This window comes from Methanobrevibacter sp., assembly GCF_017940815.1.
GTDB lineage: Archaea > Methanobacteriota > Methanobacteria > Methanobacteriales > Methanobacteriaceae > Methanocatella.
Genome location: NZ_JAGAXX010000013.1, coordinates 1 through 57671, shown reverse-complemented (window position 1 = coordinate 57671; position 57671 = coordinate 1). Strand labels below are relative to the sequence as shown.

The 57671-nt window shown below is 37.1% G+C and carries 57 protein-coding genes, 1 tRNA gene and 1 pseudogene (1 of these 59 running past the window's edge); 28 read left to right on the top strand and 31 right to left on the bottom strand.

The features are described 5' to 3' along the window. Positions 1-255, bottom strand: partial view of an amino acid ABC transporter substrate-binding protein gene (locus ILA26_RS02330; RefSeq protein WP_292893673.1) — the beginning only. 579 nt of this gene lie to the left of the window's left edge; only the first 255 of its 834 coding nucleotides appear in the window; its start codon is at positions 253-255; the stop codon falls past the left edge of the window. 226 nt (positions 256-481) lie between these two features. Here ILA26_RS02330 and ILA26_RS02325 point away from each other — a divergent pair, with 226 nt between their 5' ends. The 3 genes from ILA26_RS02325 to ILA26_RS02315 all read left to right on the top strand — a co-directional run bounded on the left by ILA26_RS02325 (position 482) and on the right by ILA26_RS02315 (position 4172). Continuing rightward, complete coding sequence (locus ILA26_RS02325) at positions 482-1852, top strand: MFS transporter (RefSeq protein ID WP_292893671.1); 1371 nt, start codon at positions 482-484, stop codon at positions 1850-1852. A 67-nt stretch (positions 1853-1919) separates the two neighbouring features. After that, the gene (locus ILA26_RS02320) at positions 1920-2432 is read left to right on the top strand and encodes a nitroreductase family protein (protein ID WP_292893669.1); all 513 of its coding nucleotides are present in this window, start codon (positions 1920-1922) and stop codon (positions 2430-2432) included. 21 nt (positions 2433-2453) lie between these two features. Beyond that, positions 2454-4172 carry an MATE family efflux transporter gene (locus ILA26_RS02315; RefSeq protein WP_292893667.1) on the top strand — a complete coding sequence of 573 codons (1719 nt, stop codon included), beginning with the start codon at positions 2454-2456 and terminating at the stop codon, positions 4170-4172. A 30-nt stretch (positions 4173-4202) separates the two neighbouring features. Here the strand turns inward: ILA26_RS02315 and ILA26_RS02310 are convergent, their stop codons facing one another. Beyond that, positions 4203-4634: a peptidylprolyl isomerase gene (locus ILA26_RS02310; RefSeq protein ID WP_292893665.1), complete on the bottom strand. Its 432-nt coding sequence runs from the start codon at positions 4632-4634 to the stop codon at positions 4203-4205. A 262-nt stretch (positions 4635-4896) separates the two neighbouring features. On the opposite strand from ILA26_RS02310, the gene ILA26_RS02305 reads away from it, so the two are divergent. The 3 genes from ILA26_RS02305 (at position 4897) to ILA26_RS02300 (ending at position 6676) form a co-directional block, all read left to right on the top strand. After that, positions 4897-5160 (top strand): hypothetical protein, encoded by a 264-nt coding sequence (locus ILA26_RS02305; RefSeq protein ID WP_292893664.1) that lies wholly within the window; start codon positions 4897-4899, stop codon positions 5158-5160. Beyond that, entirely contained in the window at positions 5157-5432 is a 276-nt protein-coding gene (locus tag ILA26_RS10335; protein ID WP_366514872.1) for a type II toxin-antitoxin system RelE/ParE family toxin, read from the top strand. Before ILA26_RS02305 ends, ILA26_RS10335 begins: the two co-directional genes overlap by 4 nt. 83 nt (positions 5433-5515) lie before the next feature. Continuing rightward, entirely contained in the window at positions 5516-6676 is a 1161-nt protein-coding gene (locus ILA26_RS02300; RefSeq protein WP_292893662.1) for an acetylornithine transaminase, read from the top strand. Here ILA26_RS02300 and ILA26_RS02295 read toward each other — a convergent pair. Then, positions 6673-7077 (bottom strand): NUDIX domain-containing protein, encoded by a 405-nt coding sequence (locus tag ILA26_RS02295; protein ID WP_292893660.1) that lies wholly within the window; start codon positions 7075-7077, stop codon positions 6673-6675. The two genes, ILA26_RS02300 and ILA26_RS02295, sit on opposite strands and share 4 nt — an antisense overlap. 134 nt (positions 7078-7211) lie before the next feature. Between ILA26_RS02295 and lysA the strand changes: the two genes are divergently transcribed. Together lysA and dapF are read left to right on the top strand one after the other, a co-directional pair. Further along, positions 7212-8495 carry a diaminopimelate decarboxylase gene (lysA, locus tag ILA26_RS02290; RefSeq protein WP_292893659.1) on the top strand — a complete coding sequence of 428 codons (1284 nt, stop codon included), beginning with the start codon at positions 7212-7214 and terminating at the stop codon, positions 8493-8495. Between the two features lie 10 nt (positions 8496-8505). Further along, a complete protein-coding gene (gene dapF, locus ILA26_RS02285) occupies positions 8506-9366 on the top strand; it encodes a diaminopimelate epimerase (protein ID WP_292893657.1) in 861 nt (286 codons plus the stop codon). Positions 9367-9371: 5 nt separating this feature from the next. On the opposite strand, the gene ILA26_RS02280 is transcribed toward dapF, so the two are convergent. The 8 genes from ILA26_RS02280 to polC all read right to left on the bottom strand — a co-directional run bounded on the left by ILA26_RS02280 (position 9372) and on the right by polC (position 18557). Continuing rightward, positions 9372-9533, bottom strand: coding sequence for a hypothetical protein (locus tag ILA26_RS02280; protein ID WP_292893655.1), 162 nt, complete (start codon positions 9531-9533; stop codon positions 9372-9374). A gap of 10 nt (positions 9534-9543) precedes the next feature. Beyond that, the gene (locus ILA26_RS02275) at positions 9544-10128 is read right to left on the bottom strand and encodes a HemK2/MTQ2 family protein methyltransferase (protein ID WP_292893653.1); all 585 of its coding nucleotides are present in this window, start codon (positions 10126-10128) and stop codon (positions 9544-9546) included. Positions 10129-10133: 5 nt separating this feature from the next. Next, entirely contained in the window at positions 10134-11006 is an 873-nt protein-coding gene (rsmA, locus tag ILA26_RS02270) for a 16S rRNA (adenine(1518)-N(6)/adenine(1519)-N(6))-dimethyltransferase RsmA (protein WP_292893651.1), read from the bottom strand. 8 nt (positions 11007-11014) lie between these two features. After that, a complete protein-coding gene (locus tag ILA26_RS02265) occupies positions 11015-11641 on the bottom strand; it encodes a DUF655 domain-containing protein (RefSeq protein WP_292893649.1) in 627 nt (208 codons plus the stop codon). A 160-nt stretch (positions 11642-11801) separates the two neighbouring features. Next, positions 11802-12146, bottom strand: a complete 345-nt coding sequence (locus ILA26_RS02260) for an RNA polymerase Rpb4 family protein (protein ID WP_292893647.1) — start codon at positions 12144-12146, stop codon at positions 11802-11804. A gap of 5 nt (positions 12147-12151) precedes the next feature. Next, complete coding sequence (locus ILA26_RS02255; protein WP_292893645.1) at positions 12152-12442, bottom strand: 50S ribosomal protein L21e; 291 nt, start codon at positions 12440-12442, stop codon at positions 12152-12154. Positions 12443-12690: 248 nt separating this feature from the next. Continuing rightward, positions 12691-15009, bottom strand: coding sequence for an anaerobic ribonucleoside-triphosphate reductase (nrdD, locus tag ILA26_RS02250; protein WP_292893643.1), 2319 nt, complete (start codon positions 15007-15009; stop codon positions 12691-12693). A gap of 251 nt (positions 15010-15260) precedes the next feature. Further along, positions 15261-18557, bottom strand: coding sequence for a DNA polymerase II large subunit (gene polC, locus ILA26_RS02245; RefSeq protein WP_292893641.1), 3297 nt, complete (start codon positions 18555-18557; stop codon positions 15261-15263). A gap of 173 nt (positions 18558-18730) precedes the next feature. On the opposite strand from polC, the gene ILA26_RS02240 reads away from it, so the two are divergent. The 3 genes from ILA26_RS02240 to ILA26_RS02230 are packed head-to-tail and all read left to right on the top strand — an operon-like array spanning position 18731 to position 20696. Then, positions 18731-19816, top strand: coding sequence for a hypothetical protein (locus tag ILA26_RS02240; protein WP_292893639.1), 1086 nt, complete (start codon positions 18731-18733; stop codon positions 19814-19816). Positions 19817-19848: 32 nt separating this feature from the next. Further along, the gene (locus tag ILA26_RS02235; protein WP_292893637.1) at positions 19849-20319 is read left to right on the top strand and encodes a nucleoside deaminase; all 471 of its coding nucleotides are present in this window, start codon (positions 19849-19851) and stop codon (positions 20317-20319) included. Then, positions 20319-20696 (top strand): GNAT family N-acetyltransferase, encoded by a 378-nt coding sequence (locus tag ILA26_RS02230; protein ID WP_292893635.1) that lies wholly within the window; start codon positions 20319-20321, stop codon positions 20694-20696. Before ILA26_RS02235 ends, ILA26_RS02230 begins: the two co-directional genes overlap by 1 nt. Before the next feature lie 20 nt (positions 20697-20716). Here ILA26_RS02230 and lysS read toward each other — a convergent pair whose 3' ends face one another. The 6 genes from lysS to ILA26_RS02200 form a co-directional block, all read right to left on the bottom strand. Further along, complete coding sequence (gene lysS / locus ILA26_RS02225) at positions 20717-22300, bottom strand: lysine--tRNA ligase (protein ID WP_292893633.1); 1584 nt, start codon at positions 22298-22300, stop codon at positions 20717-20719. A 77-nt stretch (positions 22301-22377) separates the two neighbouring features. Beyond that, positions 22378-23574: a proteasome-activating nucleotidase gene (locus ILA26_RS02220; RefSeq protein WP_292893631.1), complete on the bottom strand. Its 1197-nt coding sequence runs from the start codon at positions 23572-23574 to the stop codon at positions 22378-22380. Between the two features lie 112 nt (positions 23575-23686). After that, complete coding sequence (locus ILA26_RS02215; RefSeq protein WP_292893629.1) at positions 23687-24193, bottom strand: hypothetical protein; 507 nt, start codon at positions 24191-24193, stop codon at positions 23687-23689. Between the two features lie 123 nt (positions 24194-24316). Continuing rightward, positions 24317-25615, bottom strand: a complete 1299-nt coding sequence (gene thiC, locus ILA26_RS02210) for a phosphomethylpyrimidine synthase (RefSeq protein ID WP_292893628.1) — start codon at positions 25613-25615, stop codon at positions 24317-24319. 230 nt (positions 25616-25845) lie between these two features. Continuing rightward, positions 25846-26760: a carbohydrate kinase family protein gene (locus ILA26_RS02205; protein WP_292893626.1), complete on the bottom strand. Its 915-nt coding sequence runs from the start codon at positions 26758-26760 to the stop codon at positions 25846-25848. A 177-nt stretch (positions 26761-26937) separates the two neighbouring features. Further along, positions 26938-27807 carry a LysR family transcriptional regulator gene (locus ILA26_RS02200; protein ID WP_292893624.1) on the bottom strand — a complete coding sequence of 290 codons (870 nt, stop codon included), beginning with the start codon at positions 27805-27807 and terminating at the stop codon, positions 26938-26940. A 58-nt stretch (positions 27808-27865) separates the two neighbouring features. Between ILA26_RS02200 and hxlB the strand changes: the two genes are divergently transcribed. Beyond that, complete coding sequence (gene hxlB, locus ILA26_RS02195) at positions 27866-28456, top strand: 6-phospho-3-hexuloisomerase (RefSeq protein WP_292893622.1); 591 nt, start codon at positions 27866-27868, stop codon at positions 28454-28456. Positions 28457-28458: 2 nt separating this feature from the next. Here the strand turns inward: hxlB and fdhD are convergent, their stop codons facing one another. Beyond that, complete coding sequence (gene fdhD, locus ILA26_RS02190) at positions 28459-29208, bottom strand: formate dehydrogenase accessory sulfurtransferase FdhD (protein ID WP_292893620.1); 750 nt, start codon at positions 29206-29208, stop codon at positions 28459-28461. 642 nt (positions 29209-29850) lie between these two features. On the opposite strand from fdhD, the gene ILA26_RS02185 reads away from it, so the two are divergent. The 3 genes and pseudogenes from ILA26_RS02185 (at position 29851) to ILA26_RS02175 (ending at position 34122) form a co-directional block, all read left to right on the top strand. Beyond that, positions 29851-30657: a formate/nitrite transporter family protein gene (locus tag ILA26_RS02185; protein ID WP_292893618.1), complete on the top strand. Its 807-nt coding sequence runs from the start codon at positions 29851-29853 to the stop codon at positions 30655-30657. A gap of 80 nt (positions 30658-30737) precedes the next feature. After that, positions 30738-32807 (top strand): annotated as a pseudogene (gene fdhF / locus ILA26_RS02180) (formate dehydrogenase subunit alpha); the annotation flags it as partial. Between the two features lie 109 nt (positions 32808-32916). Further along, the gene (locus tag ILA26_RS02175; protein WP_292893616.1) at positions 32917-34122 is read left to right on the top strand and encodes a Coenzyme F420 hydrogenase/dehydrogenase, beta subunit C-terminal domain; all 1206 of its coding nucleotides are present in this window, start codon (positions 32917-32919) and stop codon (positions 34120-34122) included. A gap of 83 nt (positions 34123-34205) precedes the next feature. Here ILA26_RS02175 and moaA read toward each other — a convergent pair whose 3' ends face one another. Next, positions 34206-35135, bottom strand: a complete 930-nt coding sequence (gene moaA, locus ILA26_RS02170; RefSeq protein WP_292893614.1) for a GTP 3',8-cyclase MoaA — start codon at positions 35133-35135, stop codon at positions 34206-34208. 4 nt (positions 35136-35139) lie between these two features. Continuing rightward, positions 35140-36177 (bottom strand): molybdopterin-guanine dinucleotide biosynthesis protein B, encoded by a 1038-nt coding sequence (gene mobB, locus ILA26_RS02165; protein WP_292893612.1) that lies wholly within the window; start codon positions 36175-36177, stop codon positions 35140-35142. Positions 36178-36594: 417 nt separating this feature from the next. Here mobB and ILA26_RS02160 point away from each other — a divergent pair, with 417 nt between their 5' ends. The 9 genes from ILA26_RS02160 to ILA26_RS02120 all read left to right on the top strand — a co-directional run bounded on the left by ILA26_RS02160 (position 36595) and on the right by ILA26_RS02120 (position 43666). Further along, positions 36595-37053 (top strand): 4Fe-4S binding protein, encoded by a 459-nt coding sequence (locus ILA26_RS02160; RefSeq protein WP_292893610.1) that lies wholly within the window; start codon positions 36595-36597, stop codon positions 37051-37053. Continuing rightward, positions 37046-38143 (top strand): tungsten-dependent formylmethanofuran dehydrogenase subunit FwdF, encoded by a 1098-nt coding sequence (gene fwdF / locus ILA26_RS02155; protein ID WP_292893608.1) that lies wholly within the window; start codon positions 37046-37048, stop codon positions 38141-38143. Before ILA26_RS02160 ends, fwdF begins: the two co-directional genes overlap by 8 nt. Positions 38144-38151: 8 nt before the next feature. Then, positions 38152-38382, top strand: a complete 231-nt coding sequence (locus ILA26_RS02150; protein ID WP_292743149.1) for a 4Fe-4S binding protein — start codon at positions 38152-38154, stop codon at positions 38380-38382. Positions 38383-38394: 12 nt separating this feature from the next. Then, positions 38395-38964 (top strand): molybdopterin dinucleotide binding domain-containing protein, encoded by a 570-nt coding sequence (locus tag ILA26_RS02145; protein WP_292845856.1) that lies wholly within the window; start codon positions 38395-38397, stop codon positions 38962-38964. Further along, the gene (locus ILA26_RS02140; RefSeq protein WP_292893606.1) at positions 38954-40330 is read left to right on the top strand and encodes a formylmethanofuran dehydrogenase subunit B; all 1377 of its coding nucleotides are present in this window, start codon (positions 38954-38956) and stop codon (positions 40328-40330) included. Before ILA26_RS02145 ends, ILA26_RS02140 begins: the two co-directional genes overlap by 11 nt. A 7-nt stretch (positions 40331-40337) precedes the next feature. After that, positions 40338-42053: a formylmethanofuran dehydrogenase subunit A gene (locus ILA26_RS02135; RefSeq protein ID WP_292893689.1), complete on the top strand. Its 1716-nt coding sequence runs from the start codon at positions 40338-40340 to the stop codon at positions 42051-42053. A gap of 2 nt (positions 42054-42055) precedes the next feature. After that, positions 42056-42931, top strand: coding sequence for a formylmethanofuran dehydrogenase subunit C (locus ILA26_RS02130; RefSeq protein ID WP_292893604.1), 876 nt, complete (start codon positions 42056-42058; stop codon positions 42929-42931). Between the two features lie 46 nt (positions 42932-42977). Further along, positions 42978-43268, top strand: coding sequence for a DUF2097 domain-containing protein (locus ILA26_RS02125; protein WP_292893603.1), 291 nt, complete (start codon positions 42978-42980; stop codon positions 43266-43268). Between the two features lie 107 nt (positions 43269-43375). Then, on the top strand, positions 43376-43666 hold the full coding sequence (locus ILA26_RS02120) for a DUF2097 domain-containing protein (RefSeq protein WP_292893601.1): 291 nt from the start codon (positions 43376-43378) through the stop codon (positions 43664-43666). On the opposite strand, the gene ILA26_RS02115 is transcribed toward ILA26_RS02120, so the two are convergent. From ILA26_RS02115 to ILA26_RS02100, 4 genes are all read right to left on the bottom strand, one after another. Then, entirely contained in the window at positions 43667-45349 is a 1683-nt protein-coding gene (locus ILA26_RS02115; protein ID WP_292893599.1) for a DUF128 domain-containing protein, read from the bottom strand. It lies immediately after the preceding gene. 42 nt (positions 45350-45391) lie between these two features. After that, positions 45392-46747: a type I glutamate--ammonia ligase gene (gene glnA, locus ILA26_RS02110; RefSeq protein WP_292893597.1), complete on the bottom strand. Its 1356-nt coding sequence runs from the start codon at positions 46745-46747 to the stop codon at positions 45392-45394. A 246-nt stretch (positions 46748-46993) separates the two neighbouring features. Beyond that, complete coding sequence (locus tag ILA26_RS02105; protein WP_292893595.1) at positions 46994-48160, bottom strand: aldo/keto reductase; 1167 nt, start codon at positions 48158-48160, stop codon at positions 46994-46996. Between the two features lie 109 nt (positions 48161-48269). Next, positions 48270-48379: transfer RNA gene (locus tag ILA26_RS02100), tRNA-Met, on the bottom strand. A 169-nt stretch (positions 48380-48548) separates the two neighbouring features. Here ILA26_RS02100 and ILA26_RS02095 point away from each other — a divergent pair. Genes ILA26_RS02095 through ILA26_RS02080 form a run of 4 tightly spaced genes read left to right on the top strand, consistent with a single transcriptional unit; the run spans position 48549 to position 51195 of the window. Continuing rightward, the gene (locus ILA26_RS02095; RefSeq protein WP_292893593.1) at positions 48549-49799 is read left to right on the top strand and encodes an adenosylhomocysteinase; all 1251 of its coding nucleotides are present in this window, start codon (positions 48549-48551) and stop codon (positions 49797-49799) included. Positions 49800-49826: 27 nt separating this feature from the next. Further along, the gene (locus tag ILA26_RS02090) at positions 49827-50477 is read left to right on the top strand and encodes a DUF2119 domain-containing protein (RefSeq protein WP_292893591.1); all 651 of its coding nucleotides are present in this window, start codon (positions 49827-49829) and stop codon (positions 50475-50477) included. 50 nt (positions 50478-50527) lie between these two features. Next, positions 50528-50857 carry a zinc-ribbon domain-containing protein gene (locus ILA26_RS02085; protein ID WP_292893590.1) on the top strand — a complete coding sequence of 110 codons (330 nt, stop codon included), beginning with the start codon at positions 50528-50530 and terminating at the stop codon, positions 50855-50857. Beyond that, a complete protein-coding gene (locus ILA26_RS02080; protein ID WP_292893588.1) occupies positions 50854-51195 on the top strand; it encodes a PH domain-containing protein in 342 nt (113 codons plus the stop codon). The genes ILA26_RS02085 and ILA26_RS02080 overlap by 4 nt, the downstream gene beginning before the upstream one ends. A 36-nt stretch (positions 51196-51231) precedes the next feature. Here ILA26_RS02080 and fen read toward each other — a convergent pair whose 3' ends face one another. Genes fen through ILA26_RS02045 form a run of 7 tightly spaced genes read right to left on the bottom strand, consistent with a single transcriptional unit; the run spans position 51232 to position 57302 of the window. Further along, the gene (fen, locus tag ILA26_RS02075; protein WP_292893586.1) at positions 51232-52215 is read right to left on the bottom strand and encodes a flap endonuclease-1; all 984 of its coding nucleotides are present in this window, start codon (positions 52213-52215) and stop codon (positions 51232-51234) included. Between the two features lie 8 nt (positions 52216-52223). Further along, positions 52224-52787, bottom strand: a complete 564-nt coding sequence (locus ILA26_RS02070; protein ID WP_292893584.1) for a chorismate lyase — start codon at positions 52785-52787, stop codon at positions 52224-52226. A gap of 9 nt (positions 52788-52796) precedes the next feature. Further along, the gene (gene hacA / locus ILA26_RS02065) at positions 52797-54050 is read right to left on the bottom strand and encodes a homoaconitase large subunit (protein WP_292893582.1); all 1254 of its coding nucleotides are present in this window, start codon (positions 54048-54050) and stop codon (positions 52797-52799) included. Positions 54051-54059: 9 nt separating this feature from the next. Further along, positions 54060-55223, bottom strand: coding sequence for a homocitrate synthase family protein (locus ILA26_RS02060; protein ID WP_292893580.1), 1164 nt, complete (start codon positions 55221-55223; stop codon positions 54060-54062). 38 nt (positions 55224-55261) lie between these two features. Beyond that, entirely contained in the window at positions 55262-55798 is a 537-nt protein-coding gene (gene cyaB, locus ILA26_RS02055; protein ID WP_292893577.1) for a class IV adenylate cyclase, read from the bottom strand. Between the two features lie 19 nt (positions 55799-55817). Further along, positions 55818-56432: a hypothetical protein gene (locus tag ILA26_RS02050; protein ID WP_292893574.1), complete on the bottom strand. Its 615-nt coding sequence runs from the start codon at positions 56430-56432 to the stop codon at positions 55818-55820. Positions 56433-56444: 12 nt separating this feature from the next. Then, entirely contained in the window at positions 56445-57302 is an 858-nt protein-coding gene (locus ILA26_RS02045; protein ID WP_292893570.1) for a hypothetical protein, read from the bottom strand. Between the last annotated feature and the right edge of the window lie 369 nt (positions 57303-57671).

Below are 57671 nucleotides of genomic sequence, written 5' to 3'. Positions count from 1 at the left end.
TTGGAATGTCCAGTTGTTTCGTTTGCAAACCTCTTTTGCAAGGTCCATATCAAATCCGGAAACTTCACCGTTGTCATTAATGTATGTAAATGGTGGGAATTGATTATTAAATCCAACAACTAGTGTGTCGTCTGTTTCAGTAGTTTCCTTGTCATTTCCAAAATTAAATATTCCCTCTGCGTTTGCAGTATTGATAATTAAGAATGTTATCAGTATTGCTGCAAATGCGATAATTGCTTGTTTTTTAATTGTCATTATGAACACCTATGTCCTTAAATTGGGAAAAATTATTTTTTCCAAAATGCTATTAGTAGATTTGTTTATTTAATTATTTAAAATTTTGAATTGTTTTTAATAATTTGGTAAAATTATATTGCATCAAGTATTCATTAATGGGGGGTTAAGATTTATGTTCCATTTTTCGTTTTCAATTTGAAGCTTTAAAAAATATATAAACTTCATTTTTAATATATTAACATTAATGGAAAAGAAAAATTTGCTCTTGTTGATTTGTACTGTATTGTCTTTTTTCACTGTTTTTGCTGTCAATGCAGTCAATATTGTAATTCCGAGCATTGCAACTGAATTTCATATGAGCAATATTGTTCAGAACTGGGTAACCATCATCTTTTTGCTGGTAGTGGCGGTATTGTCCGTTCCTGCTGGTCAGATTTCCGGCAAATATGGTCTTAAGAAGGTCACAAACATAAGCATTATCTTATTTATAATAATTTCCATAGTCAATGTCATTGTCACATCACAGGAGCAGTTCCTTGCATGCAGGTTTATTTTGGGAATTTCCCTAGCCTTCATCAATGTCACTTCAATGGCAATGATAGTAAATGTTTTCCCGCCTGAAGAGCGTGGAAAGGCATTGGGAATAAATATCACTGGAGTTTATGTTGGTTTGTCATTGTCTCCGGTAATTGGAGGGATTCTGAACTACAATCTCGGTTGGAGATCTGTTGTATTGTTTGGTGTGCCGTTTCTATTTGTAATTCTTGCATTGCTTCTGACAAGAATCGATGATGAATGGTCCTCATTTGAAAACATTCCGCTTGATTGGAAAGGATCATTTGCATATGGGATTGGAATAGTGCTCTTCATGTATGGATTCACAATTCTAAACACTCAACTGGGAATAATCCTGACAATATTGGGTGTCATAATCCTTGTGATTTTTGCTTTGATTGAGCTGAGAGAGAAATATCCGGTGTTCGATATCAGGTTTTTCAAAAACCATAAGTTCCTCTCAGCAAATTTCGCATCACTTTGCGCATACTTGGCGACTTATGCGGTTACAACAATCCTCAATTATCACTTGCAATACATCAAGGGATTCGACTCACAGACTGCGGGAATAATCCTTCTTGTGGCACCATTATGTCAAGTGGTATTGGCTCCGATTGCAGGTAGACTGTCAGACAGATTTGTTCCACAAATATTGGCCGCCATTGGAATGGCATTGGGTACAATATCATTGTTCCTGTTCTCATCGCTGGACACCACCACCTCAATGGAATTTTTAATAGTGGCGATGATAATATATGGTGTGGGATTCGGTTTGTTCTCACCTCCGAATACGAACGTCATAATGGGTTCGGTTCCACCGAAAGACACTTCAGTCGCTTCGGCTGCTGTCGCTACAATGCGTACTGTCGGTCAGGCCATGAGTATGGGGATTTTGACACTGGTGTTTGCCTTTATCATGGGGGATGTTCCGATTATTGGGCAGTACTATCCTTTATTGATTCAAAGCTGTCAAGTGACTTGCATAATTTGTGTGGTGTTGTGCATAGCATCTGTTTTTGCCTCATTTGTGGGAATCAAGGCAAAGGCTTCAGATAATTAGATATCATGGCAAAGCTATTATTTGAGAATGTATAATATAGTATACGACAAATTGTTAAGGTGAAACAATGAAAGATTTTTTAGATTTAGCTTGCGAAAGGTATTCTGTCAGAAAATATTCTGACAGGGAAATTGAGGATGAAAAGCTTGAAAAGATTTTAAAGGCAGCACAGGTTGCACCTACTGGAAACAATTTCCAGCCACAAAGGGTTTTTGTAATAAAAAGTGAAGAGGGTCTTGAAAAAATCAGAAATTTCACACCGTACTGCTTTGGCGCTCCAATAGTGCTTTTAATCTGTTATGACAAAAGTGTATCCTGGAAAACTGTCGACGGACACGATGCCGGCCTTGACGATGCGGTAATCGCAACAACACAGATGATGCTTGAGGCATATGATCTTGGAATAGGTTCCGTATGGGTCAGGGGATATGACAAAAGGGTCTTGGACGAGCTTTTTGACCTTCCTGAAAACATGGTCACTGTCGCATTGCTTCCTATTGGATATCCTTCAGAGAAATCAAGGCCTTCCCCATTGCATTCCAGAAACGTAAGCATGGAAGAGATGGTCGATTATTTATAATTTAACTACTTAATATATACTATGATGGAAAGGAAATATTCGTTTTTAAGGGACAAGTACTACGAGTTGCTGTTGCCTACAATGTTCATGGTGATGTCTGAAAAGATTGCGGTGGTAATTGATGTAGTCCTAATTGGATTGATCCTTGGAGGCTCAAAGCTTGCTCCTGTAAATTCAATATCTCCTTTGCTTTATTTTACAGGTATTTTTTACATTCTGTTTGGTCAGGGAGGTAGCCTGCTGGCATTAAGGGCAAAATCAGACTTGGATGAGGAAAAATCAAATTTTTATTTCACGGTTTCTATTCTCGGAATCATTGCAATTTCATTGATTTATATTGCATCAATATTCGTTTTTTCAGACAATATATTGCATCTGTTAAACACTCCTGAAAACATTTACATTCAGGCTAAAAGCTATCTGCATGTAATGATGTTTTTCTATCCGTTGAATTGTTTCATCATAGTTATTTCATATTTCATCCGTTCTGACGGATATCCTAGATTGCCTTTCTATTCAGTATTGATAGCTAATGTGACAAACTTAATATTTGACGTCATGTTAATGAAAGGATTCAACATGGGCATTGAAGGTGCTGCATTGTCAACAGTTGTGGGATATGTTGTTGGCATGGCGTATATCTCAAAATATTTCTTCAATAAAAACCGTACCTTCAAATTCGTTTCAGTTACCAAATTGAAAATAAAACAGGTGTTACAGTCCCTCAAAACCATAATATTAAACACTCCTGAGGTTGTCGGAAAGATATTCTTCTCAGTCCAGATGGCTGTCTTCACATATCTTTGCTCCACATATTACGGTGCTGCAGGTCTTTTGGCGTTTCTTGTATATGACAACTCCGAAACATTCGTCTACATCGTCTTGTCCGGAATCATGAAGGCAATGAGTCCGATTGTGGCGGTGTTTTATAAGGAGATGGACTTCAAGGCAGTGCAATACATAATAAGGAAATCAATAAAGCAGATTTTAATTGTCAGCATTCCAATATCTGTTATCTTCTTTGCTTATCCTGAGATATTGATCAAGTTATTCAACATTACCAATCCTGAATATGTTGGCGTCGTTACGTTTGCAATACGAATAACCTCATTTGGATTGATTGGCCGGGCAATGTCCTATCTCTTGGCCAACTATGCTCAGGCCATTGAACAGAACAGGATTTCATTTACAATCACATTTTGCGAAGAGTTCCTGATTTCCATTGTGGCGGCATTGATATTGACTCATTTAATTGGAGGAATCGGCATATGGATTGCAATCCTATTGTCCGAAACAATACCTCTTTTAATTTATCTTGGTATGGCAATGCGCCTTCAGAGGGGTCATAAAAATGAAATCAAAGACATTTTAATGCTTCAGGATTCCAAACTTGTGAACTTCACATATGAAAAGGGGAATGATAATTATCCGGATGAGACCTTAGAAAAAATCGAGACAATATTCGGGAATCATGCTCAGCTATTTTTCTCATCTGTGGACGGCATATGCGAAAACATTTTTGAACAGGACTCTTCACTAAGCCAGATTGACATTACCGTAAGGATGGCAAACGGCAAGGCAGTGGTTCTTTTTATCGATGATGGTGAGTTCTACAATCCGTTCAACAATAAGGAATTCAACGAATCTCAAACAATTAGGAAATTAAAGCAAAAAAATTGTGAATTTGACTATTCTAATGTTTTAGGATTCAACAAGTCATATGTGAGATTCAGTTACTAGTTTTAAAAAAAGAAGTTGAAAGATAAGGAATTATCTTTCTTCAACGGTCACTTTGTTCATTACGTCTCCTTGTTGGATAGCGTTAACGACATCTTGACCTTTGATGACTTGTCCGAATACGGTGTGAACACCGTCTAAGTGTGGTTGTGGACAGTGGGTAATAAAGAATTGACTTCCGCCGGTGTCTTTACCTGCGTGTGCCATGGATAAAGCACCAGTTCCGTGTCTGTGAGGGTTTCCTTCGGTTTCACATTTGATTGTGTAACCTGGTCCTCCGGTACCGTTACCTTTAGGACATCCACCTTGAATCACGAAGTTAGGGATTACTCTGTGGAAAGTTAATCCGTCGTAGAATCCTTCATTGATTAATTTTTCAAAGTTAGCTACAGTTCCTGGAGCTTCGTTTGGGAATAATTCTAATTCGATATTTCCTTTATCAGTTTCGATTATAGCGACTTTCATTTTATCACCTAATTTTTAAATAATACTATTACTATTATCATTAATGATTAAATACTTTTTGAATTGTAACGGTTTTGATATTTTCTTTAAAAAATTGTTTTTATGCTATAAAATTGTATTTACTTTGTAATATTGACTTTATTCATAACAAAAACTATATTTAATGGATTATTTTATATATTAATTGTTATTTGGTGTTTTATCCGGTAATAATGGAAAATTATTTATAGTATACTGAGTATACTATATATTGGTGAAGTTAATGATGACAAAAACTATAAAAATTTCTGAAAAGACTCATAAATTATTATCTGAGCTTGCATCAAAAAATGAAACTTTTAATGATGTTATATCCTTCTTAATTGATTATTATTATGAAAATGAAGAATTTTCTGATGAAGAAGCAGAATTTTACAACAAAGAAATAGAAAAATTCGAAAATGGTAACCTAGAAGGAGTGTCTAAAGTTTCATTATCTGATTTAGAAAAAAGAATTTCAAAGCTAGAAAATGAGCTTAAAAAATGACATATGAACTTTTTGAACATGAACGTGTAAAAAAATTTTTCAAAAAACATAAAAACAATAAACCACTGCTATTAAGGATAAATAGAAAATATTATGAACTCTTGAAAAATCCATATAGTTCAGAATTCATTGAATTGAATAGTGTTAAATGCCCTAAATGTCACCGTGCACGAATTGGTAATTATAGGATTATTTTCTATATTTCTGAAAAGAACAAACGAATTGAAATAATAGATATTATTCCTCGAAAAAATAATTATAAACTATTTTGAAAATATTTTTAAGATTAAACAAGGAAGTATTTATTATTAATAAAATCAAAAATATTAATGTTTAAACAATTTAGGAGATTAAAATGAATACTCAAGAATTAATTAAAATTGAAGATGATTATTTCATTAACACTTTCACCAGACAACCAATCGTACTCGACCACGGGGAAGGTGTTAAGGTATGGGATATCGACGGAAATGAATACTTGGACATGTTTGCAGGTATTGCAGTTAACTGCTTAGGTCACAATCACCCTGCTTTAGTCAAAGCTATTCAGGACCAAGCTGAAAAATTGATACACATTTCAAGCATCTACTACAATGAGCCTGCATTGGTTTATGCTAAAAAGTTAATCGACAAAACTGATTTCGACAGAATATTTTATGCTAACAGTGGTGCTGAGGCAAACGAGGGAGCTATCAAGCTTGCTGTAAAATACACAGGCAAAGGCGAAATCATATCAACCGTAGACTCATTCCACGGAAGAACAATAATGACCCTTGCGGCAACAGGTCATGAGGAATATCATGAGCCATTCAAGGCTGTAATGCCACAAGGTTTCATCAACGTGCCATACAATGACATTGATGCAATCAAGGAAGCTATTACAGAAAACACCGCAGCTATCATCGTCGAGCCTGTTCAAGGTGAAGGTGGAGTCAACGTTCCAGACATCGAATACCTAAAAGAAATCGAAAAAATCTGTAACGAAAAGGACATCGTATTCATCGTCGATGAGGTTCAAACAGGTTTCGGAAGATGCGGAACACTATTCGCTTATGAGCTATTCGGAGTCAAACCGGACATTATGACAATGGCTAAAGGAATCGGTGGAGGAGTCCCAATGGGAGGAATCCTTGCAACCGAAAAGGTAGCTGGTGCTTTCGTTCCTGGAGATCACGGAACCACCTTCGGTGGAGGACCATTAGTATGTGCAGCTGCAAACGCAGTTCTTGACACATTTGATGAAGAAAACATCCTCGACAATGTAAATGAGGTCGGCGAATACTTCATTGAAGAGCTCAAAAAATTAGATAAGGAAGTCATTGCTGACGTTCGTGGTGTAGGTTTGATGGTTGGTGTGGAACTAACCAAACCTGGAGCTGAATACGTTGACAAACTCCGTGAAGCAGGATTCTTAATCAACTGTACTTCCGGAAACGTATTGAGATTCGTTCCACCATTGACAATCACAAAAGATGAAATTGACCAATTCGTAAAAGCTTTAGATGAAATACTCTAAAGCACATAATTCTTTTTTTCCAAAACTTTTTTAAGGCAGCTTGACAATGTCAATGTCTTGATCTCATCGATTGAAGCATATTTTCCGTCGGTATGCTCGTCGCTAATTTTAAACTCGCCCTCAACATCGTCCAGATACATTATCATCTGAACGGTTCTTTTATATGGATAATCGTGCTGTATGGCTATTGCAAGGTCTCCCGCCTTGCCGTCAAGGTTTGTTTCCTCCTTGATTTCACGCACAAGCGCATCATCAAAGAATTCTCCTTTCTCGACCTTGCCTCCAGGAAGTTCCCATGTGTCGGGGTCGGTTCTGCTTTTCGGATGCCTTTTCAGGATTAAAATCTCATCATTCTCGTTTTTGATTATTCCGCGCATTGTAAGTCCGTAATCTCGTTTCATATTTATTAATTTGAAAACTCTTTTTTTAAACATCTTTTGATTTTTAATCGGCAAAACGTCTTCCTTCACTAGTTTTAAATAGATTAAGCTAGATAACTAAATACATAATGTAACTTTTTTAAGGAGTTTAGATTATGGATTTAAATATTAAAGTAAACGACAAAAACCACCTTGACATCGGTGGAGCAGATGCAATTGACATTGCAGAAGAATTCGGAACTCCAACCTATGTAATGGATGAAAATAGAATAAGAGACAATTACAACAGATTTTATTCAGCTTTCTCCAAATATTATCCTGACTTTAAAGTATTCTATGCATGTAAAGCTAATACCAACCTTGCAGTAATGAAAATATTGGAATCTGAAGGTTGCTGTATTGATGCGGTTTCACCTGGTGAAGTCCACATTGCAAAAATGTTAGGATTTGCAGGCGAAAGAATCTTATTTACAGGTAACAACATTACCAATGACGAGCTAAAATTCGTTCATGATGAAGGTGCAGTATTAAACATCGACTCAGTATCAGCACTTAAAAGATTAGCTAATGTGGTTGATCCTGAAGGATTAAAAATCTCATTCAGAGTAAACCCAATGGTCGGTGCAGGACACCACGACCACTGTATCACCGGTGGAGTAATGAGTAAATTCGGTATCATGGATAATGAGGCTGTTGAAGTTTATGAAATGGCAAAAGAATTAGGATTCAACCCAATCGGTATGCACTCCCACATCGGATCAGGTATTCTTGACCCTGAACCATTCAAATTGGCTATTGAATCCACAATGGACATCGCAGGAAAAGTTCACGAAGAAGCAGGAATCGACTTTGAGTTCGTTGACTTCGGTGGAGGTGTGGGCGTTCCATACACTCCTGAAGAAAACGTTGTTGACTTGGACAAATTTGCAGAAGTCAATGTGGGATTATTCAAAGAAAAACTCGAACAATACGATATGGGCAACCCTACAATGTATCTCGAGCCTGGAAGATTCCTTGTGGCTGACGCATGTGCACTTCTCGTAACCGTCAACAGTGTAAAACAAAGCTACAGAAAATTCATCGGTGTAGATGCAGGTTTCCACACCCTCTTAAGACCAGCAATGTATGACTCATACCACCACATTGTGGATGCAAGCAGAATGGATGCTGAAAACACCCAAGAAGTGGACATTGCAGGTAACGTATGTGAATCCGGAGACCTATTCGCACGTGACAGGCCAATGCCTGACGTTGAAGAAGGAGACGTATTGGCTATCCTAAACGCTGGTGCATACGGTTTCACCATGTCTTCAAACTACAACTCAAGACCATTGGCTTCAGAAATATTGGTGACTGACGGCGAATGCAATGTAGTAAGGGAAAGAGAAACCTTCGAGGACTTATACGATAAACAAATCATTCCACCACATTTAAAATAAGTTGATTGCTATGGTATATTTAAAAGGATTAAAATTTTCAAAAATGCACGGAATAGGAAATGACTTCCCAATAATCAATGAGTTTGACGGGGAAGTCATCCCTGAAGCTGACAAACCTGAAGCATGCAGAATATTATGCCACAGAAACTTCGGTGTCGGTGGTGATGGAGTTCTCTTCGTTGAACCGTCTGAAGTGGCTGACATAGGATACAGAATGTTCAATCCTGATGGCAGTGAAGCTGAAATGTGTGGAAATGGTATCAGATGTTTTGGAGACTTTGTTTACAGAAAAGGTATTTTAAAACAGGAAAAGATGACTGTTGAAACAAGAGCAGGAATCAAGACAATCGAAATCACCTTGGAAGATGACGAACCTGTGCTCTTTAAAGTTGACATGGGAACATCTACATTCAAGACTCCTGAAATTCCAATGACATCCGACAAGGAAGAGTTCCTTGACGATGAGCTTGAAGTTATCGACACCACATTCAACGTGACTGCAATCAGTGTAGGAAACCCTCATGCAATCATTTTCGTTGACAACGTCGATGAGATTGACATAAACAAGTATGGTCCTGCTATTGAGGCTCATGAAGTGTTCCCTGAAAAAATCAATGTCCACTTTGTGGAGGTCATATCTAAAAACGAAGGTAAGATGATTACTTGGGAAAGAGGTGCTGGTGTGACCCTTGCATGCGGAACTGGTGCTACTTCAACTGCTATTTCAGGTTTCAAACTTGGATTGTTTGATGAAGATATATTGCTTCACTTGCCTGGTGGCGACTTAAAATTCAATGTTTATGAAAAAGAAGATGCTTTGGGCGCTTTCATGGAAGGCCCAGCAGAACTTGTATTTGATGGAGAATTCTAATTCTCCTAACTAACTTTTTTTCTCATTAATCCTACTATGATGTCAATGACAGCTAGTACGATTATTAAAATTATCCATATATTGATTTCCTTTCTGAGTATTGCAAATGCTATTGCAAGTATTATCAAAATTGCTCCAATTAGTATTGATTTTTTCCATTCTTCCATGTTGTTACCTCTAAATTTTGTAAGCGTTAATTAATGTGATGTCTTCAAAAAAGAAATGTTCAGATTCCTTTATCTCTGCAATGAAACCTAATCTGTCTAGTTTTTCCAATGTTTCCTCATTGCCTGAAAGTGAAGACTGTATCAGCTGGACAATTCCACCATCGTTTAAGTGATTTCCCACTTCATCTAAGAACAAGTCGATGACTTTCCTACCATTTAGTCCACCATCGAATGCATAATTTAGCGTGTCATCAATAACATCACCATCTTCGGTTGGCAGATATGGAGTATTAAATAAAATTACATCAAACTTTCTGTTTTCAACAGGCTCAAACAGATTGCCGAATAGGATTTCAATGTTTTCAATGTTGTTGTCCTCAAAGTTCTTGCGTGCAAGTTCGCAAGCATCGAAGTTGATGTCTGTCACGGTAATTCTATCAGTTAACCTTGAGGCATACATTGCAACAATTCCGGAACCGGTTCCAATTTCCAAAACGCTCTGTCCGGACTTGATTTCCAAATTGTCAGCCAAAAGATAGCTGTCTTCAGCTGGAACATATACGTTATCGTCAGTGTTTATAATAAAATCAGCCATATTATCTACTCGTTAAAGATAGGATTCAATTTCTTTGACACTTCAAGAATCTCTTCAGGCTTTAAAACGATTACCCTTTTGGACAGATAATCGTTGAGCTCATCATCCTCGATATCGTTAAGTCTTTTCTTCAGCACTTTCTTGTCGATGTTGTTGATGATGTGTCTTGAGTCAATCAGGGCGTTTCTAATCTTTTTATTCCTGTGCTGGAATAGTGCCTTTGTGAATTTGGAATAAGTTTCAAAATCATCATCAGGAATTTGATTTTCCTTCGGGGTTAGCTTAACAACGCTCGAATCGATTTTTGGCTTTGGAATGAAACTTTCCTGACTCACATCAGTCAGTTTCTCAACATTGCATTTAAAATAAAGCATCGCTGAAAGCCTGGAATAGTTTTTGCTTCCGACCTCTCCGTTCATGCGATTAGCAAATTCCTTTTGATACATTAAAATAGCGAGATCAAAATCATAGTCTAGGAATTTAAAGGTGATTGGTGATGAAATCTGATAAGGTAAGTTAGAGATGATTTTATTAAATTGTGGAAAGTCCACTTTTAACGCATCATCATTTATTAACTCTACATTATCTATTTTTTCTTTTTTAAGTCGTTTAGCTAATATTTCATAGATTTGCGTGTCCTGTTCGATAGCTATTACCTTTTTTGCTTTTTTGGCAAGCTCAATTGTCAGTGTCCCAATACCAGTACCAATCTCCAAGACGACATCCTCTTTTGAGATATCTCCAAAGTTAATGATCTGGTCTCTTTTGTTTCTGTCAATCAGATAATTCTGACCAAGATTTTTATTTAACTTTATACCATTTTGATTCAAAATGTCTTTTGTTTCCTTGGATAAAGATTGGGATGTTTCACTAATCAATTTATCACTTATCTTCTTCTTGCAGCTCTTGGAGGCTGGGTAAATATGTAGTATTTATTTTTGCCTCTTCTTGGTGTTGTAGTGTCAAGTTCTTGTTTGACTCTGTTAACAATCATTCCTGCAGGGTCTGCCAATGTTGGAAGTCTTTCTGCAATGTCTTCAAAACTTTCGAAAGGTTTTTCTTCACGGGCTTTAATAATGTCCCACATATATTTCTTACCGATTCCAGGTATCAGTTCGAGTGAATGCATTCTGGTACTGACTGAACCGGCGGTATTGAAAAATTCAACGAATTTTTCCTCATTAGCTTCAACAATGTCACGGATAGCATAATCAAGTTCTATCCTACTTGTTGCAGTCAGGTTTTCAAAATCTAATTTTCCAAGCACTCTGTATATTTTTTCTCTTTTTCCTTTACCGATGTATACAGTATCTTGGATTTCTAAATCAACACCTCTTTTAGGAGCTAATTCAAGTAAAGTGAATTGTTCTGTACCAATAGCTTGAGCAATAGGTTTACCACCAAATTTGGACATGTCTGATGTGACATAGCCACGACTTAGGTAATCTAACACGACAGCATTTTCTTCTTTTTTAACTGCTGGTCTTTTTTCATTTTTATTTTTATCAACCATATTAATCACTCACTATCAGTTTCATATTATGATAATAATTTGACCATAATATTAACTTACTTTATAAATTTAAAGTTTAAGTATAATAAAGATATCTAAAAAAAGTAGGGTTTTCAGTAAAAATAAGGGATAATAATAAAAAAGGGGAATAGTAAAAATACTATTCTTCAACATCATATTGTTCTAACATTTCAAGAATTTTTTCCATGTCTTCTTTGTCTGTTTTACTTGGTTCTTTAGCAAAAATCAATCTCATGTCAGCTAAGTCTTGTGGAACCAAATCAACAATATGAGCAGCGACCTTAGCTCTTAAGCCAAATTCATCTTGAAGTTTAGCGTAAATCTCTTTTGCATCTTCTGCAGAATATCTTTTAAACCTTGCAAGGTGGTTTAATGTAAGATTTTGTTCATAATTTAACTCATTGTCTTCAGCAAAATCTTCAAGTATTTTTTTAACTTCAGAACCTGTAATTGGTTCGCTTTCAATAATTTCTTTTCCAATCATAGAAATCAGTTTTGTAATTTTAAGTGGTCAGGTCTTACTATTAATTCTTTTGCTTTGTTTCCATCTTTTAAGGACACAATGTATGCTTTACCTTTTTGACCTGTGATTTTACCGGTTTTACCATGGAATCTAGGTGCAGGTTGTCCTTTTTGGATGGATGGGTTAATAGTAATGTGAACTAAGTCTCCTTCTTCAAATCTTTGGAGTCTGTTTGTAATTGGGTTAGTTCTTCCAGGTCTTTGTACTTTGGTCATTTTTTTTCTTGATCTACTTTTTAATCCTCTTGATCTTTGCATAATATTACCTCTTAATCAGTAGTCTGGGTATAAATCTATGTTATCAGCGCCCTAGTATTAAAATAGCCCATAAATACTAGTAACATAGAATGTGAAAATAACAATTATCATCAGTGATATGATAATATTATAATTTTAGTTTAATGCTATTAATATACTTTTAGTTTTTTGGTGATTTTTGAGAAATAGTTTTGGTATCGAATTTTTTTGATGGTGAAAAATAAAAAATGGTGTGAAGAAGATAACATTTAGTTATCTTCGAATCTTCTTCTGTCAATTAATTCTTGACGTTTACCTGGGTTCCAACCACCGGATGCAGATTTTGCACGTCCAACTTGTTGTACGTAACCGGTAATTCTGTCATACCATTCTACATCTTCTCTTTCACCACAGGTAGGACAAACATTGTTCAGTCCTTTCATTAAAGTCTTACATTTAAGACAGAAACTTAATGCTGAGCTGTAAGCCCAGAATCCGATATCGGATTTACGAGCAATTTTGTGGGTTAAACTCATTAATGAATCTGGATCTGAGTAGGATTCTCCCATGAATGCATGGAAGATGTGTCCACCAGAGGTTATGCTGTGATATTGCTCTTCAATTTTGATTTTTTCAATTAAGGATAATCCTGTGTCTACTGGCACGTGAGATGAGTTGGTGTAGTAGTTAGCGTTTCCTTCACCTTGTACGATTGCTTGGTCTCCGAATTGTTTTTTATCGAGAGTTGCAAATCTGTAAGCAGTAGATTCTGCAGGAGTTTGGATAACAGACCATCTGAGTCCGGTTTCATCTTTTAACTGGTTAGCTCTATCGTTTATGTATTCAATACATTTTACACCGAATTTGTTTGAATCAGCGTTTTCAATACCTTCTCCGAATAATGAGGTTAACATTTCGTTAAGTCCAACGAAACCGAAAGATAATGTTGAATTTTCAATTCTGTAGTATGATTCTTCTCCCACTTTTTGTTTTAAGAATGGTAAGATGTGGAAATCATTTAAACATTTTAATCCTTGTTCTCTTCTGAGCATTAAGGTTTCAACTGCTAAATCCATGTATTCGTCTAAGTATTCGAATACTTGGGTTTCGTCTTTGGATTGGTATCCGATTCTTGGTAAGTTTAAGGTTACGTATGCAAGGTTACCGGTTCTTAAACAGTCTTTGTCCCAGTCACCGGTCCAGGTGTCTTGTAAACAGGTTCTGCATCCCATGTAGTTTGCCATTTGGCCTCTGTATTCTGGGAACATGTTTACAAAGTAGGATGAACCGTATTTTGCGGATAATTCGTGTACTAAACGGAGGTCATCTTCGTATTCACTGGTCATTGTTTCAGGTCTTAATGTGTAAATGGTATTTGGGAATAAGTGAGGTTTACCTTCATTGTCTCCTGCAAGTAATGTTTCAGTGAATGCTCTTTGGATTAATCTGGTTTCTTCTTCAAAGTCAGCGTAAGTTCCTACAACTTGGCCTTTTGGTCCGTATGCGGTTTCTTCTTTCAAGAAGTCAGGAACTCCGAATTCCAATGCCATACTTGTGAACGGTACTTGGGATCCTCTTGCTGCGTAAGCCATATTTAAGTTGTAAACAAGCATTTGAACAGCTTGTTTGATTTCATCATAGGTTCTTCCTCTTGCAAATGGTGCAACAAATACGTTCCAGAGGGACATTGATTGTCCACCGGACATGTTTTGTTGTGCTGCAAGCATGATTTCACCAGTGTGGTTCATTAAAGTTTCCATGTGATTTGGTGCACCTGCAATGGAGGTGTGGTCACCGGTACCGTCAACTTTAAGTCCGTATTTGATGAAAGTTCTTATATCATGTTGAAGACAGTTTAAAGGTCTTCCTGCGAAGAATTCCAAATCGTGAATGTGAATGTCACCGGACATGTGTGCGTCTGCTAAGTGTGCTGGTAACATTTTTAATAATGCGTATTGTTTTAATGCTTCGTCCGCTACATGTTTGTGAATACTTTCAGGGTTGTGAATCATGTTTGCGTTGTCCCTGTTACCGTTTTCGATGAGTGAGGTAATGTTGTATACAGGGATACCTAAACGGGTGTAACGGCTTCTTAAGTCTTCTAAACCGTATTCAATCAATTTGGTGTTGACCATTTCCCTGATCATAGGTGCGGTCAAGTATTCAACATTTAATTTTTTGAGTTCTTTCCAGGTTTCAGTAGCGATTTCAAAAGCAGTTTCTTGGCTAGCACCGGTTTCTTCAATCAAGGTGTTAGCGATTCTGGATAAGTCGAATGCTTCAATAGTGTCTTTTGAAGTACGTACTTTTAATTGGGTACTTGCTAAGTATTTGTTTGCAATTTCAGGATCGATGTCTTCTAAACATTCGTGAACAATTTTTTTGATTTCTTTGGTTTTGATTCCATCGTATAATTGAGATACTACTGTAGCCACGATTTTATCAGATTCAAAGAATGGGGTTTCTACCATTACTAATGATTTTACTAATTTTTCGTAACTGAATCTTTCTTTAATACCGTTATTCTTTTCTACGTTAATTTTAACGGTTTCATTCATATTATTTCCTAATTCTGAAATTTTTTCCATTTAATTCACACCATTTTCCTAATTATATTAAAAAAATTTATTATCCAATTGAGAGAGCATACTCTCAGCTAGATTAATTATTTGTCATCACTTGTATAATAAATCGTTCGTATTGATACGAACATCTAATTAATACTTAGAATTTTATAGTATATAAATTGTTCGTCTTTATTCGAACAATATTATTGTACTATGAAATATACTATATTATTAATATTAAAAATCAAAAGTCCAAGAGCATTTGAAAAGTATTAGAAGAACACATCAAGTGAACTCTGCTTGGACTTGTCACTTTCAAACAATGAGTTGATACCGAACTCCTGGATTTCCAGACGTTGCTCTAAATAGTGGGATACGGGGTACCTGTTAACCAGATCTCTTGAAATTTCAAGGTATTTGGTAACTGATCCTTTTGAAACGGATAAGATTAAGTTACCTCCGCAGGAACATTTTCCTGTAAGTGGCATTCTCCTGTATTTGGCACCGCACTTGGTGCATCTTACCTTTTGCTTGGAAAATGCCCTGGAGTTACCCATGATGTCCGGCAAGAAATGAGAGGTCAATACCTTTTCGACAACACCTCTCTGGTCAACTGCCCTGATACTTTCAGCAAGGGCAATTTGGGCTTCTACCTTTTCCCTCATGGAAGGCAATCTCTTGTATAGACAGACGGTCGGTCCTGCATGAATGTTTGATGTGTGGTGGGAGAACATCAGTCCCTCATACTGTTGAGGGGTTCCCAAATGCATTTCCACGTTGTCGATGTATTCCAATACATCAGCAGGCTTAAGTGGGCTGTATGTCTTTTCGTAGAACTCCACGGGGAATCTTTCAAAGATGTCCAGGTTGTGGGACTCGTCATCTATCTCTTCAGGGTCGATTCTTGAAGATAAAACTAAAGGAGCATCCATACTTCCTCCTCTAGTGTTTGGTAAGTATGTTTTTGAAAAGTTAATCAAAGCATCTAGAAGCAGCATTACCGCATCCTCGTCACTGTCACAGTTTCTACGTTTAGCGGAATGGAAGTAAGGGTGAGCGTAACATCCTAAAGCCTTGGTGAAACCGACGATTCTTCCAAGCACTCCTGCAGATGTGTGCGGCGCAAGGCCTGCAACAAGGTGCCCAATCAAATCGCTTTTCTCCTTAACATTGTAGAACGGCTCCATGTCATAGTATCGGGTAAGTTCATCATCGATAAATTGGGCTGTACGGAGCAGATATTCGCCGCAATTGTCTGAAATAACGATATCTTGAACTCTAAGCTCAATGATTTGATCTTCATTTTCAATAGGGTTTCCGTAACAATCCTTCTCATAGCCCATCTCATGCAATTTCTCGACTGTGACTCCAATTTCTCTTGGTATGAAGTGAGTCAACGGTAAGTCGGTTGAATCGTGGCGTATTGTTCCATCTTTGAATGTGAAAACTTCATGTTTTGCCCTAAGTATTCCCTTTTCAAGAGGTTCCGGTAATTTGGACTCGGAAATCATTCCAACTACACCTTTCACCTCATCAACCCTTCTGACCTTGACGTTGTCAGATGCCTTTTTAAGCATGGCAGCAAGAGGAATGCTTTTGTTTGCAGGTTTTCCCATTTCAGTCGGATGTCCGCATTTAGGACAAAGTGAACCGAATGAGCTTATTCCACATTCTGGATTGGTACATTTTCGTCTTGAAATTTCAACCTTGATGCTTCCTTTTTTAGCTGCAGTAGCAACCAGTCTTCTTGCCCCACCGTTGTTTCCGATAGGAATCAATCCATGAGGAGCAGGTCTCATCAGTCTTTCTTTTGACTTTTCAGGTCTACCTACACGGGTTCCGATGTATGCAGGTGCCTTATTGATAATCTTGACTGGAGATACCTCATTTACAGCTTCAAGGGTTGTTTTCATCTCAGGCAACCTTTTTGATAATGTCACAAGCAATGCGTAGGAGTGATCTTTGTCTATGATTATTTTGCCGTCACGGACAATATGCGGTACTCCAATAACCTCCAAGACCCTTTTAGGGTATGACAAATCTAATTTGATTCCTTCATCTTGATTATAAGTTGATTTTGATGCCTCAAGCAAATCATATAATTCATTTAAATCGTTGATTGTCACGTCATTATAGCAATATGTGTATTTAGGGTGAAGAGGAATGTCATATTCCTTTGATAGTTTGAAAGCTTCAATTGAAGGGAGATAATCGTATTCGAGTGCATGCAAGTCCAAATCGGTGTTGTCCTTGTCGAACTTTTCGCTTCTCATTAACAATTGAATCCACCATTCCTCAACCCATCCTGATGGGTACAGTGGCTGGTTGTTTCTTAAAAACTCACCGAATGCGACAAGCATGTCTCCTAGGAATAATATTTCTACAACATCCTTTTTGACTTCACGAGCCTTACGGACTGAATCAACGACAACCACATCACCGTTTTTAAGCTTAACCACAGGGCCTTCAATTGAATCCACCGGAACAACACAGTTACCTTTGCCGGGATATTCAATCTTCAATTGGGTTCCAACAGCCAAAAACTCAAGCAATGCCATTGTTGCAGGGTGAACTCCCATTGTAGCGAGACCTGTGTTACGTGACCTTCCATATCTCAATCTGAATGCTCCCTTTTCGGAAGGGTATCCTAAAATAGGCCTTCCTCCAATGATGTCCTGGATGTATTTAGGTTCGCTGACGACATCTGAGTCATCTCCATCATCTGAAGTGTCGCTCTTCTTAGGCTTTGAGTATTCCTCGAGCCAATCCCAGTCAAGGCCTAACTTATTTGAAATCTTTTTGATCTTTTTGGATTTCTGGATAACTCCCTCTACCATAGCAAGCAATGCTCCACCACGGATATTGTTTGTCTCGACACGTTCCAAATCCCTGTGGGACACTTCCACTTGGTCTGTCTGTTCTCCTGAAACTTCCACGGGAATGTGATTTGCTGCAAATCTCACTTCTTCTGGTGTTGGTGAGTACTGTAAATTTGTAACTTCTGATTCGTATAGCTCCACTTCTTCCACGTATCTTTCGATTTCGTCTTCAATAGGCTTGAACTCGTCAATGTTAATTGCACGTCTGATTTTGTCTCCTAAAAGTACTGCAAGTGCTGCAGCAGTACCCCCTGCACTTCTAATCGGTCCTGCAAAATAAACTCCAATGTATTTTGTTCCATCAAAGTTATTTTTAATCTTAACGTCTGAAATACCCTCAAGGGGTGCTGCTACAACCCCTTCGGTAAGAATCGCAAGAGCGGTCCTAAGACCTTGGTCACATCTTTGCTCCTCATTCCAGTTTGCCTTTTCGCCGGTTAGTGCGAAGGTTCCGTCTGCAATTTCAGCTGCGATTTCAAAAGCAACGGACTCCCTATCCATATCTTTCTCTAATTCCTTAATACGTTTTGCAACACCTTCGGGACCTACAAGCCCTTCTACTCTTTCCGCTAAATCCTTTGCAAGAGGAACTTCGGTTTTTGTTTCAACATCAAAACCCTTTGACCTTGCCTCATTAGCTATATCGTATAGGTGATTGGTTTCAGCTTCTAATCTATCAAAATAATCCATGGTATCGCCATAAGTTACAAAATTAATTTAGTATATAATCTATTGTTTTTCATAATATTAATAATATTTGATAGGCTAAATTTTCATAAATACTTAAATATTCTAAAATTTAAATTTAAGAGTGTAACTTGTAGTCGAATTAATATATTAATATTGCTATTATGGTGATTTTAATGTCAAATGATAAACCAATAAACGCCATGTACGGCGGTAAAATCAAATTGGATTTGGATAAACTCAAAAATAAGTCTAAAAGTAAAACAGAAGAAGAACCAGTAGTTGAAAAAATAGCTGACGAGCCTGTTGCAAAACAAGTTCCTGAACCAGTTGTTGAAAAAGAAGAAGTAGTTGAAGAACCTGTTGAAGAGGTTGTTGAGGAACCTGTAGTTGAAGAATCTGCAGAAGAAATTGCTGTTGAGCCGGTGGAAGAATCCGTAGAGGAAGAACCTGCTGAAGAGGTTGTTGAAGAGTCTGCAGAGGAAGTTGTTGAAGAAGTTAAAGCGCCTGTAGAAGATAAACCTAAGGCCTCTAAAAAAGCAAGCTCCAAAAAGGTTGATGACTTGAAAAAGAAATTGGACGATAAGGACAAAAAGTTGTCAAACCAATCCAGTGAATTAAACTACTTGACTAACAAGGTAATTCCAAAACTCAAAAAGGAAAATGCAGAACTCAAACGCCTTAAGAATGAATTGACTGATGCTCTTGAAAAAACCTCAAGAAAATACTTTGATCAATTGGATATCAATGCGGATTTAAGCAACACCATTGGAAAAATAGGTGCGGAAAATGCTGTTAACAAGGTAAGGGCAGACAAGTTAGAATCCCAAATGGATTCAGTTAAGGACGATTTGGAATCTAAAGTTTCCGAGTTACAAGATAAACTTGACAAAACTGACGTCGACAAATTTAAAAATGAAAACTCTAAGTTAACCAGTGAAGTCAACGATTTAAAAGACAAGTTATCATCTGCAAGAAAAGAAAACATATCACTTTCCAGTGAAGTTGACGAATTAAGAGCAGAAATTATTGACTTAGGCAACTATAAGGAAGAAGTTGACGCTAAAAGCAAAAAAGAGGTTAACTCATTAAAAGAAGAGATTTCTTCACTTAAAACTCAACTCAAAGTTAAGGAAAGCAGTTATGATAAATTGTCTAATGAATCAAGCAAAACCATTTCTGATTTAAGAAAACAAGTGGCAAAACTTGAAGAGTCATTAGAAAAACAATCCAGTAAAGGATTATTTAACAGATTTAAATAGATGAATCATTCATCTATTAACTTATTTTTTTTATGAATTCCGATAATTATTATATGGATGAGGCCATTAAGGAGGCAGAAATATCTTTACGTGAAGGTGGCATCCCAATAGGTGCCGTTCTCGTTAAGGATGGGGAAATAATTTCAAGAGGACATAACCGTCTGATTCAAAATGATTCGGTGGTGTTGCATGCGGAAATGGATGCAATTGAAAATGCAGGTCGTCTTAATTATGAAGATTATATAAAATGCACCCTATATACAACATTGTCCCCTTGTCCAATGTGTTCAGGTGCTGTAATATTGTATAATATACCTAGAGTCGTGATAGGTGAAAACACAACATTAATGGGTGCTGAAAACCTACTTAAATGTAATGATGTGGAAGTGAAAGTACTAAATGATATTAAATGCAGGGATTTGTTTTTACAATTCAGCTGCAACAATTCCGAAATCTGGGATGAGGAACTTAAAAAAGTGGGAAATACAACTGAGGTGAAATGATGGAAATAATAGTAACAGATGAAAGGGATGAAAGATTTAAGGAAATGTGTTCATCTTTTGGTTGTGACATAACCGATCCTCAGGTGGTTCTGCTTCTAAACAGTTTCGGAAAGATTGTAGGTTGCACTAGTTTTAAGGTGTACGATTTGGAATCTGCTGAAATAACAACACTATTTTTAAACTCATACGAAAATCGTGAGAAGATTTCCTATAAACTAATAAGGCAGCTTGAAAAGATAGCCATGGATTATGAATTCAAAAGCGTCGTGGTTAGCTTTGACAGCCGTGAGGATATTCTCATCGAGGTTTTTGAAAAATTAGATTATCAGTTTGTAGATGACCTTTTAATGAAAAAGGAATTTAAAAGTTTAATTTAAAAAAAGAAAAATTAAAAAGATTAAGCTTCTTTTCTTAATCTTTTAACAACAAAGTCTTTATCCAAACTTAATAAGAATGATGCTGCTCTTGGGCCTTGTTTTTGACCGAGAATCATTTTATAAATAGCTTGGAAACCTTTTTGTGGTTTTAATTCTTGAGCTTCTAGGATTTCATACATTGCATCGTGCAATGCAGCCGCATCTGTGAACTCGGTGGTTTCCATTAAATCTGCCAAGTCAGCCAAGAACTTGTCTTGCTCTGGAGTCAATGGTAATTTTGGTATGCTTTTCTCTTGCACTTGGAATTTAACGAATTTAGGTGCATAGGTTTCCAACCAGTAAATTACGTTGTCAACTCTTTCTCTGTATTGGGCCAATTCAGTTTCGGTCAAGTCACCGAATTCTTTATCTTTGAAGCTTTTGGTTAATTGTGAGTTTCTTTTAAGGATATCAAATATTTTTTCTAAGTCGTCACCAGCTATTTGGTAAGCGTTAACCAAGAATCTGAAAGGTGGTCTGAAAGGCAAAGGACTTCCAGGTTCCATTTGGACGATTTCATAGATTTCCTTGAATTTTTTACCTTCTTTTTCAGATGGTGCTTCAACTTCATCATAAAATACTTTTTCAACGGTATCGAATTGGTCGATAAAGTCTAAGAAGGGCATTTTTGGTGAGAAGTCTTTTGCTTTCATTGGTTTTGATCTGAACAGGTAGTAATGAAGACTTTCTGCAGGTCCGATTTTGAGCCATTCTTCAGGAGCGAAGAAAACTCCATGGGATTTACTCATTGCTTCACCGTCAAGGGTAATCCATTCGTATGGCACTGGGTATGGTGCAGGATAATCGAAGATTTTCTCTGAAATCACGCTACTTACATCGTATGATCCTCCACTTGCTGCATGGTCTTTTCCGAAAGGTTCGCATGTGGTACCGAAGATTTTCCATCTAGCTGCCCATTCTACTCTCCATGTGAGCTTACCGTTTCCGGATTTAATATCCATTTCACCATCATGTCCGCATTCACATCTGTATTTGATGATGTCTCCGTCGTAATCGTAAGCGTAAGTTGTATTTACACGTCCACATTCGTCACAAATAGGATTGTATGGTAACCAATCATCTGCTAAAGGTTCTCTTCTGTATTGGTTGAAGATTTCCTTGATTTCATCCACTCTTTCAAGGGAAGTTCTAATATAGTCATTATAAACTCCGCTTTTGTACATTTCAAAACCGGATTTGGTTTCCATTTCAATGCCGTAATCGTCCATGACTGAAAGTAACGGTTTTTCAAAGTGTTCCACAAAGTTTGCACAGCAACCGTCTGGGCATGGAATCATTGAGTATGGCATTCCTAAGTATTTGTCGTAAGATTCAGGTAATGGATATGGGACTTTCCTGAGTGGATCGTGGTCATCTGCAATCCATATAGTTTTAGCTTTCTTTCCCATTTCCCTTAATTTTTTTCCAATTCCGTTAGCTACAAATATGTCGCATGAGTTTCCAATGTGAATAGAACCTGAAATAGAGGTTCCACTTGCAATAACATGCTCTTCTGTGTCTCTTTTAGCTAGTTCAATAGCTACATTTTCAATCCAATGTGTCATCTGTATTCTCCATTATAATAATAAAAATAAGTTTTATAATAAAATAATCTTTGTTTTTTGTAATATAAAAATATTATTTAATTAAGGGCAATTTTTGAGGAATCTATAATTTTGTCAATGGCATCTAGGAAATCTTTGGTAATTACCTTTTTCCTAGCTGATCTTATTGCAAACATTCCTGCCTCGGTACAAACCGCCTTTAGGTCGGCTCCTGAAAATCCTTCGGTGATTTCACTTATTTTATCAAAGTCTATTTCCTTGTCAATCTTCATGCGTTTTGTGTGAATTTCAAGAATGTGTTTTCTTCCATTTTTTGAAGGGTTCGGCACTTCAATGGTTCTGTCAAATCTGCCTGGCCTGAGAAGGGCATCATCAAGTATGTCCGGACGGTTTGTTGCTCCGATTATTCCAATGTCTCCCCGTGAGTCGAATCCATCAAGTTCTGCAAGCAGTTGCATTAATGTGCGCTGCACTTCACGGTCTGCCCCGCTTGTGTCTCCCATCCTTTTTGTTCCTATTGCATCTATCTCGTCGATGAATATTATTGCAGGGGTCTTTTCACGGGCCAATTCGAACACTTCTCTTACGTAACGTGAACCTTCACCTAGGTATTTGTTTACAAATTCCGAAGCGACAAGCTTTATGAAACGTGCATTTGTCTCATTTGCCACTGCTTTTGCAAGCAATGTCTTACCGGTTCCCGGTGGACCGTATAGGAGTATTCCTTTTGGAGGATCTATTCCGATTTCCTCGAATACTTCCGGGTGCTTAATAGGCAGTTCCACGGTTTCCCTTAACTCCACAATCTGATATTTCAATCCTCCAATATCGTCATATGTGATGTTTGGACGTTCCTCGATTTCCATTGCAGTTATGTTCTCATCTTTCTTTTTTGGAAAGACATTGACAACAGTCAATGTGTTCTGGTTGAGGGCCACCCTTGCTCCAGGCTCAAGGTGTTCGGTGTTGATTGACTTTGGATAGGTTACAAGAAACTCGTGGCCGACATTGCCCTTGATTCCCACCTGGTTGTCATCAAAGACTTCAGTGATTGTCGCAAGAATCAGTGGATTTTTCTTGAATGACTTGATTTCACCTTTCAGCTCTTTAATCTTTCCTTCCAGTTGGCGATTGCTGACGTTTGATTTTAATTGCTCGCCTTCAAGCTTTCTAAGTTTTTCCATTAATTCATCTTTAGTTTTTTGGTTTTGTTCTTGTAAAGATTCAATTGTATCAATCAGTTCTTCCTTTGAAGCGTCCTGAATGGATTCCATAACTATCACCTTGATATTGATTTGTTGGAGATAATTCTTATTTTGTGGTTTTGTTAAAAAATAGTTGGTGGTGTTTTAAAAAATTAAAAAGATAAATCATGTTGATTTATCTCTATTTGATTACAGCTTCAATAGTTTCGTTGTCTGGTGCGTTCACTTCAACGATTTTACCATCTTTGATGTATTCAAATGTTGGGGTTTGATCATCATATTTGTCTGGGTAGAAAATTCCTTTGATTCCTGCCATTGTTGCATCAATTGAGGAACCGTCACCATTAGATGTTAAATTCTCGAATTCTTTATCATCCATGAAGAATACTTTTGTAATGATGTCTTTGTCTCCATTAGTGAATGCGCATGCGGAGTATTTAGCGTTGTTTGTATCGTTAGTGTCTACTGCTAATTTTTCTTCGTTTTTATTTTCTTTAAATCCGTCAGGGATGCTTAATTCAATACCTTGAATTTTTAATTTTCCATTGTCAAAACTTATTTCGCCACCATTGGAGTTGCTGCTGTCGCTTGAGGACCAACTGAAACTCCATCCGTCATCAGCACTTACTGCACTGATGGATACACAAATTGCGAGTAAAATTACTCCTACCATTAATATTTTTTTCATTTTAATACACCTTTTTAGCATATCTAAACTAGATATGTTAATATGTATTAAAGATGTAATATATAAATCCCATTATTTTTTGGAATGCTTTTAAAAAAAGAAGGAAAATAGATAAATTAATATCTATTTGATTAAATCTGAGTCTGATTGGTCTAACCATTCGTTAACGATTTTCACCGCACAGAAGTTGCCGCACATGGTACATGTGTCCTCTTCTTCAGGAGGTCTTTGGTCTCTTTTTGCACGTGCAGCCTCTGGGAACATTGCACATTCATATTGTGCTTCCCAATCAAGTTTTTTACGAGCTTCTGCCATTGCAAGGTCTTGTGAACCGTCAACTTGGCCGGTTGCTAAGTCTCCTGCGTAAGCTCCGATTTTGGTTGCAATAACTCCTTCTCTCACGTCATCTGGGTTTGGCAATGCGAGGTGTTCTGCAGGTGTCACGTAACAGATGAAGTCTGCTCCAGCTTTTGCGGATGATGCCGCACCGATTGCAGATACTATGTGGTCATAACCTGGTGCAACGTCACATACGATAGGTCCTAACATGTAGAATGGAGCGTTTGAACACATTTTCTTTTGAATCATAACGTTTGTTGGAATCTCGTTGATTGGAATGTGTCCCGGTCCTTCTATCATACATTGTACTCCAGCTTCACGGGATCTGTCAATTAATTCTCCTAAAATGATCAATTCTTGTATTTGTGCCCTGTCTGTTGAGTCTGCAATGGATCCTGCTCTCATACCATTTGCTAAGGATAATACAACGTCATGCTCTTTTGCTATTTCTAAAACATAATCGAAGTTTTCGTATAATGGGTTTTCCTTTTCGTTTTCAACAATCCAACCGGACATGAAAGATCCTCCCCTGGATACTAAACCGGTTACACGACCTTGCCTTTTGAGTCTGGTCAAGGTTTCAATGTTGATACTACTGTGGATAGCCATAAAGTCAATACCATCTTTTGCTTGCTTTTCGATGGTTTTGAATAGGTCATCTTCATCCATGTAAATTACGGAACCGTCTCTTCTGATGCTTTCGATTGCCGCTTGGTAAACAGGAACTGATCCCACTGGTAATGGAGACATGTCGAGTACTCTTCTTCTGATTACATCCAAGTCTCCTCCAATACTGAGTTCCATCAAACAGTCTGCACCGTTATCGATTGCAATTTGTGCTTTTAAGACCTCTTCATCGAAGTCAACGATATCGGTTGAGGTTCCAACAGTAGCGTTTACTTTTGTTCTAAGTCCTGCACCAATACCTGATGCTTCAATGTCTCTGTTTACATTGCTTGGTATTACAATGGTACCTTCAGCTACTGATTTTAATATAAAGTCTTCTGAAACATTTTCTATTTCTGCCACATGTTTCATTTCATCTGTCAATATTCCTTTTTTTGCATCACTTATTTGAGTCATAATTTCCCTCAATCATAATTTAAAACAGTCAAATTCATTTTAATAATTTCTCATATCAAATTGATAATGATGTATATTTATTTAATACTATTTAAATTAGTAGGATAAACTTCGATTCAAAGTATTTTGACAAAAATAAAGTAATTTTTAAAAATAGTAATTTTTAATCAGATATAACAATAATAAAGAAATATTGAGAAAAATAAAGTAAAGTTGAAAAAAGAATAAATCTAATAGAATTCATTCATTTTTTCAAATGCTTCATCGAAAGTTGGCATATTTGTTTGACAACCTTGATGGGCTATAATAAATGATGAAACTGTTGATGCGAATTTAGCGGACTCTTCAAGTGATTCTCCATTCAAGAACCTTGATAAGAATCCTGCCCTGTATGAATCTCCGGCTCCAGTTGGGTCAATAGCTTCAGTAGGAATTGCATCAATCTTGATTTTTTCTTCATTTGAATAAATTTCACAACCGTTAGCTCCACAGGTTTTTACAATGATTTTAGGTCCCATGTTCCTTAAACCGGTCAAGTCAACTTCAAGAGCGTCTAAAATCCTTTCAATTTCATGATGGTTACCGAACAAGATGGTTGTATTTTCAATGACATCAATCAATTTTTTGGTGTCATACATTCCAAGGTCTTGACCGGGGTCGAATGAAACAAGCAAGTCTTGGTCTTTTGCTTCCTGGGAACATTTCCAATTGAATTCAGGGTCACCAGTAGCTAAATGAACAGCTTCAGTATTTTCAATAGCTTTTGTTGGAATTTTACTGTTTGCAAATTCTTTAGCTGCTCCCCAATAGAAGTAACTGATTTGATCGTCATTGTCATCGGTCAAAACAAATGCGGTAGGAGTCTCTTCACCTGGAACGAAAATTAATGATTCGGTGTCCACGCCCAAGTTTTGCATGTTTTCATAATATTCGGTTCTTTTAAAATCTCCACCAACAGCGGAAACCAATGAAGTTTTTAAACCTAATTTTGCTCCAACGCAAGCCACATTAGCTGCAGCACCACCATTAAAGGTTTTCATATTGGTTATTGGTGCTGAAAAGTTAGCTTTTGGGAATTCAGGTACTCTAATAATGTAATCATGAGCAGAGTGACCAATTGCTAGTAAATCTCTGTTTTTTGCCATAATATCGCCTTTAAATATTTCAATTTTATATTGGTTTTTATCATTATTTAATGTTTTGAAAGTTCATATTGGTGATAATATGAAAATTCAAAAGTGCACTTCTGTGCAAATATGAGTGATGGTACTTAATATATAATAATATTAATAATCATTTTTTCCAAGAGCATTTGAAAAGTATTATCCCATTGGTGTGAAGCCCTGTTTTTCAATCAATTCATGAGCATCATTAAGTAAAAACCTGACAAATTCATTGACTTCAGGTTTATCTTCGTTAACTTTTACAATACTGATTACATGTTGAGTATCGTACTTCAACAGTTCATTTCCTTTGAAGTAACTTGCATTCAGGAATGTATAAAGATTTTTTGAGTTTCTAACTAATTTGAACGCATCAAATTGGGATTTCACATTTTCCTTGATGTTGTACTCGATATCATAATGCTTAAGGCTGGTCCATGCAAGCCTTTGGGCTGATCCATTTACATTTACAAAGTCCAGTCCCTCTAAGTCTGAAATGCTATCTATTTTTTTAGAATTCTGGCTTGAGACCAAAACAAGATAATCATAGGCTATTGGAATGAAATTTATGTCTCTTTCATATGCAATCAAAGGGTCATCCAGTGTCAGGATATCCACAGCTCCTCTTTTTGCAAGTTCAAAAGCATCCTCGTCGCTGCTGCTGTAAATATTTGTATTGAATGGTGTGTCGATGCTTTCTAAAAGCCCAGTGCTGATATGTCCCCCAACTATGTTTAAATCGGATGTCTTTTCAATTTGAATGAGATATTTCTTAAATTCCTCAAGTAGGCTTTGACCCTCTTGAGTCAATAAAGTTCCGTTGCCCGCCTTTTGTCTAATTTTAACACCTAATTTGTCTTCTGCTTTAAGTAATCTTCTATTAAAAACAGTATGTGAAATACCTAACTCTTTTGCAGATTTTCGTTGGGAATTAGTTCGAGATAATGATTCTAAACTTTGGTATAGTTTATAGTCATAAATTTCACCATTTATCTCTAAACTGATTAAACCATTACTTTCAAATTTCATTAATTATAAATAAAATTGTAATCATAATTAATAATATCGATTTATAGGTTAGATAAAAATGGAAATAATGAAAACCTCTATTCATGCTATATTGGATAACATAAAAAGTGCAGAAGACTATTTGGATGAAGAAGCTATTGAAAAATTTGAAGACATAATTATTGAATCTAAAAACATCTTTGTTACTGGAGCGGGAAGATCAGGCCTTGCTGCAAAAGCATTTGCAATGAGATTAATGCATTTAGGTTTAAGTGCTTATGTGGTTGGTGAAACCATATCCCCTGCAATTTATGAAGATGATTGTATTATAGCTATTTCAGGTTCTGGAGAAACTAATACTATTGTTTCTGCTGCTAAAATCGCAAAAAATAGAGGGTCTAAAGTTTTAGCTTTAACTTCTTATCCTGAATCTACCTTAGGTCAATTATGTGACAGTTATATTCTTGTTAAAGGAAGAACTAAAAAAGAAGTAGACGATGAAAATTATATCAAACGTCAAATACATGGTAATTATACTTCATTAACTCCATTAGGTACTGCTTTTGAATTGACCACTTTAGTGTTCTTGGATGCTATCGTTTCAGAATTGATGGAAAAGATGCATCAAACTGAAAGTGACTTAAAGGCAAGACACACTGTTTTAGAGTAATTTCAGTCAAAAATTACTCTGTTCTGATTATTATATATATTACAGCGTTGGCCTCTTAGGAATCCAACCAAAGTAATATTTCCTTTTTTTGCAATATTATATCCTGAATTGGCGGGAGCTGCGTTTGATGCCAATATTGGAACGCCTGCCCTTGTCATCTTGATCACCATGTCTGCGGGCATCCTTCCGCTGTATATCACATATGAATTTTTCAGGTCAAAATTATTTAGAATTCCATATCCGATCACCTTGTCGACTGCAACGTGACGGCTTACATCTTCTTTTACTACAAATTGGCCGTCATATACAATTCCTGCAACGTGTGTGCCTCCTGTTGCCTGCCATATTTCAGCATTGTTTTTCAGCTCTTCAATGCGGTCAATCAGTTCATGAACATTCACCTGAAAATCGGATTCGACTGGATTGACATCCTTAATCTTGCTTCTCCATCCTCCCGCTGAGTCTGAACAAAGCACTGTTTCGTTTGTTTTAAGCAAGGTGTCATCGATTTCAACATTGATTTGAGGTCCGTCGATTTCAATCTTTTTGATGTCATCCAATGATTTCACCATGTTCTCGTTGAATAGGTATCCCACTGCAAACTCCTTGAGTGAATCCTCGATTGCAGATAAGCTACGTGATATGTTTCCGTTGATGGTTAATGTGATTGTTTCATCCTTTACGACTTTTTCCCTGACGTTTTCGACGTTATCATTTTTGAAGTTTATTGCATCTATTTCTTCTATTTTCATGAAAGTCCCCCTAATATATAATAAATTATTATTTATCATGTTAATTAACTTATCAGATTTGACTTTTTTCGATTATCAAATATAATTACATTCGTTGATTCTTGTAGATATTAAATTTAATATTCCATCTTTTTTTGATAATATTTCAAATATTTTTTTTTAAAAACTGGTATAATTTATTTTTAGGTTAAATTTTTTTGTAATAGTTACTTCGATTTTTAATTTTTAATTTTTATAAAATTTGAATTGATGTGAATTTTAGGCATTTTTAGTCCACAAAACACCGATATTAATATTCTTTCACATAGATATTTTTTTTAAATATTTCCTAAAATAAGAATCCTACTATTTAATTTCATAAATCTGACGATTTTCACATTGAAAATAAAAAAATTACTTATTAATTATTGAAATTTAGTTAAAAAAAGAAGTTTTACACGATGTGTACTTAATCCATCATGATTTATCATTATGTTTAATTTTATTCCTTTGTACTATTTAAATATTTCTTTTAGGTTCTAATGACAAACCCTTTTTATATATAACAATCAAATATAGTATCATAATACTCTTTGAACTAAATTGTGGGATTCATTAGTATTATAAAAAATAAATAAAAAGGGAATAAAAGAGGTTGATAATATGAGTTCATCTTTTAAAAGTCCAGTAGACACGGCGAAAGCGATTTCCGCAACTGCTGGTTCAAAAAACTCTGCAAATATTGTTAATGTAATATTACTCTCCTTCTTAGCAGGAGCATATATTGCATTTGGTGGTTTATTAGCTGTCGTAGCTAGTGCTGGTATGTTAAAAGCTGGCGCACCATTAGGTTTAGAAAAATTCGTATTCGGTGCAGTGTTCCCTGTAGGTTTGATCATTGTGGTTCTCGCAGGATCAGAACTCTTCACTGGTAACGTAATGTTCATGACCCTCGGTGTTTTAGACGGTTCCGCATCTGTTGGCGGTCTCGCTAAAAACTGGGTAATAAGTTGGATTTTCAACTTTGTAGGTGCATTATTCGTTGCATACGTTCTCGCATACATGGGAGGTATTACTCCTACTGACGCATCCGCACCAGCTTATGCTATTTCTGCAAAAGCTATTGCTGTAGCTGAAGGTAAAGTAACCATGCCTTTCACCGTAGCTATGATCAAGGCTATCGGTTGTAACTGGCTTGTATGTTTAGCTGTATGGTTAGCTAACGCATCAGATGATATCATTGGTAAAATCGTTGGTATTTGGTTCCCAATTATGGCTTTCGTAACCATAGGATTTGAGCACAGTGTTGCAAACATGTTCTTCATACCATTAGGTATGTTCTTAGGTGCAAAAGGCGTAACTTGGAGTACTATTATTGTTAACAACTTAGTACCTGTTACTATTGGTAACATCATTGGTGGAGCAGTCTTCGTAGCATGTATCTACTGGTACACCTACTTAAAAGACTAAGCTAGTAAATTCATAAGAAGCTTTTAAAGCTTCTTTTTTTATTTATTTAAAAAATAATATATTATTTTGGAGATTATAAAATGGTTGAAATTAAATATGTACCAACTATCTGTCCGTACTGTGGTACTGGTTGTGGACTCAACTTTGTAGTCAAAGACGGCAAAATCGTTGGTGTAGAACCTTTAAAAAGACACCCTGTAAACGAGGGTAAAGTATGTCCAAAAGGAAACTTTGGATACCAATTTATTAATAGGGAAGACAGATTAACTACTCCTTTAATAAAAGAAAACGGTGAATTCAGAGAAGCTTCTTGGGATGAAGCATTAGACTTAGTTGCTAACAAACTCAAAGAAGTATCTGACGAAGATCCAAACAAAGTTGGATTCTACGCATGTGCTCGTTCACCTAACGAAAACATTTACATTACTCAAAAATTAGCAAGAGTAGCTTGTGGTACTCAAAACGTAGACCACTGTGCACGTATTTGTCACGGTCCTACTGTAGCAGGTTTAGCTACCACTTTCGGTTCCGGTGCTATGACCAACGGATTCGACAGTATTAAAGAAGCTGACTACATCTTCTGTATTGGATCAAACAACATGGAAGCACACCCATTATTTGGACGTAAATTAATCCAAGCTAAACAAAACGGTGCTAAATTAGTTGTATTAGACCCAAGATTCACTCCTACCGCTAAAATCGCAGACGAATATGTTCAATTTGAAACTGGTACTGACGTAGCTTTAATGAACGCTATGATTAAAGTCATCATCGACAAAGACTTACAAGATGATGAGTTTATTGCAAACAGAACCAAAGGTTTCGAAGAAATGAAAGAAACCGTACAAAAATACACTTTAGACATGGCTTCCGAAATTACCGGAATCAAACCTGAAGTAATTGAACACTTAGCTGTAGAATACGCATCTGCTGACAAAGCAGCTATCGTATACTCATTAGGTATTACCGAACACTCTCACGGTGCAGATAACGTAATGTCCACTGCAAACCTCGCAATGTTAACTGGTAACATTGGTAGACAAGGTACTGGTGTAAACCCATTAAGAGGACAAAACAACGTACAAGGTGCTTGTGATATGGGTGCATTACCTTCCGATTACGTAGGTTACAGAAAAGTTAAAGACCCAGAAACCACCGCATGGTTCAACGACTACTACAGTGGAGAAGGTTACGAAGTTAACTTACCAACCACTCCTGGTTTAACCTTAGTAGAAATGATGAACGCTGCTCACGCTGGTGACTTAAAAGTATTATACATCCACGGGGAAGACCCAGTTCTCTCTGATGCAGACGTAGCACACACAAAAGAAGCACTTGCAAACTTAGAAATGTTAGTTGTACAAGAATGTTTCTTAACCGACACTGCACAATGTGCTGATGTTGTATTACCTGCAGCAGGTTGGGGTGAACAAGAAGGTACCTTCACCAGTGGTGAAAGAAGAGTACAATGCTTACACAAAGCACAAGAACCTCCTGAAGGCGCAATGTTAGATTGGAAGATTATGGAAGAAATCGCTGTTAGAATGGGCGTACCAAGACCATTATTCCACTACGAATCTGCTGAAGAAATCTTCGATGAAATCAGAGAATGTGCTCCTATCATGGCAGGTATGAACCGTGAAAGATTAGACACTCCTGAAGCGCTTCACTGGCCTTGTCCTTCCGAAGATGACCCATGTCAACCATTAATGCACAAAGAAAAATTCGCACACCCTGATGGTTTAGGTGTCTTCCAAGCATTAGAACACAAAGGACCTGTTGAAACCGTAGATGAAGAATACCCATTATTATTAACTACTACAAGGATCTTGTTCCACTACCACGCAGCAATGACCAGAAGATGTGAAACCTTAAACAACGAAGTTAAAACCGGTTTCATTGAAATCAACACTAAAGATGCTGAAGCTAGAGGAATTATCAACGGTGAAGTAGTAAAAGCTTACTCCAGAAGAGGAGAAATCGCAATCCCTGCTCGTGTAACTGATGACATCAGAGAAGGTATTGTAAACATTCCAATGCACTTCGTAGAATGTGCTGCTAACGTATTAACCAACTCCGATTCTTTCGACCCTAAATCTAAAATGGTTGAATTAAAAGCTTGTGCTATTAACGTAGAAAAACTCCCTGAAGTAGTAGAAATGAAAGGCGAAGTTTACAAAGAAGGTACTGACACTGAAATTAAAGCAGAAGACATGTCAACTACCACTTTGACTGTAGGTAAATAAGGAGTAGATTTAAATGAGCGCAAAAATTAATGATATGTACTACGCATACTCTGCTATTGAAGATATCAAAGAAAAAGGAGAGTACGGTGGAGTCGTTACCACTATCATGAAATACTTATTAGAAGAAGGTATTGTTGACGGTGTCGTTGGTGTAACCCAAGGTCACGATATTTATGATGGTGTACCAACTCTCATCACTGACCCTGCTGATGTAATCAAAACCGCAGGTTCCATTCACTGTGGTACCTTAAACATTGCTAAATTTGTATCCAAATACTTAGATGGTGCAAGATACATGAAACTTGCTGTTGCATGTAAACCATGTGATGCAATGACCATCCGTGAATTAATGAAAAAAGGTAAAATCATCGAAGATAACGTTATCATGATCGGTGTAAACTGTGGTGGAACTATGTCACCTGTTCCAACCATGAACATGATTAGAGATGTATACGAATTAGATCCTAAAGATGTTATCAAAGAAGAAATCGCAAAAGGTAAACTCATCATGGAAACAGCTGATGGTGAAAAAGGTTTCAAAATCGATGAATTAGAAGAACAAGGTATGGGAAGAAGAGAAAACTGTCAAAGATGTAATCTCAAAATCCCTTCCAACGCTGACTTAGCTTTAGGTAACTGGGGAGTTATCGGAGAATTAGCTGGTAAAGCTACTTTTGTTGAAGTATTCTCAGACAAAGGTGCAGACGTATTAGACAAAGTTATTGAAGCTGGTTTAATCGAAACTGCTGAACCTATCGAAAAAGGTGTAAAAATCAGAGAAAACATCAACAACTTCATGCTTAAAGAATCCCAAGCTAAAAAAGAAGTTGATTACGCAGGTACTACTGGAGACATCATTGACGTATTCTACCAATACGAAGACGAATTCTCCAAATGTATGAAATGTTACGGTTGTCGTGAAGCATGTCCATTATGTTTCTGTGAAGACTGCTGTCTCGAAGCTGAAGGTCCTGAATGGGTACCTGGTGGATACACTCCTGCAGCTCCATTCTTCCACTTAACACGTTTAGTACACATGGTTGACGCATGTACCAACTGTGGACAATGTTCCGAAGTATGTCCATGTGAAATCCCTGTAGCTAAAGTATGGAGTACCGTAAACAACAAAGTAAGAGAAATCTACGGATACGTCCCAGGTATGGGTAGTGACGAACCACTTCCATTCACTGACCATGTATCCAAAGCTAAATGGTTATAAGGATTCTTTCCTTATTTCCAACTTTTTCTTTTTTTTGAGATGTTAAATTAACACTGTTATATTTTCAATTAAAAAAATAATAATTAGGAATTAAACGGTTCACGTTTATTGATTCCATTTATGAAAATTTCTTCCAGTTCATCCTCACTTGCGCCAGATCGGACATGTGAAATCAGCTCGACAAGATTGTCGTTTCTAAGCAGGCATGGTTTGATTTTACCGTCAGGTGTTATTCTCAATCTGGAACAGTTTGCGCAGAATTTAGCATTATCAACAGGCTTAACTACCTCGATTTCTCCACCGTCAATGTAATATTTTTTACGGCCTTGCATAAATTCACGTTCTCGCACGTCATCAGCTATATCAGCCAGCTCTTTTTCGATATCGTCTAGCTTGTAGTGATAGTCCACACTGAACTTGTCGTCATCGCAGTTTTCACTTTCAATCAATTCAATCAGCTGAAGCACAATGTCGTTTTCCTTACAGAATTCGAACATGTCATCAATTTCGTCCTGGTTGATGTCCTTCATTATGACCATGTTAATCTTTACAGGGTACAATCCTACTTCAACAGCTTTAAGGATTCCTCTTTTGGCATCTTCAAGATAGTCCTTTTTGGTGATGAATTCAAATGTTTCCCTGTTGAGTGTGTCCAGGCTGACGTTAACTCTGTCAAGTCCTGCATCCTTTAGCTCCTGAGCATATTTTTCCAAGAGAATTCCGTTGGTTGTCATTGAAATGTCCTTAAACTCAAGGCTTGCGATTTTTTCAACAATCTCCACAATGTCCTTTTTGAGCAATGGCTCTCCACCGGACAGTCTGATTTTTCTCACACCAATCTTCTTGGCTATTTTACATATTGTATATAGCTCGTCTGCGGTCATTTCATCCTTTGATTTGACCATTCCGTCATGGTGGCAGTATAGGCAGTTAACGTTACATCTGTTTGTCAATGTGATTCTTAGTGAAAGAATCGGTCTTTCATATTTGTCTTTTACAACGTTTTCTAGCATGTTATCATTCTTCCACTTTAATTCTTATCTCATGTATCTCTTCATCAATCTTCAACGTGTTGATTGTTGCAAAAATTGTTTCCTTTAGGATTCCCTGGGTGAATTCATTAATCTCAACATCATTGCCGTTTGTCTTGAGTGCAATGTCGGCATTGACCAGTTCATTGTTCTCGATATTCTTAATCTCGATATCTATCAGCTTGACATCATCTTCTGTCTTGAGGGCATTGATCATTCCCTTTATGGAATTTGAAACGATGTTTCGTGTGAAGTGATTAATCAGAATCGCCTTGTTATTGATGAATATTTCACAATCAGCATCTATTGGGTTTTTAGGGGAATTTTCATTAGGGATTACCAATTCTATCTTTCCAATGTCTTCGACACCGTAATCCTTAAGGTTCAGGGTGTTTATGACTCCCATCACGCTTTGCTTCAGGTAGTCGCTTACGAATCTGTTTAACCCAACGACTTTTCCATCTATTGACAGATAGCCTTGGACGTTATCTAAATCATCAACCTTTAGATTGCCGTTTCTAATCTCTGATGCGATTGTCTCGCCGTCATTGTATCCGCAATTGTTTGCAAAGAGTGTGTCAACTATGTCATGGCCTCTTTCTTCTATTAGATCTGCAAGTTCACTAATGCCTTTCTCGTCTATGGTGAATGAATCAACTTCCTTTATGGTGTATTCATCCCTCACGTTAGGTGAAGTGATGATTTTCGGATAGTTGTAGCTTTTGTATCCTTCAATGACTACAAAATCAAAGTCATCCATGTGTTTGATTAGGTACAGTATCCTGTTCAGGTCCATTTCTTGTCTTGCATTGAAAAAGGTTGTTGAACCCACACCAACTACCAGGTTTGCACCGGCCTGCTTGTGTTTCCAGGTGTCTGTATTTTCCTTGTCCATTTCTATTGAATGGTGGGAATGCTTTATTGAAGCGACATTGTATCCCCTTCGTGTCAGCTCTTCAATAACTTTCACGGTCAGTGAAGTTTTTCCGGTATTTTTTTTACCAACAATAGATACTATCTTCATTTTATAATCCCCTTATAATATTATATATCATTCGTATTAATTAAAAATTTCTAAACGGAATTATGTGTAGTTACTACACATTTTAGGTTAACCTAAACTTTTAGGTCGGTTTTTGGCATTTTTGTAATACTTTTTACTATATTTTTTATTACAAAATTGTAGTGATTTTTTTTCTTTTTTTAATATTTGAGAAGTTACAATAGTTTATTTTATCTATATTAATTGATTGGATTATTTTTTATGTAATGGGTAAGTTATATTTATTAATTTATTTCTATCTTAATTTTAATCAATTTTAGAAAAATTTTTTGTGTAGTATTCCCACAGTTATATATAAAAGTTTCTATTTAATTCTAGTAGGCAACTATATTTATATAAGAAAACATATGTGTTATCATTACACATTGGTGGTTCAAAATGCCGAAACATATTGCATCTGGTCTGAAATATTTGGCTGCGGTCAAGTTGAAAGATGCGGGTGAAAGTCATCAAACAATTGCTGACGAGCTTGGTGTTGACAGGTCTACCATATCACATTATCTGAATGGAAGAAACCTTTCTTGGAACTCAATCGATGTTGCAAGGACAATAACCGAGTTATGTCCCAAAGATTTCCTAAGGATGGCCGAGGCAATATTTGAGGAACCAGAACAGAGTCGAAAAATTGTGAATATTTGCAGAGAAAGAGATTTCGAAGTAATTATAGAAGATTCCTGTATTGGTTGCGGCTTATGTGTAAATGCATGTACAATGAAAGCTATTAAGTTAGAATCATTGCAAGCGCATGCAGACTCCATACAATGTTGCGGTTGTCAGCTATGTAGCGAGGATTGCCCAACTAATTCTATAAAAATTTTGGAGATTGAATATGATTAGAAATTTAAAAGAGGTTAAAGACAACAACTTTGACATTACAAGATCTGCTGAAGAAGTCAGAAACTTGTCTTTCAATGACCAGGTATGTTTAGGTTGTGGGATTTGTGAATCAACTTGTCCTGTTGAAGCAATTACCTTAAACGCAATTGCTGTAGACGCACGTCACAGAATCTCAAACGATGTTTACTTCAGTGGTCACGAAAAGATTGCTCAAAACTTCAAAGAAGACTTTGATGTTCAAAGAATTAGCATTGACGAAAGTAAATGTGTATTATGTGGTATGTGCTCCGGATTATGTCCTGTTGATGCATTAGTATTAACTATTGACGGCACTCCAATCAAAGAAATCGACGCATATCCTCATTACAACGCTTTCTCAGAAATTGATGATGATGAATGTATTTACTGTAAAAGATGTGAAATCGCATGTCCTCGTGATGCAATCGTTATCGAAAGAGTTTTACCAAACCGTGCTGACTTAGTAACTGGTGAAATCGACGTAGACGAAAACGAATGTATCTACTGTGGTGTATGTGAAGAATTATGTCCTGCAGAAGCAATCGTTGTTGATAAAGAAACTGGAAAAGAATCCATTGTTATCGACAAAGATGCATGTGTATACTGTTTAGTATGTAAAAAATCCTGTCCTACCAACGCTATCAAAGCAATTTGTAGAGCATGTAACTACGGTGAATATGACTTAGACGCTTCAAAAGCTGTAGTTAAAGGAAACTCCATCATTGACTCAGAACTCTGTGTATTCTGTGGCTGGTGTGAAGGAGTATGTCCAACTGACGCTGCTAAACACAAAAAACCATTCCAAGGTTCTATTGAAATCGACGATGAAAAATGTCAAGCTTGTGGAGCTTGTGTAGATATTTGTGGATGTAACGCATTAGCATTCCCTGTATCCTCAGGTCCTGGTTCCAGAATGGAACACGTAATTGCAAACAATGATTACTGTGTAAAATGTAAAGCATGTGCTAAAGCATGTCCTAACGGCGCAATTACCGTAACCAGAACTGAAATCGACCACACACCTATTAGCTCAACTACTTGGAAAGAAGCTTTAGATGCAATTAAAGATTAGGTGATTAGATGGAACTTAAAGTTAATCAAGATAATTGTTTAGGATGCGGGATTTGTGTAATTGCATGTCCTGTAAATGCTGCTATCAGTCCAGAAAACGCTGGTGGTAATGGTGCTAAGACTGAAGAAGTAATCATGATGGTTGAAAACGGATTCATCAAACTTTTCAGTCCTGAAAAATGTGAAGAATGTGGAACATGCCAAATGTTCTGTCCAGTAAATGCTATATGGTTAGAATAGGGGGATTAATTTATGCATTATGCTAATACTTATTTAGAAAAACCTGTAGTACCTGATGTAAAAATTACTGGTGAAGGAACAACTGACGTACTCAAATGTATGTTAAACACCGGATCAGATATCTACCAAGGTGCTTGTAAAAAAAGAGGATCCACCTTAAAACAAGAGTACAAAAACGCTTCAGGTACTTGTTACATGGATCCAAGAGATATGGCAAAATTAGGTGTAAACAACTGGGATACCGTACTTGTAAAAACCGACTTCGGTGAAGTAGTAGTAAACTGTGCAGTATCAAGAGATGCACCTCACGAAGGAACTGTATTCATTTGTAAAGGACCATGGGCTAACACCATTGTAAGTCACGACACTTACTGCTGTTCTGACCCTACCTACAAAGGAATCAGATGTACTGTCGAAAAAACCGACAGAAAAGTATTACTCATGGCTGACTTAATGAGATGGGTATACAAAAAATACGTTGATGAAGAAGATGACGATGTTGTTGAAAACATGGAATCTTTAGGTGAATTACCTGTTTATCACGGACGTAAATGGGAGGAGTTGATTGATCATGACTTATGAACCACCTGTAACTGATTATGATTACATTGTTGAAAATTGTACCTGTGCATTCTGTGGTTGTAACTGTGACGACTTAGACTACTTAGTTAAAGACAATCACGTAGTTGCAGTAAGACACGCATGCAGATTAGGAGCAAGTAAAATCATGGAAGATATGGACCAAAGATTACTTGTTCCAATGATTAGGGATGAAAACGGAGAACTCAAAGAAGTTGACTGGGATACCGCTTTAGACAAAGCTGCTGAATACATCGCTAATTCCATCAGACCTGTATTCTACGGATGGTCCGAAACTTCTACTGAATGTATGAAAGAAGGAGTAGCATTAGGTGAATACATCGGTGCAGTATTAGATAACCAAGCTACTATCTGTCACGGTCCTTCTCTCCAAGCTGTGCAAAACGCAGGTTACCCTATCCAAACCTTAGGAGAAGTTCAAAACAGAGCTGACATGATTGTTTACTCTGGAAGTAACGCTATGAACTCTCACCCAAGACACATGGCAAGATACGCTGTATTCTGCCGTGGATACTTCAGACAAAGAGGAAGATTCGACAGAACTGTTGTTACCATGGATCCAAAATTCTCAGATACCGCAAAATGTTCAGACAAATGGATTGGATTTGAACAAAACGGAGACTACGGTTTCTACAACGCTATCAGAGCAGTTCTCAGAGGAAAAGAATTATACCAAGACGTAATTTCTGGTATTCCTAAAGAAGACATTTACGAATTAGCAGAAGAAATGAAAAACGCTGAATTTGGTGTTCTCTTCTTCGGTTTAGGTTTAACCCACACTTTATCAAAACAAAGAAACATTGATATCGCTATTAAAATGGTACAAGACTTAAACAAATACAGTAAATGGGGTCTTACTCCAATGAGAGGTCACTTTAACGTAAACGGATTCAACATTTTCATGGCATTCGAATGTGGATTTGCTTTCGGTGTTGACTACTGTAGAGGTTACCCAAGATATATGTTAGGTGAAACCAACACTATCGATTTATTAGTAAGAAAAGAACCAGACTGTTTCATGGTTATTGCAGCTGACCCAGGTGCTCACTTCCCTAACGGAGCAAACCAACACTTAGCTGACATTCCAGTTATTCAAATCGATATCCACTGGGGTCCATCTACCGAACTCGCTGACGTAGTATTACCAGGTTCATTTATTGCTGTTGAATGTGCTGGTACCAGTTACCGTATGGATGGAGTTCCTATCTACATGAAAAAAGCAATCGACAAACCAGAAACCTGTCGTGACGACGAATGGATTGTCCGTGAATTGAAAGAAAGAGTAATGAAACTCAGAGAAGAGCCAAACGTAGCTCCAAAATATGTGCCAAATCCAAACGCACTATAAAGGTGATATAATGGAATATATTCTTAAAAATGGTATTGTCTACGACCCAGCTAACGAAGTTAACGGGGAAAAGATGGACGTCATGTTTAAAGATGGTATTATTGTAGATTCCGTTTCCGCTGATGCTAAAGTCTTAGACGTTACCGATAAAATAGTCATGCCAGCAGGTGTTGACCCTCACGCACACGTTGCAGGTCCTAAATTAGTAGTAGGAAGATTATACAGACCTGAAGATTCCAGAAGAGGTGTTACTCAAAAAACTAAAGTATTAAGATCAGAATCTGGTTTCTCCATTCCAAGTTGTCCTGCAACCGGTTACAGATACTCAAGATTAGGTTACGGTACTGTTGTAGAAGCAGCTATGCCTCCTCTTGAAGCAAAACACACTCACGAAGAAATCGCAACTATTCCACAATTAGACATCCCAGCTTTACCATTATTCGGTAACAACTGGTTTGTAATGGAATATGCAAAAGATAATAATATTGAAGACATTGCAGCATTCGTATCTGCATGGTTAAAAATATCCAAAGGTTACGGTATTAAAATCGTAAACCCATGTGGAAGTGAAGCATGGGGATGGGGTATGAACGTACACGGTTTCAATGATAAAGCACCATACTTTGACGTAACTTCCAAAGAAGTTGTTATTGCTTTAGCAAAAGCTAACGAAATGTTAAACTTGCCTCACTCTATTCACATTCACCCTAACGACTTAGGACACCCAGGTAACGTACCTACAACCTTAGAAACCATGGACGCTATGGACGGTATTAAAAAAGGTAAAGGTGCAGCTGAAGTTAGGGACCAAGTTATGCACATGACTCACTTGCAATTCCACTCTTACTTAGGTAACAGTTGGAAAGATGTAACTTCAGGTGCTGAAGAAGTTGCTAAACACTTCAACAAAAAAGACAACATAACTTGTGATATTGGTCAAGTAACTTTCGACGAAACCACTACCATGACTGCAGACGCTCCTATGGAATACGACTTATTCAAATTATCCGGTCTTAAATGGACCAACAAGGATATTGAATGTGAAACTGCAGCAGGTATCATCCCATGTATCTACTCCAAGAAAAGTCCTGTTAGTACCTTACAATGGGCTATCGGTCTTGAATTATTCTTGTTAATCGAAGATCCATGGAGAGTATGTTTAACCACTGACCACCCTAACGCAGGTCCATTCACAAGATACCCAAGAATCATCTCTTGGTTAATGAGTAATGAGAAAAGACAAGACATGTGTGAAAACGAAGTTCACAAATGGGTTAACAAAAGAACTATTCTCCCTACTCTTGAAAGAGAATACGATTTCTACGATATTGCAACTATTACAAGAGCTGCTCCTGCTAAAATCTACGGATTCACTGACAGAGGTGCACTCACTCCGGGTTACAGAGCAGATATTGCAGTATATGACATAAATCCTAACGAAATTGATCCATCCAAACAAGCTGCTGAAATCGAAAAAGGTTTCGATGTTGCTCAATACACTATTAAAGATGGTCAAATCTTAGTAAAAGACAAAGAAATTGTTAAAGTTAAAGAAAGTCAAAACATTTGGGTTAACGTAAAAGGATGGGAACAAAACGAGCAAAAAGTTATCGACAACATCATGCCGTTCTTCACCCAATACTACTCAGTCAAATGGGAAAACTACCCAGTACACGACCACTACGTATCCAACCCAATTAGAATAGACGTTGAAGGTAAATAGGGGTGTTTAGTTTGAAAACAATTACATTTGATCAAATCAAAACTTCTTCAATCGCTTTAGAATTCGATGAATTAATTCCAGATGAAATTTACTCCTGGACTGAAGCTGATTTCGCAAAATACCAAGTCCCAATTGGAAACTCAAGATTCCCAATCACTGACTTCTTCGACATTACCGTAGAAGGAGAAGCTAACGGACCTGATGAAGTTAAAATGATTTTAAACGGTGACTTAAACAGAGTAAAATACATAGGTTGTAAAATGAGCGGTGGAGACATCGTTTGTAACAGCAGTGTAGATTTACACGTTGGTGCTGAAATGTCCGGTGGTTCCATTCTCGTTAAAGGTAACGCAGCAGCTCACGCAGGAAGAGAAATGTCTGGCGGATACCTTGAAATCGAAGGAAACACTAAAGAATTCACAGGTGCTTCTTACATTGGTGAATGGAGAGGTATGACTGGTGGAGAAATTGTTGTCGGCGGAAACGCTGGTAAACAATGTGGTGAATGTTTAACCGGTGGTAAAATCCACGTTAAAGGTAACTGTGATATCTTAGCTGGTATTCACATGACCAAAGGTCTCATTGAAATTGACGGTGACGTAAACCGTTGGCCTGGTGGACAAATGAAAAACGGTAACATTGTTATCCACGGATTCCTCGGAAGATTACTCGAAGGATTCGTCCTCAATGGTATCGTAGTAGATCCTGAAATTGAAGGATCCACCTTTGAAGGTAAATATATTCACTATACTGGAGATATTGGTCTCAACGGTAAAGGTAACCTTTACTTAGGCGCTGAAGCAAACAAAGAAAAATTAGCTTCCTACGGCGAATTAGACGACGAATATACTTCCATCAGAGAATACAGGAATTTATAATTCCTCTTCTCTTTTCTTTTTTTTAAAATAATTTTGAGTTGATAATATGGTCAAAGAAGTAGAAATGACTTTTGATGAAACTGTGGAGTATGTTAGAAATAATGTGTATGTTGGAGATGTATTTGAAATTTCATATAACCGTATTTTTGCTCCAGGAGAAGTGTTAGGTCTCACTGAAGAAGATGAAGTCACTGGAGAAGGTCTCAGAGTAGGATTACAATTGACCGGTGAAATCTTAAATCAGTCTGTTGAAGTTGACTTGCACGAGATTGCTGATGACTTGCTCGAAATTCGTCATATTCACGATGACGATGAAATTATAATAGAAGTATTATAATCCTCTTTTTTTATTTATTGACGCTTCCTCGAACAATTTTTTTGTTCGATAATATACAAACAATTTTTATATGATGAGAGTAATACTTAATAGTGAGGTTGATTATTATGAAAAATATTGAATTAACCACTGAAGAAGCTGTAAATTACTTGAAAGAAAATGTTAAAATTCATGATGGAATTGAAATATCCTACGACAGGATTTTTGCAGAAGGAGAAGTCTTGAACATGGACTTTTCTGATTATTTCGGCAAACCAGGTTTTAAAATGCTTGTCTCTCTCGATGAAAGTGCATTGGGAGCTACAATAGAAATAGATGTGTATGAAGTAGAAGAGGATATTATTGAATTTATCCATTATCCGAAAGATGGTGAAGATGTGGAAGTTACTGTAATCTAATTACAGTCTGTCCATCTTTTCAAAAGGTATCAATTTTTCAATAGCCTTAACGTGTATGTCAACGCCTTTTTCTCTAACCGCAGCTATTGTATTTAATCCACTGCCTGCAACGATACCGAAGTGATAGTTATCTGCTTTTGCATTGTAGGTCAGTTCCCTTGGTTTTCCTATTTTATATATTGACAATCCTATCTTATCCAATGTGTCAAGCAGATTCACTGAATAGTCACGGGATATGTATGGGATTTCCTTAAAGCTGGCCAATATTTTTCTAGGTCCCATGTCACGGGTGATTGAGGTCATTTCTTTTGCAATGAATATCTTGTGAGGGTCAACTGTTGAACCGTTGTAGGAAATCAATTCAATGAATAGGGACGGTTCTGTAAGTTCCAGAAGTCCACCATATCTTGGGGTGCATCTTATTCCGTTGTTTATTAATATTCCATCAATGCTCAGGCTACATATTGTTGCGATACCGATTTTGTCATCGTCAGTAGGATGTTCAAGTATCTTGTAGTATGGATTGATGTATTTTGGATCGTTGTTGTATGTGTCTTCCATTATGGACAGTGCGTTGTCCAGGTCATCCTTTTTAAGGTAGGATACATTTGAAACGATGTTTCCCTTTCTTTTTTCAACGTCAAAGTTCACCTGCTGGATTAAGTTCCATGATTTTGAAAGTAAAAATGATACATTAGGCTGTGCTGCCTGTGTGACAGGCTTCAGACTGTTTTTAATTGTTGATGTGATTGGAGTCAATGTATTGAAGCTTCTTATTTCTTCAGCTATTTTTATGTCGATTTCCTCACCGGATTCCTGGACTGCCCTGAATGGGGTTATTCCTCCGACAAGGGCTATTCCAACCATTCCTTCAGGAACTGGAATTCCTAAAATGTCCTGGCTTTCATCTGAAATTCCAATTACTCCTCCAATTCCTATTTTGTCAAGTTTATTTATGACATCAATGGTTTTTTCCCTTCCGATACTTGGTATAAGTCTGAAGTTTGCAGGTATAAGCCCTGCTCCTGAGTCAATCACGTCCAATACTGATGTCCTGTTGGGTGATGAAAACGCATCGAGTGGTGTGAGTGAGGTTTTCCTGTATGAAATCAGTTCCTCGAATATTATTGGAGTGTTGTCTTCGATTTTCAGCAGTCCTCCGTACAATGGTTGTGAAGCTATTCCCTCATTGAGAAGTATTCCATCAATTGTGGTTCCGCATAAGGTTGTCACTTCAATTTCCCCATCAACTTTACCTTTGCTTATATTAATGTAAGGACTAACAGAAAGGCCACTTTCAATAATTCTTTTAATTATATCAATTGACTCTTCATTATAAACAGTTGATGTATTGACTACAACATTTCCTTGTTGTGTGATGTAGTTGAAGTCAGTCAAATAAATCATTTCTTCAAATTTTGAATAAATGAAATCGACTTGATCATAAATCAGTCCTTTTTCTAACTTTTCACGACCAAGGTTTGTAATCACTCTGCCGGAGTATCCCTTTCTTTCAGTGTAACCTTTCTCATCAAGAATCTGCATATGGTATCTTACAGCACGTTCCCCTAAATTGAATCCCTTGTCCTTCAGCTCATCAGCTATCATCTTGGATCCTGTAGGCTTTTCCTGCTGACTTAAAATTCTCAAAATCTCTATCATTCGGGGTTCTGAATCTGACATGTTGGGCTCCGGTTATAAAAAAATAAGAAATTAATATTTAGATTAGATATCTAAATATTTTCTTTGTTCGTATCCGAATACTTGGACACGGTATTCGTCCCATTCTTGGTATTTGAGCTCTAGGAATTTTTCACTGATGTGTGGCCCTAAAGCGTTTAATATTAATGGGTCTTCTTCAAGTGAGTGGTATGCTTCCCATAAACTGGTTGGCAATACTTTGATTCCCCTTTCTTTAATTTCCTCTTCGGTCAATTGGTAAAGATCCACTTCAACAGGGTCTCCTGGGTCGATTTTGTTGACGATTCCGTCAATACCTGCTTCAAGCATTACTGTGAATGCGAGGTATGGATTACATGCAGGGTCCGGGGACCTGTATTCGATACGGGTTGCTTTTCCACGTGCTGCAGGAACTCTGATTAATGCAGATCTGTTCCTTAGACCGTATGCTCTGTATACTGGTGCCTCATAACCTGGCACTAAACGTTTGTATGAGTTTACAATAGGATTTGTAATTGCTGTGATTGCTGGGGCGTGTTTGAGTAATCCTCCCATAAAGTAGAGAGCATCTTTTGAAAGACCAGTTTCTGAGTCGGGGTTTGAGAATAAGTTTTTATCGCCTTTGAATACTGATTGGTGACAGTGCATTCCACTACCGCTCACTCCGAAGAATGGTTTAGGCATGAAAGTTACTCTGTAGTCCATTTGGTCAAAGGTAGCCATGTTGTCTACAATCGCTTTGATAGCTTGTTTAAATGTAATTACTGCATCTGCAGTTTTAAGTGCGTCTTTAAACTTGAATGCAATTTCGTTTTGACCTGGTGCCACTTCGTGGTGGGAAGCTTCCACTTCAAAGTCCAAATCTTCAAGATTCAAGGTCAATTCTCTTCTGAAGTCAGTTCCCTTATCTAGAGGTTCCACGTCAAAGTAGCTTGCTTCATCATATGGCATTGGGTATCCATTCTCATCGATGTCCACGATGAAGAATTCAGGTTCCGGACCGATGTTGTATTGCAATCCCATGTCTGCAATGTGCTTGAGGGATTTTTTAAGCAATCCTCTTGGGTCTCCAATGAACGGTTCGTTGTCTGCTGTCCAGACGTCACATATGAATCTGCATGTTGCGGATTCTTCTGGTCTCCATGATAATCTGGAATAAGTGTCAATGTCAGGTTTTAAAACTAAGTCACTATCGTTTATTCCAACGAATCCTGCAATGGATGATCCGTCAAATAGCATTCCTTCGGTAAATAGTTCATTCATGTCTTCGCCATTGAATGGAATAACAATAGTTTTTACTGTACCATTAATATCAACGAATTGTAAACGGATAAACTTAATGTTATCCTCTTTCATTTGCTCTGTGATTCTTTCGATTTTTTCTTCTGGTATGTCACTCATCAAAATCAAGCTCCACTATTAGTTTAAAAATAATAGTCGGAAAACATCTTCCTATTGAATTTATATTTCCAACTCGTAGTATATAAATCTTTATATATATTGTAATCTGTTATTTTTGATATATAAAATCAGAAGTTTTATTTTTTTTAGTAAATAAAATTAGTATAAATTTAATTTTTAATGCTTAATTGTTCAAAACAATATAAAAAAGAATAAAAAATTTGACCTCATGTTTAGTGGGTCAAATCAGAAATGGTCAAATTCGCTGCCGAAGTACTCATAAACTTTCTGAAGCTCTTCTGGAATATTCAGCATTTGAGTACAAAACGGAATGCATTCCATACATTGAACACAGCTGTCTGCTCTTGAATCATCGTCAATTTGGCTGAAATACTGCATTGCACTTGCCTTAGGGTCTCCCATCATGTGGGCAATATTGTATTCTGTTAGGCAGTTTATGATGTCCACTCCATGAGGACAAGGCATGCAATAGCCGCAACGGGTGCAGTCATTGCCTAAAAAAGTCCTGTATGTTCTTGCAACTTCACGTATGATTTCCTGATCGTTTTCGGAAATGATGTCTTCTGTTGATGCAATCTTAACGTTTTCCTTTACCTGTTCAAGATTGTTCATTCCGCTGAATACGCAATCGACATCATCCCTGTTCCACAGGTATTGGAATGCCCATTCGACAGGGGTCCTTTTGACTTCAGCCATGTTCCACAATTCATTGACCTCATCAGGAATGTTGTTGATAAGTCTTCCTCCACGGAGAGGTTCCATAATCATGCTTCCCATATTGACTTGCTTTAGGAAATCAAGTCCCATGACTCCTGACTGGTAGTATTCGTCCAGATAGTTCATCTGGGTCATTGCAACTTCCCATTTAGGATACTCGTCAATGATTTCTATCAGGTAATCGACCTCGATATGTGAGGAAAAACCGATATGCTTTATTTTGCCGGATGAAAGGGCATCGTCTAAAAAGTCAAATACATTCAGGTCCCTCACCTTTTCCCAATCGGGAACGTTCAATGAATGAAGAAGGTAAATGTCAATATAATCTGTTTGAAGCCTTTCAAGCTGCTCGTCAAGATAATAGTCAAAATCAGAATGTTGTTCTATCAGCCATGAGGGGGATTTTGTCTGGAGAATAATCTCGTCCCTTAAGCTGTTTTCATTTAAAAATTTGCCTAGAAATATTTCGCTGTTTCCTTCACCGTCCAAACCTTCCGCATGGTAAGGGTAAGCGGTGTCAATAATGTTGATTCCATTTTCAATTCCATACTTGAGCATTTTTGACGCTTCGCTCTCATCGATATTGTCATTGGAACCGATGGTTGGCAATCTCATTGTCCCAAAACCTAGCCTTGAAACCTCAAGACCGGTCTTTCCAAGTGTATTATATATCATTTCAAATCCTCTAATGGTAAAATTTGTAAAAATGACTATAAAATTGTTATGATTTGAAAAATAAGTTTTAAAAAATAGTGTTAGATGGATAAATTCCTGGGATTTAGGATGCCGGGGGCGGGATTCGAACCCGCGATCTCACGGTATCCCAGGAATACGCTAGAGCACTGCTATATTACCCTATGAGCCGTGCGCTCTAACCAGCTGAGCCACCCCGGCATCTAACAAATATATATATTTCAATCATTACATTTAAAGTTTTTGTTTTTTGATGTTTTTTGGCTTGTTTGAAATCTTTTTTTGAAAAAATATTTTTAATCCATAAAAAGTTATATTAATATTTAAAGTCAAAAATTTATTTAATAAATAATTTTATGATGATGATATTATGAGCAAAGTTAAAGATATGTCACTTGCACCTGAAGGTGTAAGAAAAATCGAATGGGTTCAAAAACACATGCCTGTTTTAGAATCTATTAAAAAGGAGTATTTGGAAACCCAACCGTTCAAAGGAATCACAATCGGATCATGCTTACATTTGGAACCTAAAACAATCAACTTAGGTTTGACCTTGATGGCTGGTGGTGCTGAAGTAGCTATGACTGGCTGTAACCCTTTATCCACTCATGACGATGCAGTTGCAGGAGCGGCTGACTTAGGATTGAACGTTTACGGTTGGAGAGAACAAGACGATGAGGAATACTATCAAACAATCAACATGGTACTTGACCACAAGCCTGACATAATCATTGATGACGGAGCAGACATGATTATGGTTCTTCACAATGAAAGAAAAGAATTATTAAGCCACATCAAAGGTGCATGTGAAGAAACAACAACTGGTGTTCACAGGTTACAGGCAATGCATGCTGACGGCGCATTGAAATTCCCTGTAATTGCAGTAAATGACGCTTACACAAAATATTTATTTGACAACCGTTACGGAACCGGTCAATCAAGTTTTGACGCTATCATGGGAACAACCAACATGGTAATTGCAGGAAAAACCGTAACTGTCTGTGGATATGGATGGTGTGGAAGGGGACTTGCACTCAGAGCAGCAGGTCTCGGAGCAGACGTAATTGTTACAGAAGTTGATCCGATCAGAGCACTTGAAGCAAGAATGGACGGATACCGTGTAATGACCATAAGGGAAGCAGTAAAACAATCCGACTTAATCATTACTGTAACAGGTAACGCAGACATCATCTCAGGTGATGACTTCAAATACATGAAAGACGGATGTATGCTTGCAAACTCCGGACACTTCAATGTTGAAATCAACAGACCAGACCTTGAAGCTATTTCAACAGGCGTTAAAGAAGTTCGTGAAAGTATCGAAGAGTTCACAACCAAGGATGGCAGAAAAATATACTTATTGGCTGATGGTCGTTTAGTAAACCTTTCCGCTGCACGTGGACAAGGACACCCTGCTGAAATCATGGACATGAGTTTTGCTGTACAAGCATTATCCGCAAAACACATCCTAGAAAATGATTTGCCTGTAGGTGTAACCAAAGCACCTGATGAAATCGACTACACTGTAGCAAGCATGAAACTCGACGCTATGGGAATTGAAATCGATTCATTATCTGACAAACAAAAAGCTTACTTGGCAAATTGGCAAGAAGGAACATAGATTTCCTTCTCAAAACTTTTTTTTAGTATGTCTTTTTTTAAGTACATTGACAATGGCAGCGGACCAACCAAATTGTTTATTGGGGGCGTCCATGGAAACGAGGGATTGACCTCCTTGAAATTCATCAAGAGAATTAAGGAAGAGGATCTCTCAGAGGGCCAATTCTATTTTTATAATTTCGACAAGACACCATATATTTCAACAATTGAAAAGGAATACTATGAAACAGAGCTCGGCCAGAAGATTTTAAATCTTATTGAATATTTTGAACCTGATTTCTATACAGAACTGCACTGCTTCAACCTTAAGAATTATGGGAAGCTGACCTCAATGGAAAGGTACAATCGCACAGGAATCCCTCCATTGATAGAGCTTGGAAATCATGTGCTTGTCTCATCAGTTTCTCCTTTGATAAGAATGACGTATTTTTCAACAGATACGGTTTGCAAGACATTGGAATTTCCATGTTTTGAAAAATTGACTCCTGAACTTGTGGAAAAATATGATTTCAACAAGGATTTGGCTATAAAAACATATGAGAACTTGCTTAAATTGATTTTAAAGTCACCTTCACGTGAATATTTTGAAAAACAGATGTTGATAGATTACGCTGATCAGGTTGACTTGGCAGTTAAATATGCAAAAAAGGTATTTGGCGAAGACTTTCCTCCGTATTAGTCTGTCATTGTTTAAATAGTAGTATTAATATATATTTATTCGGTGATTAAATGGCAAAATTTTGTAAAAATTGTGGTGCCGAATTGGAAGAGGGATCTGTATTCTGCAATGAATGTGGAACAAAAGCTGGTGAATCTAAACCTAATAACGCCAACGATTCTCACATTTTTTCAGAATATAATATCGACATGATGGACGGGGAAGAAATCATTAGGCATTCTCAAATCCATGAGGGCTGTCTAATAGTTCCTGGAATTATTCTTGGTTTGGGAATCCTGTTTGGGATTATTAATTTTTTAATTGAGGCGTCTTATTGGTATTATTTCGATTTTTTTTCGCATTACTGGGATTCTTCAATATATTCACAATCGTTGGTTTGATTTGGCTTATCATCAGATTCATAGGATATAAGACAAATGACCTAATCTTGACCAACAAGAGAGTGTTCGGTAAATGTGGATTGATTTCAATTACTCAAATGCAGTCCCCGTTAAACAAGATTGATTCTGTCTCATACAGTAGCGGTCTAATCGGAAGACTTATAGGGTATGGTACTGTTCAGATAGCAACAACCTCATCTAAATTCAAATTCAGATTCATTCGTGATGGTCAATCCATATATAATGACATCTTCAATCAGCTGGAGATATCTGAAGCGGAAAAAAGAGTTGAAAACGCTAAAGTCATTGTCGATGAGATTGCTAAGAAAATGGAGTAATTTAGAAGATTTTTTCTTCTAAACTTTTTTTTAATTTTAAAACCAGGCGTCAAGACTTCCCTGTGAGGAATTTAAATTTTTAAGCCTATCTGATGCCTTGCTTACACGTTCCACTGAAAATCCATGTTCATAGCACATGAATTCGATTAGTTTTTCCTTGTCCGGTTTTCCCCAGTCTATTTTGTAATCGGTATTCACGTTATGCTTCAGGAAAATGTCACGGACCTCGTCAAGGTCATGTGTGGATTCCTTTTGAAGCTCAGCTATTTTTTCCTTGAGCTGTCCCTTGTGGGCTAACTTGAGAGCGGTCTTTGCTCCGACTCCCTTAAGTCCATCGCAAAAGTCGGTACCGATAAGGATTCCCATGTCAACCAGCTCTTCGCGTGTGACGTTTAATTGTTTCAACACCTTGTCAAGCTGGTAGTATTCGAGATTTCCAAGGTTTGAGTTGACTGCAAGGTTTCTTACAACCCTTTTGGCTCCAAACAAAAGGCAATCGTAATCCTGTGATGCCACGGCATATGCGTCACCGTTTGCAACAAGATAAGCTGCCTGCGCTTCACCTTCACCTTTCGCCTCAACATATGGTATTCCCATAAGTGTCAGAAGCTTTTTGGATGATTCGATTATCTCAGGAGATAGTTTGGATGACCTCATCGCATACTTTCTTGCCTTTTCGGTGTCTCCTTCGGCAAGGGCTTCCTTGAAGATCTTTTCGGATTCCTCACGCACTTCCCTTCTTTTTGCCTGGGTTTCGCTTTTAAGTTCAGGTGCCTTACCGTCAAAGATATAGATGGGCTTTATGTCCTTTTCAATCATTGAGGAGTTACGATATAAGATTCCACTCAAGTGTGATGTAACATTTCCGTTTTCATCTGTCAGAGGTCTTCCGTCCCTTTGTCTGATTGTTGATAGGAATTGGTAAAGTGTGTTGAATGCATCGATTGATACCACTCTTCCCTCCAAGTCCTTGAAATTGATATTTTCCGGTTCAACTATATCTTTTAGTTTTACACCCATTTTTTCACCTATATTTCAGTAAAATAGCTTACAGGGAACATTTCCTTAATCCACATTAATATCTCATCATTGTTGATTATGACGTAATCACGAGCCAGGAAGTCTTCGTCTGTGCCGAACATTTCTTTTAATTTGTCGTTTGGCCTTTCAATGAATATGTTGTTGACTTCTCTTCTTGACTCTATATGATAATTTTTAAGGATTCTTCCTATTGGTATGTCCGCCCTGAGCAAATCATTGCACACTTCCTTTGTGCATCTTCCCAATGGAACATGTGAAATGGCATATATTAAAGGCTGGTCATCCTTATGCATTAAGACTTCCCTGAAGTTAATTTCATCGCCCTCATTCACATTCACTAGTTTGGCACGTTCTGCGTCTGCATCTTCCAGATGTTGGTCTATGGTGTCCAATGTGATTTTGCCATATAAAACGTCCAGAATTGCAGTGATTGATCCGTCTGTTGTTAGCAGTATTTTTTGTGTGTTTGAAAATTCCTGACCGTAGTCCTTTTCAAGGTCGTTAATTTTTTCGATTAGTCGCTTGTTTGCTTCGTTTTTGTCTTGTACCATTCAAATCACCTATAAGTCTTTTGGATTGGTAATAACTCCTGTGAGTGCGGATGCCGCAACCACCTTGGAGTTAGATAAGTATACCTCAGAAGCAGGGTCTCCCATTCTGCCTTTGAAATTCCTGTTGGTTGTGGATATGCATGATTCGCCTTCGCTTAACACTCCCATGTGTCCTCCGAGACATGGTCCGCAACCAGGATTGCAGATGATTGCTCCTGCGTTTATGAATGTATCAATGTAGCCTTCGTGAATGGCCTGCTGGTAAATTTCTCTTGAAGCTGGCAATATTAATAGTCTGATGCTGTCGTCGATTGTGTTTCCTTCCAAGATTTCCGCAGCATCCTTCAGGTCGGACAATCTTCCGTTGGTGCATGATCCAATCAAACATTGGTCAATTGAGGTTCCCTCAATCTTTGAGATTCCTTTCACGTTATCCACGTCATTTGGACATGCGATTTGAGGTTCCAAGTCACTTATGTCAAAGTGCATTTCCTTTTCATATTCCGCATCGGCATCTGATTTAACGATGTTCAATTCTGATTCGCTTTTGCCGGTTCTTTGACAGATGTAGCTAATGACTTCCTTATTCGGTTCCATTATACCGTTTTTTGCACCCATTTCAATAGCCATGTTACACATGGTTGCCCTTCCTTCAACGCCCATGTTCTCGATGGTCTCTCCACAAAACTCTGCAGTCTTGTAGGTTGCACCGGCTATTCCTATTTCTCCTATAATGTTTAGAATAATGTCTTTAGGGGCAATGTATGGATTGAGTTCGCCTGTAACTTCCATTTTGATAGCTTCAGGAACCATGAACCAGGTTTTACCGGTTGCCCAAACCATTGCAAGGTCAGTGGCACCCATACCTGTTGAAAACGCTCCGAATGCACCATAGGTACATGTGTGTGAGTCAGCTCCGACAATGACTTTTCCAGGTTCAACCAAACCCATTTCAGGAACTACCTGATGGCAGATTCCTTCACCATGAATGAAGTTTTTAGTAATGTTTTGGGTTTTGATGAACTCACGGCAAACCTTTTGGAACTCCGCCGAACCGATTGTGTTTGCAGGAACGTTGTGGTCAAAGATGATTGCTATCTTTTCGGAATCCCATACCTTTTCAGCTATTTTTTCAAATGTCTTGATTGCAGGCGGGCTTGTCCCGTCGTGTGACATTGCAAGGTCGACTGGGATTTCAATGATTTCTCCAGGGGTCACCTCATGGCCTGCTTTTGATGAAAGTATTTTTTCAGTAATATTCATGATCATGACCTATTTCTTGGTATTTTTAACGATTTCCCTGAACACTTGGTCGTTAATGTATTTTCCTTCTTCCCTTTGCTTTTTGACTTGTCTTACGATTTCAATGAGCTCTTCATTAGTGACATCAAGTTCGCATTCGTTCAATTTTGCCCTTACTGCTCTGCATCCGGAATGTTTACCAAGCACTAATTGACGTTTTTGTCCGACAAGTTCTGGGAGGTATGGCTCGTAGCATAATGGCTCCTCAATTACCGCATCAACATGAATTCCTGATTCGTGTCTGAATACGTTGTTTCCGACAACTGGCTTGTTGTAAGGGATTGGCAATCCGCTTGCTTTTGACACGAGTTCGGATAGTTCCTTGATGTATTTTGTCTTGAATCCGTAATCCTTGCCGTATAGGATTTTCATTGCCATGATGAGCTCTTCAAGTGAAGCGTTACCTGCTCTCTCACCAATACCGTTGACTGTTGTTGAAACTGCTTTTGCACCTGCCAAAACACCAACGATGGAGTTTATCACAGCCAATCCGAAATCATTATGTAAGTGAACTGCAATGTCAAGTTTCAAGTCTTTGACAAGTTCCTTAACCAGATAGTCAATACCTTGAGGGGTTATTGCTCCGGTTGTGTCTGCGATATGTACCCTGTCAGCTCCACACTCTTCAGCCTTGCCGTAAATACGTTTCAGGAATTCGATATCTGTTCTTGTAGCATCTTCCGCTGAAAATGCAACGAACAGTCCATGGTCTTTAGCGTAATCCACTGCAGTTTCACATAGGTTGATTGCATCTTGCCTTGTGATGTGCATCTTATGGTCCAAGTGGATGTCGGAAGTTCCGACAAATGTAATGATACCGTCCACATCACAGTCAAGAGCGGCATCGATGTCTTCAGGTTTTGTTCTGGTCAAACCAAGGATTGTCGCGTCAAGGCCCTCATTTGCTATTGCCTTAACTGATTCCTTTTCTTTTTCAGACACTATTGGAAAACCTGCTTCAATTTGATGTATCTTAAATTGATCCAGTTTTCTTGCAATTTCCAATTTTTCATCAAAACTGAAACAAACGCCAGGGGTTTGTTCACCGTCTCTTAATGTTGTATCATAAATAGTAATATCTTCAGGAAATGTCAATTCACATTCCTTGTTATAATGACTTATAAAATATTGCAAAATTATCACTTCTTAAATTTAATATTTAATATTAGTAGTTATTCAGTATTTAAATTTTCTAAAAGTTCCATGTATGAAGTTCTCTCAAACCCATCGGTGATGCCCAATTTCTCAAACAACTTGAATATTTCGCCTTGGGCTTCATCGTAATCGCTATTGTCTTCAAGGGCTATTTCTATTTCCATATATGGTGGAAGGCCTTCAACGTCGTCCAGTGATATTTCGAAATTCTCATAAGTGTAGTATTGTCGGCTTTTCCTGACAGTTCTTGCTTCCTTAAATCCGATTTCCTCAAAGATGTCCTTTGCCTTTTCGGCACTTTCGATATTCATCTCAACTTCCTTTCTTGTTTTGGCCTCGCTGTTGAGCTTAGGTCCCTTGTAGGTTATGAAGATGTCATTGTCAGTTGTTCTAATTCTTAATGCCTCATCGGTTTTTGCAAAATCCACTATTGGGCTTGCAAAGTAGATGTCTTCCTGGAATTCTGTTTTACTTTTGACTGCACCAATATTGTTTAGTCTACTTTCCATTTCATCAAAATTGTCGATTCTTGCCTTTACTTCAACTTCAATCATGGTTAAAGGTTTGACTGCATTAATTATTATAAATTTCTAATTCGCTTAAGTTGAATATTTTGTCTGATAATCCTTTTTCACATAGTTCATTTGAAAAGAAAGTCAAATCAGCATCATTTGATATTATTGGAATTTTCATCTCTTTAGAAAAGGCGATTATTGCCATATCCTCAAATGAAGGTATTGTATCTCTTCTGTTTTTTAGCTTTAGGAATTCATTTACATTAGGGTGATGTTTCAATTCTTTAAAAAATTCATAGATTTGGTCAATATATTTTTCAGGAGGCTGGTAAATGATGACAGTGAACCATTCCTTCGTTTGCAATCTAGATAGTTTCATTTTAACCTTGAATTCTATTCCTAGGATAAATGCCTGATCAGGATTTTTTGGAAGGTTTGCTAGTTGCTTTGATTTAATGAATTCATTAGTTATTTTTCTGATTTCCTTGTTTTTAATTTCATTAATTATAAATTCAGGTACCACAATCTCTGCATTGTTTTTCACTAGAAATTCAGTTAATCTTTGTGTTTTGTTGGCATATTCAATAAGTTGATGGTGTTTAATGTTAAAGCACTGATAAATAATTAGCATTGTGTCATAGGTGATGGTGTCAATATCTTTTAGCTGATTCATTGCAAATCCTCCTTATTTATAGAAGACATTTAAGTCAATGTCTTCATCATATAATCGTGGAATTACATTTAAGTCGGATATGAATTGCTGTAGTTTAATAAAACTTTCATCAATCGCGCTTAAATCATAATTTGAGAATGATTTGGACAGTTTGTAATTTCTGAAATAATAATGCTCTATTTCATCCACATAACTGTAGATGGCACATAGAAATCTGGTCTTTTCATTGACGTTTAATTTTTCCTTTTTGAGGGCTATTTTCAGATAATCAAGAGACCCTAAAATTAATGTTTTATTGCTGCATTCCTCGAAATTTTCAAATATGTCCTGCAGTCCTTTAATTTTATCCAAAACAATTTCATCAGTGATAGTTTTTTTTGAATCATATACTTCCAATTTATTTAGTAAATTGAAATTATTTATTTTCTTAAGCGCTGATTCAATGACCTTCTTGGATATATTGGGTTTTAGATAGGTCAATACGGCAATAATTTCATTGTCAATTTCAATCGGCTTAATCTTGTTACAGTAATAAATGATTGTGGATAGGGCTTCAAGATATTCCGTATCTCCGTTTTCAATGAACTCTTTAAATGAATCCAATTTAAAATTAAAGTCATTGTCCTTTTTTAGTGTTGGAATATTTCTGTAATCGTCACTAAGCTCAATGGAGTAGGGTCCCCTTTTATGAAAGTTAAAGTGGTAAGTGTTGTCCCATCCAAAGAGTTTGGACAAGTAAACCAATTTTTGAACTTTAATTCTGAAGTCTTTGTCATGATTGATTTTTTCTTCAAGTTCTTTCTCATTATTGCATGGCAATGTGTCTTTAATTGAATTTAAAAAATATGCAAGATCGTTAATTTCGCTCATTATAACACCTTTTGATATTTTTCGTGGCATTTAAACATGGTTATTTGATTTAATTTTAAATTGGTCTGCCTACTATTTAAATTTATCTAACAAGGCTTGCAGTATTTTCAAATATTTTTTTAAACGAAATATTGTTAAGTAAATACAATTTTACGGTTTTAAATCAATTTTTCAAATTTAGAACAATAATGTTGGGGCAAAGCAATTTAATTAAAAATTTTTCTAAAATGAGGACGACTCAAAATTAATTATTTTTTTAAAAATTTTTTTTTGAATTTATTATTATTTTTAGGTATTTTGTTTGTTTTCATGGTGTATGAGCTCATTTTGTATTGTTTCATTGTATATTCGTTTTAAATTGTGTGATAT

Excerpts from the sequence above, each read along its gene's own strand:
- cyaB (WP_292893577.1), bottom strand. The coding sequence starts at position 55,798 with ATGATTGAAGTTGAAGTAAAGGCAAGAATCGACAATTTTGATGAAATG.
- ILA26_RS02105 (WP_292893595.1), bottom strand. The coding sequence starts at position 48,160 with ATGATATATAATACACTTGGAAAGACCGGTCTTGAGGTTTCAAGGCTA.
- ILA26_RS02125 (WP_292893603.1), top strand. The coding sequence starts at position 42,978 with ATGGTCAAAGAAGTAGAAATGACTTTTGATGAAACTGTGGAGTATGTT.
- ILA26_RS02255 (WP_292893645.1), bottom strand. The coding sequence starts at position 12,442 with ATGCAAAGATCAAGAGGATTAAAAAGTAGATCAAGAAAAAAAATGACC.
- ILA26_RS02240 (WP_292893639.1), top strand. The coding sequence starts at position 18,731 with ATGTCAAATGATAAACCAATAAACGCCATGTACGGCGGTAAAATCAAA.
- ILA26_RS02205 (WP_292893626.1), bottom strand. The coding sequence starts at position 26,760 with ATGGCAAAAAACAGAGATTTACTAGCAATTGGTCACTCTGCTCATGAT.
- ILA26_RS02295 (WP_292893660.1), bottom strand. The coding sequence starts at position 7,077 with ATGAAACGAGATTACGGACTTACAATGCGCGGAATAATCAAAAACGAG.
- hacA (WP_292893582.1), bottom strand. The coding sequence starts at position 54,050 with ATGAATATTACTGAAAAAATACTTTCATCAAAAGCAGGCCATGAGGTG.
- ILA26_RS02320 (WP_292893669.1), top strand. The coding sequence starts at position 1,920 with ATGAAAGATTTTTTAGATTTAGCTTGCGAAAGGTATTCTGTCAGAAAA.
- ILA26_RS02185 (WP_292893618.1), top strand. The coding sequence starts at position 29,851 with ATGAGTTCATCTTTTAAAAGTCCAGTAGACACGGCGAAAGCGATTTCC.
- ILA26_RS02230 (WP_292893635.1), top strand. The coding sequence starts at position 20,319 with ATGGAAATAATAGTAACAGATGAAAGGGATGAAAGATTTAAGGAAATG.
- ILA26_RS10335 (WP_366514872.1), top strand. The coding sequence starts at position 5,157 with ATGACATATGAACTTTTTGAACATGAACGTGTAAAAAAATTTTTCAAA.
- ILA26_RS02045 (WP_292893570.1), bottom strand. The coding sequence starts at position 57,302 with ATGAGCGAAATTAACGATCTTGCATATTTTTTAAATTCAATTAAAGAC.
- ILA26_RS02220 (WP_292893631.1), bottom strand. The coding sequence starts at position 23,574 with ATGGAATCCATTCAGGACGCTTCAAAGGAAGAACTGATTGATACAATT.
- fen (WP_292893586.1), bottom strand. The coding sequence starts at position 52,215 with ATGGGTGTAAAACTAAAAGATATAGTTGAACCGGAAAATATCAATTTC.
- ILA26_RS02235 (WP_292893637.1), top strand. The coding sequence starts at position 19,849 with ATGAATTCCGATAATTATTATATGGATGAGGCCATTAAGGAGGCAGAA.
- ILA26_RS02050 (WP_292893574.1), bottom strand. The coding sequence starts at position 56,432 with ATGAATCAGCTAAAAGATATTGACACCATCACCTATGACACAATGCTA.
- ILA26_RS02215 (WP_292893629.1), bottom strand. The coding sequence starts at position 24,193 with ATGAAAAAAATATTAATGGTAGGAGTAATTTTACTCGCAATTTGTGTA.
- ILA26_RS02200 (WP_292893624.1), bottom strand. The coding sequence starts at position 27,807 with ATGAAATTTGAAAGTAATGGTTTAATCAGTTTAGAGATAAATGGTGAA.
- ILA26_RS02280 (WP_292893655.1), bottom strand. The coding sequence starts at position 9,533 with ATGGAAGAATGGAAAAAATCAATACTAATTGGAGCAATTTTGATAATA.
- ILA26_RS02265 (WP_292893649.1), bottom strand. The coding sequence starts at position 11,641 with ATGGTTGATAAAAATAAAAATGAAAAAAGACCAGCAGTTAAAAAAGAA.
- hxlB (WP_292893622.1), top strand. The coding sequence starts at position 27,866 with ATGGAAATAATGAAAACCTCTATTCATGCTATATTGGATAACATAAAA.
- ILA26_RS02120 (WP_292893601.1), top strand. The coding sequence starts at position 43,376 with ATGAAAAATATTGAATTAACCACTGAAGAAGCTGTAAATTACTTGAAA.
- ILA26_RS02095 (WP_292893593.1), top strand. The coding sequence starts at position 48,549 with ATGAGCAAAGTTAAAGATATGTCACTTGCACCTGAAGGTGTAAGAAAA.
- ILA26_RS02115 (WP_292893599.1), bottom strand. The coding sequence starts at position 45,349 with ATGTCAGATTCAGAACCCCGAATGATAGAGATTTTGAGAATTTTAAGT.
- ILA26_RS02275 (WP_292893653.1), bottom strand. The coding sequence starts at position 10,128 with ATGGCTGATTTTATTATAAACACTGACGATAACGTATATGTTCCAGCT.
- mobB (WP_292893612.1), bottom strand. The coding sequence starts at position 36,177 with ATGAAGATAGTATCTATTGTTGGTAAAAAAAATACCGGAAAAACTTCA.
- ILA26_RS02070 (WP_292893584.1), bottom strand. The coding sequence starts at position 52,787 with ATGGTACAAGACAAAAACGAAGCAAACAAGCGACTAATCGAAAAAATT.
- dapF (WP_292893657.1), top strand. The coding sequence starts at position 8,506 with ATGGTATATTTAAAAGGATTAAAATTTTCAAAAATGCACGGAATAGGA.
- ILA26_RS02260 (WP_292893647.1), bottom strand. The coding sequence starts at position 12,146 with ATGATTGGAAAAGAAATTATTGAAAGCGAACCAATTACAGGTTCTGAA.
- glnA (WP_292893597.1), bottom strand. The coding sequence starts at position 46,747 with ATGAGTGACATACCAGAAGAAAAAATCGAAAGAATCACAGAGCAAATG.
- ILA26_RS02150 (WP_292743149.1), top strand. The coding sequence starts at position 38,152 with ATGGAACTTAAAGTTAATCAAGATAATTGTTTAGGATGCGGGATTTGT.
- lysA (WP_292893659.1), top strand. The coding sequence starts at position 7,212 with ATGGATTTAAATATTAAAGTAAACGACAAAAACCACCTTGACATCGGT.
- thiC (WP_292893628.1), bottom strand. The coding sequence starts at position 25,615 with ATGACTCAAATAAGTGATGCAAAAAAAGGAATATTGACAGATGAAATG.
- ILA26_RS02325 (WP_292893671.1), top strand. The coding sequence starts at position 482 with ATGGAAAAGAAAAATTTGCTCTTGTTGATTTGTACTGTATTGTCTTTT.
- ILA26_RS02305 (WP_292893664.1), top strand. The coding sequence starts at position 4,897 with ATGATGACAAAAACTATAAAAATTTCTGAAAAGACTCATAAATTATTA.
- ILA26_RS02085 (WP_292893590.1), top strand. The coding sequence starts at position 50,528 with ATGGCAAAATTTTGTAAAAATTGTGGTGCCGAATTGGAAGAGGGATCT.
- ILA26_RS02160 (WP_292893610.1), top strand. The coding sequence starts at position 36,595 with ATGCCGAAACATATTGCATCTGGTCTGAAATATTTGGCTGCGGTCAAG.
- nrdD (WP_292893643.1), bottom strand. The coding sequence starts at position 15,009 with ATGGAAAAAATTTCAGAATTAGGAAATAATATGAATGAAACCGTTAAA.
- moaA (WP_292893614.1), bottom strand. The coding sequence starts at position 35,135 with ATGCTAGAAAACGTTGTAAAAGACAAATATGAAAGACCGATTCTTTCA.
- ILA26_RS02140 (WP_292893606.1), top strand. The coding sequence starts at position 38,954 with ATGACTTATGAACCACCTGTAACTGATTATGATTACATTGTTGAAAAT.
- ILA26_RS02175 (WP_292893616.1), top strand. The coding sequence starts at position 32,917 with ATGAGCGCAAAAATTAATGATATGTACTACGCATACTCTGCTATTGAA.
- fwdF (WP_292893608.1), top strand. The coding sequence starts at position 37,046 with ATGATTAGAAATTTAAAAGAGGTTAAAGACAACAACTTTGACATTACA.
- polC (WP_292893641.1), bottom strand. The coding sequence starts at position 18,557 with ATGGATTATTTTGATAGATTAGAAGCTGAAACCAATCACCTATACGAT.
- ILA26_RS02315 (WP_292893667.1), top strand. The coding sequence starts at position 2,454 with ATGATGGAAAGGAAATATTCGTTTTTAAGGGACAAGTACTACGAGTTG.
- ILA26_RS02145 (WP_292845856.1), top strand. The coding sequence starts at position 38,395 with ATGCATTATGCTAATACTTATTTAGAAAAACCTGTAGTACCTGATGTA.
- ILA26_RS02090 (WP_292893591.1), top strand. The coding sequence starts at position 49,827 with ATGTCTTTTTTTAAGTACATTGACAATGGCAGCGGACCAACCAAATTG.
- fdhD (WP_292893620.1), bottom strand. The coding sequence starts at position 29,208 with ATGAAAATAGAAGAAATAGATGCAATAAACTTCAAAAATGATAACGTC.
- lysS (WP_292893633.1), bottom strand. The coding sequence starts at position 22,300 with ATGACACATTGGATTGAAAATGTAGCTATTGAACTAGCTAAAAGAGAC.
- ILA26_RS02300 (WP_292893662.1), top strand. The coding sequence starts at position 5,516 with ATGAATACTCAAGAATTAATTAAAATTGAAGATGATTATTTCATTAAC.
- ILA26_RS02310 (WP_292893665.1), bottom strand. The coding sequence starts at position 4,634 with ATGAAAGTCGCTATAATCGAAACTGATAAAGGAAATATCGAATTAGAA.